59 protein-coding genes and 1 pseudogene (1 of these 60 running past the window's edge) are annotated in these 57,671 nt (G+C 35.4%); 44 read left to right on the plus strand and 16 right to left on the minus strand.

Going from position 1 to position 57,671, the window contains the following annotated elements:
- Positions 1-97 (plus strand): IS3 family transposase (locus SM124_RS19065; RefSeq protein ID WP_322448231.1); only part of this gene is annotated, 97 nt, incomplete at its 5' end.
- A gap of 37 nt (positions 98-134) precedes the next feature.
- Here the strand turns inward: SM124_RS19065 and SM124_RS19070 are convergent.
- Entirely contained in the window at positions 135-278 is a 144-nt protein-coding gene (locus SM124_RS19070; RefSeq protein WP_322448127.1) for a hypothetical protein, read from the minus strand.
- Positions 279-445: 167 nt separating this feature from the next.
- Between SM124_RS19070 and SM124_RS19075 the strand changes: the two genes are divergently transcribed.
- Positions 446-634, plus strand: a complete 189-nt coding sequence (locus tag SM124_RS19075) for a cold-inducible protein YdjO-related protein (protein ID WP_322448232.1) — start codon at positions 446-448, stop codon at positions 632-634.
- A 101-nt stretch (positions 635-735) separates the two neighbouring features.
- On the opposite strand, the gene SM124_RS19080 is transcribed toward SM124_RS19075, so the two are convergent.
- On the minus strand, positions 736-987 hold the full coding sequence (locus SM124_RS19080) for a transcriptional regulator SplA domain-containing protein (RefSeq protein WP_322448128.1): 252 nt from the start codon (positions 985-987) through the stop codon (positions 736-738).
- 18 nt (positions 988-1,005) lie between these two features.
- A complete protein-coding gene (locus SM124_RS19085; protein ID WP_322448129.1) occupies positions 1,006-1,197 on the minus strand; it encodes a hypothetical protein in 192 nt (63 codons plus the stop codon).
- Positions 1,198-1,413: 216 nt separating this feature from the next.
- Between SM124_RS19085 and SM124_RS19090 the strand changes: the two genes are divergently transcribed.
- The 3 genes and pseudogenes from SM124_RS19090 to SM124_RS19100 all read left to right on the plus strand — a co-directional run bounded on the left by SM124_RS19090 (position 1,414) and on the right by SM124_RS19100 (position 5,397).
- Positions 1,414-2,667, plus strand: coding sequence for an erythromycin esterase family protein (locus SM124_RS19090; protein ID WP_322448130.1), 1,254 nt, complete (start codon positions 1,414-1,416; stop codon positions 2,665-2,667).
- Between the two features lie 296 nt (positions 2,668-2,963).
- Positions 2,964-4,313, plus strand: a pseudogene (gene dsdA, locus SM124_RS19095) (D-serine ammonia-lyase).
- 145 nt (positions 4,314-4,458) lie between these two features.
- Complete coding sequence (locus tag SM124_RS19100) at positions 4,459-5,397, plus strand: acetamidase/formamidase family protein (RefSeq protein WP_322448131.1); 939 nt, start codon at positions 4,459-4,461, stop codon at positions 5,395-5,397.
- 46 nt (positions 5,398-5,443) lie between these two features.
- On the opposite strand, the gene pepF is transcribed toward SM124_RS19100, so the two are convergent.
- Together pepF and yhfH are read right to left on the minus strand one after the other, a co-directional pair.
- Positions 5,444-7,258 (minus strand): oligoendopeptidase F, encoded by a 1,815-nt coding sequence (gene pepF / locus SM124_RS19105; RefSeq protein WP_322448132.1) that lies wholly within the window; start codon positions 7,256-7,258, stop codon positions 5,444-5,446.
- Between the two features lie 176 nt (positions 7,259-7,434).
- Positions 7,435-7,569: a protein YhfH gene (gene yhfH, locus SM124_RS19110; RefSeq protein WP_322448133.1), complete on the minus strand. Its 135-nt coding sequence runs from the start codon at positions 7,567-7,569 to the stop codon at positions 7,435-7,437.
- A gap of 255 nt (positions 7,570-7,824) precedes the next feature.
- On the opposite strand from yhfH, the gene SM124_RS19115 reads away from it, so the two are divergent.
- Positions 7,825-9,984 (plus strand): PAS domain S-box protein, encoded by a 2,160-nt coding sequence (locus SM124_RS19115; RefSeq protein WP_322448134.1) that lies wholly within the window; start codon positions 7,825-7,827, stop codon positions 9,982-9,984.
- A gap of 48 nt (positions 9,985-10,032) precedes the next feature.
- Here SM124_RS19115 and SM124_RS19120 read toward each other — a convergent pair whose 3' ends face one another.
- Together SM124_RS19120 and SM124_RS19125 are read right to left on the minus strand one after the other, a co-directional pair.
- The gene (locus SM124_RS19120) at positions 10,033-10,164 is read right to left on the minus strand and encodes a YjcZ family sporulation protein (RefSeq protein WP_322448135.1); all 132 of its coding nucleotides are present in this window, start codon (positions 10,162-10,164) and stop codon (positions 10,033-10,035) included.
- Between the two features lie 50 nt (positions 10,165-10,214).
- The gene (locus SM124_RS19125; RefSeq protein WP_322448233.1) at positions 10,215-10,301 is read right to left on the minus strand and encodes a YjcZ family sporulation protein; all 87 of its coding nucleotides are present in this window, start codon (positions 10,299-10,301) and stop codon (positions 10,215-10,217) included.
- Between the two features lie 223 nt (positions 10,302-10,524).
- Between SM124_RS19125 and SM124_RS19130 the strand changes: the two genes are divergently transcribed.
- Positions 10,525-11,304: a GNAT family N-acetyltransferase gene (locus SM124_RS19130; RefSeq protein WP_322448136.1), complete on the plus strand. Its 780-nt coding sequence runs from the start codon at positions 10,525-10,527 to the stop codon at positions 11,302-11,304.
- 58 nt (positions 11,305-11,362) lie between these two features.
- On the opposite strand, the gene SM124_RS19135 is transcribed toward SM124_RS19130, so the two are convergent.
- Positions 11,363-12,166, minus strand: coding sequence for an alpha/beta fold hydrolase (locus SM124_RS19135; RefSeq protein ID WP_322448137.1), 804 nt, complete (start codon positions 12,164-12,166; stop codon positions 11,363-11,365).
- Between the two features lie 238 nt (positions 12,167-12,404).
- Positions 12,405-13,139 carry a hypothetical protein gene (locus SM124_RS19140; protein WP_322448138.1) on the minus strand — a complete coding sequence of 245 codons (735 nt, stop codon included), beginning with the start codon at positions 13,137-13,139 and terminating at the stop codon, positions 12,405-12,407.
- 225 nt (positions 13,140-13,364) lie between these two features.
- On the opposite strand from SM124_RS19140, the gene SM124_RS19145 reads away from it, so the two are divergent.
- Together SM124_RS19145 and SM124_RS19150 are read left to right on the plus strand one after the other, a co-directional pair.
- Positions 13,365-13,769, plus strand: coding sequence for a hypothetical protein (locus SM124_RS19145; RefSeq protein WP_322448139.1), 405 nt, complete (start codon positions 13,365-13,367; stop codon positions 13,767-13,769).
- A gap of 41 nt (positions 13,770-13,810) precedes the next feature.
- Entirely contained in the window at positions 13,811-13,960 is a 150-nt protein-coding gene (locus SM124_RS19150) for a hypothetical protein (protein ID WP_322448140.1), read from the plus strand.
- Between the two features lie 31 nt (positions 13,961-13,991).
- On the opposite strand, the gene SM124_RS19155 is transcribed toward SM124_RS19150, so the two are convergent.
- Together SM124_RS19155 and SM124_RS19160 are read right to left on the minus strand one after the other, a co-directional pair.
- Positions 13,992-14,369, minus strand: coding sequence for a hypothetical protein (locus SM124_RS19155; protein ID WP_322448141.1), 378 nt, complete (start codon positions 14,367-14,369; stop codon positions 13,992-13,994).
- Positions 14,370-14,385: 16 nt separating this feature from the next.
- On the minus strand, positions 14,386-14,637 hold the full coding sequence (locus SM124_RS19160; RefSeq protein ID WP_322448142.1) for a DUF1292 domain-containing protein: 252 nt from the start codon (positions 14,635-14,637) through the stop codon (positions 14,386-14,388).
- A gap of 251 nt (positions 14,638-14,888) precedes the next feature.
- Here SM124_RS19160 and SM124_RS19165 point away from each other — a divergent pair, with 251 nt between their 5' ends.
- From SM124_RS19165 to SM124_RS19250, 18 genes are all read left to right on the plus strand, one after another.
- A complete protein-coding gene (locus SM124_RS19165; RefSeq protein ID WP_322448143.1) occupies positions 14,889-15,386 on the plus strand; it encodes a hypothetical protein in 498 nt (165 codons plus the stop codon).
- Positions 15,387-15,561: 175 nt separating this feature from the next.
- Positions 15,562-16,593, plus strand: a complete 1,032-nt coding sequence (locus SM124_RS19170) for a threonine aldolase family protein (protein ID WP_322448144.1) — start codon at positions 15,562-15,564, stop codon at positions 16,591-16,593.
- 184 nt (positions 16,594-16,777) lie between these two features.
- Entirely contained in the window at positions 16,778-16,972 is a 195-nt protein-coding gene (locus SM124_RS19175; protein ID WP_322448145.1) for a YbxH family protein, read from the plus strand.
- Positions 16,973-17,074: 102 nt separating this feature from the next.
- On the plus strand, positions 17,075-17,593 hold the full coding sequence (locus SM124_RS19180; RefSeq protein ID WP_322448146.1) for a hypothetical protein: 519 nt from the start codon (positions 17,075-17,077) through the stop codon (positions 17,591-17,593).
- Between the two features lie 243 nt (positions 17,594-17,836).
- The gene (locus SM124_RS19185; RefSeq protein ID WP_322448147.1) at positions 17,837-18,199 is read left to right on the plus strand and encodes a Na-translocating system protein MpsC family protein; all 363 of its coding nucleotides are present in this window, start codon (positions 17,837-17,839) and stop codon (positions 18,197-18,199) included.
- Between the two features lie 129 nt (positions 18,200-18,328).
- On the plus strand, positions 18,329-19,342 hold the full coding sequence (locus SM124_RS19190) for a sodium-dependent bicarbonate transport family permease (protein WP_322448148.1): 1,014 nt from the start codon (positions 18,329-18,331) through the stop codon (positions 19,340-19,342).
- A gap of 13 nt (positions 19,343-19,355) precedes the next feature.
- A complete protein-coding gene (locus tag SM124_RS19195; protein WP_322448149.1) occupies positions 19,356-19,817 on the plus strand; it encodes a carbonic anhydrase in 462 nt (153 codons plus the stop codon).
- Positions 19,818-19,915: 98 nt separating this feature from the next.
- A complete protein-coding gene (locus tag SM124_RS19200) occupies positions 19,916-20,641 on the plus strand; it encodes a hypothetical protein (protein ID WP_322448150.1) in 726 nt (241 codons plus the stop codon).
- A gap of 180 nt (positions 20,642-20,821) precedes the next feature.
- Positions 20,822-21,898 (plus strand): CAP domain-containing protein, encoded by a 1,077-nt coding sequence (locus SM124_RS19205; protein ID WP_322448151.1) that lies wholly within the window; start codon positions 20,822-20,824, stop codon positions 21,896-21,898.
- Positions 21,899-22,040: 142 nt separating this feature from the next.
- Positions 22,041-23,264, plus strand: a complete 1,224-nt coding sequence (locus SM124_RS19210; protein WP_322448152.1) for an MFS transporter — start codon at positions 22,041-22,043, stop codon at positions 23,262-23,264.
- A 139-nt stretch (positions 23,265-23,403) separates the two neighbouring features.
- Complete coding sequence (locus tag SM124_RS19215; RefSeq protein ID WP_322448153.1) at positions 23,404-24,588, plus strand: trans-sulfuration enzyme family protein; 1,185 nt, start codon at positions 23,404-23,406, stop codon at positions 24,586-24,588.
- A 35-nt stretch (positions 24,589-24,623) separates the two neighbouring features.
- A complete protein-coding gene (locus SM124_RS19220; RefSeq protein ID WP_322448154.1) occupies positions 24,624-26,297 on the plus strand; it encodes a DUF6044 family protein in 1,674 nt (557 codons plus the stop codon).
- Positions 26,298-26,332: 35 nt separating this feature from the next.
- Positions 26,333-27,358, plus strand: coding sequence for a glycosyltransferase family 2 protein (locus tag SM124_RS19225; RefSeq protein WP_322448155.1), 1,026 nt, complete (start codon positions 26,333-26,335; stop codon positions 27,356-27,358).
- On the plus strand, positions 27,321-27,761 hold the full coding sequence (locus tag SM124_RS19230) for a GtrA family protein (RefSeq protein ID WP_322448156.1): 441 nt from the start codon (positions 27,321-27,323) through the stop codon (positions 27,759-27,761). The genes SM124_RS19225 and SM124_RS19230 overlap by 38 nt, the downstream gene beginning before the upstream one ends.
- Positions 27,762-27,848: 87 nt before the next feature.
- Positions 27,849-30,077 carry an AAA domain-containing protein gene (locus SM124_RS19235; RefSeq protein WP_322448157.1) on the plus strand — a complete coding sequence of 743 codons (2,229 nt, stop codon included), beginning with the start codon at positions 27,849-27,851 and terminating at the stop codon, positions 30,075-30,077.
- A 65-nt stretch (positions 30,078-30,142) separates the two neighbouring features.
- The gene (locus SM124_RS19240; RefSeq protein WP_322448158.1) at positions 30,143-31,117 is read left to right on the plus strand and encodes a ring-cleaving dioxygenase; all 975 of its coding nucleotides are present in this window, start codon (positions 30,143-30,145) and stop codon (positions 31,115-31,117) included.
- A gap of 293 nt (positions 31,118-31,410) precedes the next feature.
- Positions 31,411-31,737, plus strand: coding sequence for an SCP2 sterol-binding domain-containing protein (locus SM124_RS19245; protein ID WP_322448159.1), 327 nt, complete (start codon positions 31,411-31,413; stop codon positions 31,735-31,737).
- A 332-nt stretch (positions 31,738-32,069) separates the two neighbouring features.
- Positions 32,070-32,261, plus strand: a complete 192-nt coding sequence (locus SM124_RS19250; RefSeq protein ID WP_322448160.1) for a hypothetical protein — start codon at positions 32,070-32,072, stop codon at positions 32,259-32,261.
- Positions 32,262-32,331: 70 nt separating this feature from the next.
- Here the strand turns inward: SM124_RS19250 and SM124_RS19255 are convergent, their stop codons facing one another.
- Positions 32,332-33,276 carry a 3'-5' exonuclease gene (locus tag SM124_RS19255; RefSeq protein WP_322448161.1) on the minus strand — a complete coding sequence of 315 codons (945 nt, stop codon included), beginning with the start codon at positions 33,274-33,276 and terminating at the stop codon, positions 32,332-32,334.
- A gap of 257 nt (positions 33,277-33,533) precedes the next feature.
- On the opposite strand from SM124_RS19255, the gene SM124_RS19260 reads away from it, so the two are divergent.
- Positions 33,534-34,052 carry an HD domain-containing protein gene (locus SM124_RS19260; RefSeq protein ID WP_322448162.1) on the plus strand — a complete coding sequence of 173 codons (519 nt, stop codon included), beginning with the start codon at positions 33,534-33,536 and terminating at the stop codon, positions 34,050-34,052.
- 19 nt (positions 34,053-34,071) lie between these two features.
- Here SM124_RS19260 and SM124_RS19265 read toward each other — a convergent pair whose 3' ends face one another.
- The 4 genes from SM124_RS19265 to SM124_RS19280 all read right to left on the minus strand — a co-directional run bounded on the left by SM124_RS19265 (position 34,072) and on the right by SM124_RS19280 (position 37,010).
- Positions 34,072-35,124 carry an iron-containing alcohol dehydrogenase family protein gene (locus tag SM124_RS19265; protein WP_322448163.1) on the minus strand — a complete coding sequence of 351 codons (1,053 nt, stop codon included), beginning with the start codon at positions 35,122-35,124 and terminating at the stop codon, positions 34,072-34,074.
- Positions 35,121-35,774 carry an MtnX-like HAD-IB family phosphatase gene (locus SM124_RS19270; protein WP_322448164.1) on the minus strand — a complete coding sequence of 218 codons (654 nt, stop codon included), beginning with the start codon at positions 35,772-35,774 and terminating at the stop codon, positions 35,121-35,123. Before SM124_RS19270 ends, SM124_RS19265 begins: the two co-directional genes overlap by 4 nt.
- 175 nt (positions 35,775-35,949) lie before the next feature.
- On the minus strand, positions 35,950-36,447 hold the full coding sequence (locus SM124_RS19275; RefSeq protein WP_322448165.1) for a MerR family transcriptional regulator: 498 nt from the start codon (positions 36,445-36,447) through the stop codon (positions 35,950-35,952).
- 299 nt (positions 36,448-36,746) lie between these two features.
- The gene (locus SM124_RS19280) at positions 36,747-37,010 is read right to left on the minus strand and encodes a YpbS family protein (protein ID WP_322448166.1); all 264 of its coding nucleotides are present in this window, start codon (positions 37,008-37,010) and stop codon (positions 36,747-36,749) included.
- Positions 37,011-37,397: 387 nt separating this feature from the next.
- Here SM124_RS19280 and SM124_RS19285 point away from each other — a divergent pair, with 387 nt between their 5' ends.
- The 16 genes from SM124_RS19285 to SM124_RS19360 all read left to right on the plus strand — a co-directional run.
- Positions 37,398-39,932: a helicase-related protein gene (locus SM124_RS19285; protein ID WP_322448167.1), complete on the plus strand. Its 2,535-nt coding sequence runs from the start codon at positions 37,398-37,400 to the stop codon at positions 39,930-39,932.
- A 229-nt stretch (positions 39,933-40,161) separates the two neighbouring features.
- Positions 40,162-42,537, plus strand: a complete 2,376-nt coding sequence (locus SM124_RS19290; RefSeq protein WP_322448168.1) for a M14 family zinc carboxypeptidase — start codon at positions 40,162-40,164, stop codon at positions 42,535-42,537.
- A 121-nt stretch (positions 42,538-42,658) separates the two neighbouring features.
- On the plus strand, positions 42,659-43,498 hold the full coding sequence (locus tag SM124_RS19295) for an oxidoreductase (RefSeq protein ID WP_322448169.1): 840 nt from the start codon (positions 42,659-42,661) through the stop codon (positions 43,496-43,498).
- Positions 43,499-43,603: 105 nt separating this feature from the next.
- Positions 43,604-45,043 carry a D-alanyl-D-alanine carboxypeptidase/D-alanyl-D-alanine endopeptidase gene (gene dacB, locus SM124_RS19300; protein WP_322448170.1) on the plus strand — a complete coding sequence of 480 codons (1,440 nt, stop codon included), beginning with the start codon at positions 43,604-43,606 and terminating at the stop codon, positions 45,041-45,043.
- Between the two features lie 68 nt (positions 45,044-45,111).
- Positions 45,112-45,579 (plus strand): hypothetical protein, encoded by a 468-nt coding sequence (locus tag SM124_RS19305; RefSeq protein WP_322448171.1) that lies wholly within the window; start codon positions 45,112-45,114, stop codon positions 45,577-45,579.
- Positions 45,580-45,641: 62 nt separating this feature from the next.
- Positions 45,642-46,094 carry a YndM family protein gene (locus SM124_RS19310; RefSeq protein WP_322448172.1) on the plus strand — a complete coding sequence of 151 codons (453 nt, stop codon included), beginning with the start codon at positions 45,642-45,644 and terminating at the stop codon, positions 46,092-46,094.
- A gap of 356 nt (positions 46,095-46,450) precedes the next feature.
- Positions 46,451-48,235 carry a S9 family peptidase gene (locus SM124_RS19315; RefSeq protein WP_322448173.1) on the plus strand — a complete coding sequence of 595 codons (1,785 nt, stop codon included), beginning with the start codon at positions 46,451-46,453 and terminating at the stop codon, positions 48,233-48,235.
- A 117-nt stretch (positions 48,236-48,352) separates the two neighbouring features.
- On the plus strand, positions 48,353-49,192 hold the full coding sequence (locus SM124_RS19320; protein WP_322448174.1) for a deoxyribonuclease IV: 840 nt from the start codon (positions 48,353-48,355) through the stop codon (positions 49,190-49,192).
- A gap of 100 nt (positions 49,193-49,292) precedes the next feature.
- A complete protein-coding gene (locus SM124_RS19325; RefSeq protein WP_322448175.1) occupies positions 49,293-50,198 on the plus strand; it encodes a CBASS cGAMP-activated phospholipase in 906 nt (301 codons plus the stop codon).
- A 146-nt stretch (positions 50,199-50,344) separates the two neighbouring features.
- Positions 50,345-51,670: an MFS transporter gene (locus tag SM124_RS19330; RefSeq protein WP_322448176.1), complete on the plus strand. Its 1,326-nt coding sequence runs from the start codon at positions 50,345-50,347 to the stop codon at positions 51,668-51,670.
- A gap of 115 nt (positions 51,671-51,785) precedes the next feature.
- A complete protein-coding gene (locus SM124_RS19335) occupies positions 51,786-52,130 on the plus strand; it encodes a metal-sensitive transcriptional regulator (protein WP_322448177.1) in 345 nt (114 codons plus the stop codon).
- Positions 52,131-52,151: 21 nt separating this feature from the next.
- Complete coding sequence (copZ, locus tag SM124_RS19340) at positions 52,152-52,358, plus strand: copper chaperone CopZ (protein ID WP_322448178.1); 207 nt, start codon at positions 52,152-52,154, stop codon at positions 52,356-52,358.
- Between the two features lie 87 nt (positions 52,359-52,445).
- Positions 52,446-54,863 (plus strand): heavy metal translocating P-type ATPase, encoded by a 2,418-nt coding sequence (locus SM124_RS19345; protein ID WP_322448179.1) that lies wholly within the window; start codon positions 52,446-52,448, stop codon positions 54,861-54,863.
- 79 nt (positions 54,864-54,942) lie between these two features.
- Entirely contained in the window at positions 54,943-55,809 is an 867-nt protein-coding gene (locus tag SM124_RS19350) for a DUF8832 domain-containing protein (RefSeq protein WP_322448180.1), read from the plus strand.
- A gap of 392 nt (positions 55,810-56,201) precedes the next feature.
- The gene (locus SM124_RS19355) at positions 56,202-57,377 is read left to right on the plus strand and encodes an LL-diaminopimelate aminotransferase (protein WP_322448181.1); all 1,176 of its coding nucleotides are present in this window, start codon (positions 56,202-56,204) and stop codon (positions 57,375-57,377) included.
- Between the two features lie 14 nt (positions 57,378-57,391).
- Positions 57,392-57,671 carry the start of an aldehyde dehydrogenase family protein gene (locus SM124_RS19360; protein WP_322448182.1) on the plus strand. The gene runs 1,202 nt beyond the window's last position, so the window shows 280 of its 1,482 coding nt (coding positions 1-280); it begins with the start codon at positions 57,392-57,394; the stop codon falls past the right edge of the window.

Genomic DNA, 57,671 nt, shown 5'->3' on the forward strand with positions numbered 1-57,671 from the left:
CTACATTTATTATTACAATAACGAAAGAATTAAAGTAAAATTGGCTGGTTTAAGTCCCGTGCAATACCGAACTCAAACTAGCCAAAAAGCTGCATAATTAAAACTCTAACTTTTAGGGGTCACTACCCTTTAGGCTACTTCTCTTTATGTTGTTGTGATAGCATTCTGTTTGCTAATATCTTTTTGACTTCATTATATGATAAACCTGAATTTGCATTTAACCTCTTTACTTCCTCTACATCTGTCCCGGCAACTGTATATCGTTTATTTCCTTCCATTTATTCAATCATCACCACCCATAATCTTTATATGTAGTTTTATCAAGTATCACATAAATATTTAGTCTTAAAAGTTTCATTATCATGGAATAACTGAATTATTTTAAAATAACACTTTTAAATTATCTATATTTGTCCATACTAAGAAAAAAAGGGGGGCGGTTCCAATCTTTTTTAATAAAAAAGCTCAAGAAGAAAAACTAGAAGATATTCTAATGGATATTGAAGTGTACTCTTGTAGTCATGATGATTGTAATGGTTGGATGAGAAAAGACTTTGCTACTGCGGATTTAAAATGTCCTTTATGCGGAAATGATACGGCACTCGAAGTAAGAGAGCTTCCAAAAATTAACTAAGAATATAAGAAAGGCTTACTCGTTCACATGAGCAAGCCTTTTATTTTTTGCCTTTTTTACTATGTATCAGTAAATGAGGCTCACCAATTAAGTAACGAATTTTATTGCATGTTATAGTCTCCATATAAGTCATTAAACGCCTGTTCTGCAGCATTTTCAGATGTAAAAAGGGCGTCATCATCTTCAATTACATGAAAGGTTTCGTTTAAAAATAATGCTAATTGATTGGGATCCTTCGGGTGAGGGACTATTTCGGCTGCTCTTATATTTGAAACGGTTGGAGTATGAGGGTTGTTATATATAACATATACTTCATCTCCTGGCTTAACATTTTTCGGATCAATTGTTTCCATTCTATCAACTCCTATATATTAATTATTCTCCATTTGTTGACCAATTTCACCTGCTGCAATAATAGCATTAGCTGTTTCTTGGTTTTCATGTTCATTAACGGAGTCGCCTGGATAATTTTTTAGATTTGGTCCTCTGCCATCCGTTTCAATGGTCATCATTTCTTTTTTTGGTGCATGTGTTAAGTATTCGTTCTGTGGTTTATTTTTCATAATTGTTATTCACTCCTATACTGATTCGGCTAGTTTATTTTAGTTATTGAAGACCTTCATCAAATTTAAAAAGCAATCTTATATAAAGCTTTTCCTCCTATGACCACCTTATGCACTTATTTGTTTAATCAGAGCTCACACTAGGTTAACTATTTTTCCCATTTTCTAACTAATTAAATTGGGAAATGATATGTATCAAAAAGGAGGATTAATTACATGAGTGAGAGTATAGTAAAGGCCATTAAAGCGGAAGCAAAGACATTTGAAGGTATAAAGGATTTAGATCCAATCATTGATGCGATTGGTGATGCCCAATATGTTTTATTAGGAGAGGCATCACATGGTACTTCTGAATTTTATACGGTGCGATCCGAAATAACGAAGCGTTTAATAAAAGAAAAAGGATTTCAATTTATAGGAGTCGAAGGTGATTGGCCATCATGCTTTAAAGTCAATAGCTACATAAAAGGTTATGAAGAAATAAGTCCTGAAGAGGCTCTTAGTGCATTTAATCGATGGCCAACTTGGATGTGGGCAAATGAAGAAATAATGGATTTAATTATTTGGCTTAAAGAACATAATCAAGGTAAACAAAGCTCTAATGTTGGTTTTTACGGAATAGATGTTTATAGCTTATGGGAGTCAATGGACGAGATCCTTAAAGTACTTGGAGATAATCAATCAAATGATATCGAGGCAGCCAAAAAAGCCTTCTCTTGCTTTGAGCCTTTTGAACGTAAACCAGAATATTACGGTGTATCTGCTGCTTTTTATGGTGAAGAATGTACGGATGAAGTCGTTCAACTGTTATTAAAAGTTAGAGAAAATAAACATAAATTTACTATGGGTCCTGAAGACTCACTAAATTTATCTGTAAATAGTTTAGTAACTCTTAATGCAGAAGCCTATTACCGAACGATGGTGAAAGGTGGTCCAGATGATTGGAATATAAGGGACCATCACATGGTAAGTGCTGTTGAAGAGATTGCAAACTACTATGGACCTGGTGCTAAGGGAATTATTTGGGAACATAATACTCATATCGGAGATGCTAGAGCGACAGATATGGTTGATGAAGGACTCGTTAATGTCGGCCAAATTATGAGAGAAAAACACAACAAAAAAGTATATTCCATCGGTTTTGGAACTTATAAGGGTACAGTTATAGCAGCTAAAAAGTGGGGAGAAGACATTGAAGTAATGCCCGTTCCGGAGGGAGTAGAAGGTAGCTGGGAACAATTATTGAACGAAGCTGGAGCAGAAGATAAGATCTTGGTGTTTACAGAAGAAAATAAACATCTGTTTAACCAAACCATTGGTCATCGAGCAATTGGAGTGGTTTATAATCCGGAATACGAACATCTTGGAAACTATGTTCCATCTAAAATTTCAGAGCGTTACGATTCTTTTATATTTATAAATGAAACTAAAGCCTTAAAGCCATTAACCATGAGACATGTGTATGTTTAAGAAATAGCGAACGCTATTTCTTTTTTTAGATAAGAGTATTAGTTTCTGAAGTTAGACTACTGTCTAGCTCCAGCGCCCAGCGACTAGTGTACTTCGCTCCTCTCCCTACGATAAGTCAACATCGAATCGCTGACGCTCTTCGTGTTTCCTTTATCTCAGTCGAGGCGCTCCAGTCCATACGTCGCTAAACGGGCGCTTGCGCTTTTCTTACCTCAATCAATTTTTTAAAAATTCTTTTAACTCTAAGTCTATTCATGTTACGGTATGTATATCGGTTAAATAGGGGAGGGGATAAGATGGGGAAGGTTTTATCTGGAAGAACAAAATCAGATTGGATACGAACATACCCAATGCTTGAAAAAATCATTTCTACAGAAGAAGTGCTCTGGGAGAATACAGATGTACAGCCATTTAGTGAGGCAAAAATGAAAATCAAACTTTCTGATATAAAAGAGGCAGAGGAAAGGCTAAGAAGATTTGCTCCACTATAAGTAGAAGCTTTTCCTGAAACAGCTACAACAAATGGAATTATTGAATCAAAATTAGTCGAAATACCATCAATGAAAAATCAACTAATAGATAGATATGGGTATTTCGAAGGACGATTATTCTTAAAAACTGACCATGAACTACCGATTGCGGGCTCCATTAAAGCACGGGGAGGAATTTACGAGGTTTTAAAATTTACTGAAAAAATAGCCTTTGAACACGGATTTTCAGAAGAAGAACAATATAGTGCCTTACTAGGATTAAAATATCGCAATATTTTCTCAAAGTACACCATATCAGTTGGTTCTACTGGAAATCTAGGTTTAAGTATAGGAATGATGAGTGCTAAATTAGGTTTTAACACAAAGGTACATATGTCTCAAGACGCTAAGGACTGGAAAAAGAAACTGTTAAGGACCCATGGAGTTGAAGTCATTGAGCATCAATCTGACTACAGTAAAGCAGTTGAGATTGGAAGAGAGATCAGTAAGAGAGATGAATATGGTTATTTTGTAGATGACGAGAACTCCATCGATCTATTCTTAGGCTATTCTGTAGCGGCATTTAGACTTCAAAAGCAATTGGAAGGAATGAATATTAGTATTGACCAAGATCATCCTCTGATCATATATTTACCTTGCGGTGTGGGGGGAGCCCCTGGAGGAATTGCCTATGGTCTAAAAATGCTATTCGGAGATGCAGTAAAAATAATCTTTGCAGAACCAACCCATTCGCCATGTATGTTAATTGGTTTAATGACAAAACAATATGATCAACTTTCGGTACAGGATTTCGATATAGATAACTTGACTGATGCAGATGGTTTGGCTGTTGGTAGGTGTTCAAAATTCGTAGCAGAGACAGTCGGGCCCTTTATTGATGGAATCTATACGGTGCAAGATGCTGAATTATACAAACTGTTATATATTTTACATGATGTCGAAAGTATTAATCTTGAACCATCCGCACTAGCAGGGATGTATGGTCCAACCACTATGGTACGTAATAAATGGTTTGAGCAACATTTATGTCAGGAGCAATCAAGAAATAGTACACAAATTGTATGGTCTACTGGAGGTAACTTAGTACCTGAAGAAATAATGAACTCATATATTAAGCGCGGAGAATACTATCTGAAGGATCATTTAAAGTCATAATTTACTAAAAATTCTCTTGATTCTTTTCGTGTTATTCAGTTACAGTTTTTAAAAGGCTACTTATTGTAACGAAATAGCCTTCTAATATCATTTATGGTTTTTTCGTAATATATTTTTGATTAAGCCAAGGAATTAGGTGAAGCAAATGACGATACATACGATTAAAACGGAAGACCAACATGTTCATGGTTCGTTTAGTAAAGAATATGAACCCATTTTATCAGTGAATTCTGGTGACACGATTAGATTTAATTCGTTGGATATTGGTTGGGGATACAGCTCTAGTAAAGGAGTAGAAAGAAAAAGATACCAATCTAGGGAACAAGAAAGTACATGGGGACATCCTATTATTGGCCCTATTAGAGTAAATGGCGCTAAACCAGGCATGACATTAGAAATAAAAATTAACGATTTAGTTCCTGGCTGGTATGGTTGGAACTGTGCAGGTGGGAAAATGAACTGGCATAATGAGCAGCTTGGTTTGACAGACGTAGAAGAATTAACTCTTAACTGGGAATTAGACCGCGTAAAACAAGTGGCCAAAACAGAGATAAACAACCAACCTTTTTCTGTGCCTCTACAACCCTTTTTAGGACTAATGAGTAATGCACCTAGTGAAGAAGGGGTACACTCGACGATTCCACCTCGATATTTTGGAGGGAACATAGACTGTAAGGAATTAGTGCGAGGAAGTAGTCTATTCCTTCCTATCGCTGTTGATGGTGCTCTCTTTTCAGCAGGGGATGGCCATGCTTTGCAAGGGGATGGTGAGGTATCCGGACAAGCAATCGAGTGTCCAATGGATTTAGTTGATTTGACTTTAATTGTCCATGACAATCTTACATTAAGTTCTCCTAGAGCCAATACTCCTGTAGGTTGGATTACCTTTGGTTTTCATGAAGATTTAAATGTAGCTATGGTAATGGCTTTAGAAGAAATGATTACATTCATTCAAGAACATTATAACGTTAGTAAACCAGAAGCAACTGCTTTAGCGAGCGTGGTTGTAGATTTACGAATAACACAGATTGTCAACCAAGTTAAAGGCGTACATGCTGTTTTACCACATGGAGCCATTAGGTAGATAAGAAAAAAATAAGAGCCCATTTGAGCTCTTATTTTTTATGGAATTATTCGTAACTGCTAACAAGCTGATCAACTAATGAACCAACATAGCTAACTGCTTGGCGAATCGGTTCTGGTTGGGACATATCGATACCAGCATGTTTTAATAATTCTAATGGCTTCATTGTTCCCCCAGCCTTTAAGACTTCTAACCAGCGATCAACTGCAGGTTGACCTTCTTCTGCGATTTTTTGAGCCATTGCCGTTGAAGCGGTAAGCCCAGCTGAGTAAGTATATGGATAAAGTCCCATATAATAATGAGGCTGACGCATCCAAGTCAGACTTGCACCTTCATCGATTTCAACTGAATCTCCCCAGAAATCAGTTAATACATTTTTCTTTTGCTCGCAAAGAGTGTTTGCTGTTAATGGAACTCCTTTTTCAGCTAAAGCATAAACCCTACGCTGGAACTCACCTTCTAATAGGTGTGTTACGAAGTTATGATAGTAAGTTCCTAATAATTGAAGAATAACCCAACGTTTCATCTGTTTATCATTTGTAGTATCTAACAAATGCTGCCCTAGTAACATTTCATTCATTGTAGAAGGTGCTTCAACAAAGTACGTAGAAGGACGAGTATTAATAATACGTTGATATTTATTGGCTAAATAAAAATGTCCTGCATGGCCTAATTCATGTGTTAACACAAATGCGCCTCTCATCGTATCTGTCCATGTAATAAGGATATACGGGTGAGCTCCATAAGGACTTGCACAGAAAGCACCAGTTGATTTACCAATGTTATCTGCCAAATCTACCCATCTTTCACTTAGTCCTTTTTCCATGATTTCCATATATTCAGGACCCATCACCTTTAACGACTCTAAAATGACTTTACTTGCATCTTCATAAGTGGTTTTTGGGTTGAAATCCGGGTCAAGAGGAGCTTTTAAATCACAGAATCTCATTTGGTCTAATCCTAAAACCTTTTTCTTTAACTCTGCAAATCTTCTCATATGAGGAGCAAGCTCTTGACCGATAATATCTAATTGGTTGTTATACATTTCTACTGAAACTTCCTGAGGCTGTAACAACATTTCTGTTACAGAATTAAAGTTTCGTAAACGGGAAATAGTTACTTGTTTTTTAACTTCTGTTGCATACGTTGAAGCATATGTATTTTTATACTGTTTTAAAGTACCTACAAATGATTCATATGCTTTTCTTCTTGTGTAAGTATCTGGAGAAAATTCATATCGATCTTCAAAAAGGGCAAATGAATTGGGTAGTTCATTTCCTTCTTCGTCCTTAAAGGAAGAAAATTGCATATCTGCAGATTTACTTGTTTGGTAAATGTTATAAGGAGCACCGTGAACTTCACCTAATGCCGCTAGGACTTGCTCCGTTTCAGCTGAAAGCCTGTATTTTTTTGCTTCAAGTAAAACTTTTAAATTTCTTTGAAAAGGTACTAATCCAGCTTCTTCTTTTATAAATTGTTCGATGACCGATTCGTCAATTGTAAGAATTTCTGAATTGATAAAGGATAAGGAAGCACTTACTTTGGACAATAAAGCTCCAATTTTAGATGAATTTCCTTGATTAACAGGGTTTGTCCCATCACCTGACTGACGTAAAGATGCATAGGTTGACACTAATACTATCTTCTTTTGTAATTCCTCTTGTTTTTCTAAACACGTGAGTAAAGTGGATGCGCTCTCATGAAGTCTGCCTTTAAACACGGTGAAATCAGGCAGTGTGTTTTCAATTTCTTTTATACCAGCTTCCCAGGCTTCTTCTGAAGTAAAGAGATCATTTAAATTCCAAGTTTGCTCAACAGGTACTTCTTCTCTAGTTAAACGCTTTTCTACTGTCTTTTCCAAAATAATTCCCCCTTAAAATAAAAGAGTATTTCGATACCCTAAATGATTTAGGATAATAACAGTATAAACTATTTTAATAGATTTTTCTAAATATTTTTAAAACATTTACGAAAAAATATATTATAGAACAGAAAAAGCAATGAGGTCCGAACTCATTGCTTTTTTTGTTTAACATGCTATTCAACTTTCTTTGATAAACAGCGATCACACTCTTGAAGGTAAGATTCAGCTTGTTCCATTACCTGTTGACCACACTCAGGACACACCTTTTTTGGTAACGTACGGAAAAACTCTACTGGACTTTGTAACATGTTAACTCCTCCTTTTATAATACAATATATATTTTGTTCTTCTGTTATAGTACAGTATACACAAAAAAATAAAAAATGTGTACCCATTTTTATAATATTTTTTAAAGAATTTTCAAAAAATAAGCATTGACTAAATAAAGCTAACTCCAGCCTAGGAAAATTCAAGTAAAGAATATATTTCTCTTTCATATGAGGAATGATTACATTACAATCATAGTTGAAACACTTGCGACAAAGGGAGGTTCCTTATTATAAATGCAAGAAATCATCATATTATATAATCCTGTTTTAATCATAGCTGCCATCATTTTGACCATCATGGCTTCCTATACTGCGTTAGATTTATTTTCGATGCTGAACTCATCGGTAGAAAATAAAAGATCTCTATTTATCGGTGGAACCTTTTCCATGGGAATTGGAATTTGGATTATGAATTTTATAGGTATGCTCGCATTAGATGTAAACGGCTCAACCACTTACAATATACCGATTACCATTTTATCCATTATCATTGGAATCTGTTTTACTGGGATGGCTTTTTATACGGTAACTAATCGAATATTAAAAAATAGCCATTTGTGGTTTGGAAGCTTATTCATGACATGTGCAGTACTGTCTATACACATAATCGGAATGTATGGTTTACAAATGGCTGTAAATTACGACCCTGTCATATTAATAGTGTCCTCTATTTTAATTTTTGCTTCCTTCTTATTTGTGTTTTGGATGTTATTCTATTCTAAGAATTTTACAATTTCAAACCAAGTCTGGTTAAAGCCTTTAGGTGCACTTATTACAACAGGCGCAATTGTTGAAGGGCATTTTTTACTAATAAAAGCTGCCTCTATATTTAAACAAGAGGGAGGCGCGATTGCTCCAAGAGAGCAGGAAAGTTTTCTAATTTATCTCGTCTTATTTGTTTCCATATTAATACTTTCAGGTTTAATTGGTTCAAGTGCCTTGATTAGTAAAAAGTTAGCTATTTCAGACACGAATTTAAAAGATATTCAATTGGCATTAGATGAGTCCTCTATTGTTGCCATTACTGACCCTAAGGGGATCATCACATACGTCAATGATAAATTTGTTGAAATCTCTGGATATACACGAGAAGAGTTAATTGGTCAAGACCACCGAATATTAAATTCGGAATATCATCCAAAAGAGTTTTTTAAGAACTTATGGAGAACGATTGGATTAGGAAAAGTATGGAGGGGAGAAGTTAGAAATAAAGCAAAGGATGGATCCTATTATTGGGTGCATACCACCATTGTTCCCTTTCTTAACCGAAAAGGAAAGCCATACCAATATGTATCCATTAGAACAGATATCACAAACCGGAAAAAAGCGGAGGAACATTTAAAAGAGACTCTGAAGGAAGTAAGTGATATTAAATTTGCATTAGATCAATCTTCTATTGTTGCTTTTACTAATGCTAGAGGGGTTATAACCAATGTCAACGAGAAGTTCTGCGAAATCTCTGGCTATTCAAGAGAAGAATTAATTGGAAATACCCATCAGCTGCTAAATTCCTCTTTTCACTCAAAGCAATTTTTTATAGATTTATGGAAAACGATTAGTCAAGGGGAAGTTTGGAAAGGTGAAATTCGGAACAAAGCGAAGGACGGTTCCTTCTATTGGGTGGACACAACTATTGTTCCGTTTATAGCTGAAAACGGAAAACCTTATCAATATCTAGCCATCAGAAATGATATAACAGAACGAAAAAGAACAGAGGAATTCCTTCATAGGCAAGATAAGTTAGCTGCAGTTGGCCAGCTAGCTGCCGGAGTTGCTCACGAAATTAGAAATCCATTAACATCCATGAAAGGCTATGCAGAATTTCTTTTAGAGGATGAAACAAATGAACAAAGAAAAGAGTTTGTGGAAATCATACTTGATGAAATTGAACGGATTAATACGATTGTAGAAGACTTTATGGTTTTATCGAAACCAAAGGCAGTAAACCTAGAAGAGAAAAACATTATTCCAATCATTCAAAATGTATTATCACTACTTGAGTTTGAAGCAAGGAAAAAGAATGTTAGGATACACTTCAATGCAAGTGAGGATATTATCCAAATTGAATGTGATGAAGATCGTCTGAAACAAGTCTTTTTGAATTTCGTTAAAAACGGAATTGAAGCTATGCCAAATGGTGGAGATATTTCAGTAAAAGTTGTTGTAAATGAGGGGCAAGTACAAGTCTCTATTCAAGATACTGGAATAGGAATTCCCGAGGAGAAATTAAAGAAAATAGGGGAACCGTTTTACACAACGAAAAAAGAAGGAAATGGCCTCGGCTTAATGGTAAGCTTCAAAATTATTGAGAGTCATAATGGTAAAGTTTACATTGAGAGTGAACTTAACAAAGGAACCACTTTTAATATCGTTTTACCAGCTAGAACAGCGTAATAAGAAAAGGCTGACCTCTGTGGTCAGCCTTTTCCATATATGATAAGTTTATGCCCAAGTTGCGCCAACGATAATTAATAAAATGAATAGCACAACGATTAAAGCAAAACCACCTATTCCTCTACCGCCTACAGGAGCACCATATCCATATCCATAACCTGCACCGTGACCATAATACATTCAAAAATCGCTCCTTTCAAGAATTTAATGATTGGCTTTAAAAGCCGTCTTTAGTATACAAATGCTGTTCCAACAATAATCAACAAGATGAACAGCACAACGATTAATGCGAAACCACTGCCTAAACCGTGACTCATCTAATAACACCTCCGTTTGTGTTATACGATATTATCCTATGGAGAAAGGGGACAATGTGAATAGGCACATGCCTAATTTTTTTAAAAATGAGTCATTCGCCGTGCCGCCTACGTGTTAATACCTAATAACTGAGAAGTATTTTTTATTATCCAATATACATTAACTAAGTTAGAATATCTGAAGAGAAAAGAATTAATAAGACGTAATAGGGGGAGTAAACTTTTGAATAAGAATGAGATCATCGATGTTTTTACTAAGGAACTTAGAAAAAACATTCATCATGCAGGGTGGAGAAGAGAAGAGACAGACAACGTGGTTCGGCATGTTGCTGAGCATAATGATAAAGGCTTTATTTTATATTCTAAGTTAGATGAAACAAGCGTACATAAGGAAATTGAAAAAGAACTACACTATTTTAATAAAATGAATCAAGAATTTGAATGGAAAGTATATGATTATGATACTCCAAGAAATTTGGTTGAAATACTAAAAAGCTACCAGTTTGAAATAGAAGAACCAGAAGCATTAATGATTTTACCAATTAGTGATAACAAGAAATTACTAACGGCTCCTATTCCTGATTATGTTGTACAAATTACGGAACAAAAAGGTATAGAGGATTTAATTAATTTAGAAGATAAAATTTGGAATACTTCACATGCTGAATTAGGAGAAAGATTATTAAGAGATTTAAAGAATCATCCAGAAGATTTATTAATATTTGGATGCTATGATAATGGCATATTAGTTAGTGGTGCATGGATGTACTTTGAAAAAAACACCTCTTTTGCTAGTTTATGGGGAGGTTCAACCTTTGAAGAATATAGAGGTAGGGGTTATTATACATCTCTCATTGCTGTTAGGGCTCAAGCTGCCATTCAGAAAGGGTATAAATATTTAACTGTAGATGCCAGTCCAATGAGTAAAGTTATCCTTGAAAGACATGGGTTTAGCTGTGTTGCCTATTCTACTCCATGTCAATCTCCATCAAACAAACTGTAGAATAAAAATAACCAGAGTCAATGACTTCAATCATTGACTCTGGTTATCTAAGTTTACTCTATCCATTAACAGCTTTTTGAAACTCACTTTTGTTGGATTGCTTAATAAAAGCAATCGTTTCTTCGTTGAAACGCTGCGGTTGATCTATATTACATACATGTCCACAATCTTCAATATTTACTAGTTTTAAAGACTGATTCTTCTCTACTAGCATTTTTACAGGTGGTAAAAATAGATAATCTTCCTGTCCCATAATAAAAAGGGTTGGGATATTTTTGAAGTCAAATTGTAGATTTTTTAAATAGGGATTGATTCTTCTCGTTAATTGGAACCAACGGATAAATTCTTTTTGACACATTTTTTTAGCTGAACTTATAAAAACATTTCTTGATTCCACTTGGCTTTGTTGTGGCATAATAATCCACGCAAAAAGACGATAAAGCCACATATATGGTATAAAATATCTCCCAATCTTACCAACTGTTAACAAGAAATTTGTTCTTAGATTTAATTTTATAACAGCTCCACCAAGAATCATGGAGGAGATCCGATCAGGATGTTTTCTAGCAATCGTTTGGATGACGATGGTTCCTAGAGAAATTCCAACAAAGTGAGTAGTTTTTATATGAAGATGATTTAAGACCTTTACTACTTCTTCGGATACTTGGTCAAATGAATCTCCCTTTTTCCAATCACCTTTACCTGATTTTCCATGTCCTCTTAAATCCACTAATAACACATTAAAATGGTTTTTAAATTCCTTTAGTTGTTTATACCATATGGAAGAACTTCCACCTGCGCCATGTATAAAAGTAACCCAAGGGGTAGATGGGTCGATTACATACGTTCGATAGTATAACACTTATATAGTACCTCACTTAAATTAGACTCATAATGTTAACCGATAAAAATTATTCACAAAAACAGCATTTATAAAAATTTTAATCTATTTTACATAGAAATACTAGTAATATAATAATTTTTATTAGATTTAGACAATTAAAGAAGTTCATAAATTTCCTATATATAATTAGGTAAGGTTAATTGCAATCAGCTTGCAAAAATAAATAAGGGCCCGGTCTGCTGACCGAGCCCTTTTGTTATTTCTTATCAACTTTTTCTTCTTGTTGAATAAAAAAGCGTTGTACAGGCTTGCTAATTTTATTAAAGTTTTCCTCAACCTTATTGACAAAAAACGATGCTCTTTCGTAAATAATAGACCTTAGATGGTCGAGCTGCCTCATCATTTTCTTCGTATTTGCTTCTTGCTCATCTAAACGCTCCATTACCGTTTTATGAAATACTTCTTGTAAATCAACTTTATAGCCTAATTCCTTGTGAAACTCTTCCTGGTTTTTAATGTTTTTAGATAATTCCTCACAAGATCGGTTATATTCTTCTAGATTTGAAGTAAGTTTATTTAACATATCATCTTGAAAAGCTAGTTGATCAAGAATCGCTTCGTTTATCACTCCATCCTTACTTACTTTTTGAATAATGGATTCACTTTTTTCTTCAATTTCTTTAAGGCGTTTTAGAAGTGCACTATAAGTAGTTTCATTGTTTTTAATCATGTCTAAAAAGTGATAGGTAATATGATCCTGTTTATTTAATTTTGACATCAGATTAGTATAATTTCTTTTTTGCTCTTCTGTAGTCTCTTGGATATTTGAATTTACCTCACTGATTGAAGTCTGAATATGATTGTTTATCTTACTTTGTTCTTCAATCATTTTTTGAAAATAATTTAAACGATAATAATCTTGATTTGTTACTTGTTCTTCTGGTAAGGACAAGAAAATTTGAGGATTCTTTTTCTTTCCTCCGTCCGTCATAGGCTCACTCCTCCGACAATATTTTTATATAAGTTATATCATTATGCTATGTTGTAGCCTAATCAATGGTTGCACTTATAAGCGTCTAATTGTAGAAATTGGCTGATGATTTTTTTAGAATTTCGTGTATGATTAAAAAGGCTTTATCATTCTTCAATTTATCGAAGTCTCACTATAAAAAATTAGGAAACATAGACTGAATGAAAAAGAAGAGGTGATTCATTAGTGGAACTAACTTTTAATAGCAATCATACAGAAGGCATTCATATCTATCTAACCGACAACACTCTTCAATATTGGCTTCATTTTACTTCCTTTCAAAAACAATGGCGTGGCATGGTTCTTAGTCATAGCAAAGTCATTACTAAATCAGAAAAGAAACAGCTCCAAAATGAATTTAATCTATTTGATGATTTATACATGCGCTTTTTAACTTATTTAACAAATGATTTACAGGCTTACAATAATATGTTCCTTCCTGCTAAATTTGTACAGGCAATTGAAAATGAATTTGATGATTTTATTGTTTATTGTAAAGAAAATAATGATTTGGATTTATTGGAAATTACAGCCGATTTTAAACTGATTTTTCGTCGGAATTTAATAACTCCACAAAATTTAACACATTAATCCTAAAGCGAAGGGGAAAGTAAGAAAAAGGAGTGATAGGTATGAAAAAGAATTCTAAAGAAGAGCCAACTGTAGCGCCGGGTATGAATGACACAGAAGAATTAGAAAAAGAAGCTTCTTCTGAAGAAGTTCAAAAGGGAGAATATACCGAAGTTACTACCTTTTCTTACGATGAAGTAGACCCTAGTTAAGACTCGAAGCAGACCAATATGGTCTGCTTCTTTATTGTTTATACTCTGCATCATACGAATTTTCTCCAGCATGTACGGACAACAATGTATCAGCATAGCCGACCAGTCTATTCACAATCTCATCTGAAATGGCGTAAACGAGAGGGTGAAGCTCCGGAGAATGTAACCTAGTATCGTCCAATAGGATGGTTGTATTTATAAATATTTCTCGATTGCCGTAGAGGTTATAGTGAATTATAGCTTTTCCAACTGCTCCACCTGAGATGGGATCATGATAAGAAGGTAAAAAGATATACCATTCTTCACTTGTTGCTGAGCGGAAATTTTTCGTAAATGTCAGACCGTTAATCTCTTTTTGTATCTTTTCCTGTAACTCTTCTGTATGGAATTCTAAAATTTTATCGTTCATCTGTTCCACCTATTATTTAATCGGCAGGGGCTTCATCGATTGCAATCTCATACGCATCAAGGATTGAAGATTTTTCTTCAGGGTCCGTAATCCCAACTAAGTATTGTTCGTCACCTTCTTCCTCAATTTTCATGAGAATGGTTTCATCCATCGATTTTAATAAGGCATATGAATTATCCTCCATATCAAATAAAGCCTCAATTGAATATTCTTTCTCATTTCCATTTTCATCCTCAATCGTAATATAATCTCTTATGTTTTCTGCCATCATGACACCTCCAGTAGATATATCCTTAACTTCCCCTACTTAAAACCAACTTATTACTAAGTAAGAGATTGTTATTTCAGAAAAGTTAGACTCTTTAGAAATATTAAATTTATTTCGAATTACGAAAAATATCTTGAAATATTTTAGAAAACTAGGTAAATTAAAAATTGTCAGGAAAATAGTTTTATGATGTTGGTGAAAACCAAAAGAGGGGTCAATTTAGAAATACACAAGGGGAGAGGACTTACATTATGAAAAAATCTTTATCATTTCTTTTAGCTGGTATGTTAGTAACATCTGTAGTTGGATGTTCTAGTAAAGAAGAAGTAAAAGAAGAAGAAACAAAAGTAGAAGAAACTTCAGCTGAGGTTGCTTCTGCAGAAGACGAAACAGCAAAAGCTGCACGTTCAGCTTTATTATCTTATCAAGGTGCAGTTCAAAAGGTTATTCGTACAGTTGAGACTGCTTTAGTAACTGAAGGAACAGATCCTGTTGAAGCAGCTGCAACATTTGCAACTGATGTAAAAGCAGTAGCTATTCCAGCAGAATTAGCAGACCAAAAAGCAGACCTTGAAGCTGCTATTGAAAGCTTAACTGGATATTACACTAAAAAAGCTGAGCTTCTTAAAGATAAAGCTGAAGATACTACTGAAGCAGATTCTTTAAAAGAAGAATATATCGCTAAAACTACTGGTGTATTCGAAAAGCTTGAATTAAATGCTCCATTATTCAACACTATTTTCCAATAATAATTATTAACCCGAGATCTTATTTCTCGGGTTTTAATTTTCTCTTCCTACTGAACTAAGATCTTTAATTTGAATAGTAATATGGGAGATAATTTACAAATTATTTTTCTTGTACTTGCTTTTTTAACTATTATAAAATTAACTTAATATAATTTTCTAGAAAGGGAGTAATAGAATGATAGATTTGAGAAGTGATACGATTACGAAGCCAACAGAAGCGATGAGAAAAGCTGCTTATGAAGCTGAAGTAGGCGATGATGTATACGGTGAAGATCCATCGGTTAAAAAACTAGAAGAAACAGCTGCCGCGTTATTAGGGAAAGATGATGCCTTATTTGTAACCAGTGGTACTCAAGGTAATCAAATAGCAGTTCTTACTCATTGCCGCCCAAGTAACGAGATACTTCTAGAAGAGAATTCACATATATTTTATTATGAATCTGGAGCAGTTGCAGCACTTGCAGGTGTTCAAACCCGTACTATCGCAGGTAACCGTGGTGCCATTAATCCTTTAGATCTTGAAGCTTATATTCGTGCTGATGATCAGCATTTCCCTGAAACTGGTTTAATTTGTTTAGAAAATACTCATAATCGTGCTGGTGGTGCTGTTATACCTGTTGAGAACATGGCAGCTATTTATGAAATTGCCAAACGACATCAAATACCAGTTCATGTCGATGGTGCTAGGTTATTTAATGCTGCAGCAGCAACTAATCGCCCTTTAACTGACTTTACTGAACAGTGTGATACGGTTCAAGTATGTTTATCTAAAGGGTTAGGAGCGCCTGTTGGTTCTATACTAGCAGGGCCGAAAGATTTTATTGCTAATGCTAGAAAATGGAGAAAACGATTAGGTGGAGGTTTACGCCAAGTCGGGATTATCGCTGCTCCTGCCTACATTGCTTTAACTGAAATGAGAAATCGTTTAACAGAAGACCATAACCATGCAAAAATATTTGCTGAAGGTATGGGGAACATCACTGGTCTTAAAGTTGTTAATGAAGTCGAAACAAATATTGTTGTAGTGGATGTTAGTGGTCTAAATACAACTTCCGATGAGTTTGTTGACCAATTGAGACAAGTTGGAGTACAGGCTGTTACTTTTGGTAGAACTCTTGTTAGATTTACAACCCATTTTGATGTTAGTAAAGATGATATTCTTAAAGCTTTAAGCGGTATTAACCTCGTTGTATCAAGCTTCAAATAAACGTATACCCCTGAAAAAATGGTAAATAAACTAAAAAAGGTGGGACAAATCGTTCCGCCTTTTTTACATAGAACAATATACATATTTCTACATTTTTAAATCATATTAATTTATAGATATGTTATCTGGAGAAACACTTTAGCTAAAGCCTAAAGTTAAAACATTAAGAGGGGCAATGTTATAGATGGGTGCTATTGAACGAAGTGGGTTTCGATTCGAACCTGAATTTAGTGTTATTAATCAAGATGGTGCGATTCATGTATATCATAATGGGAATTTTGTTGAGGAGATTCTTTTTGAGTTCTCAGGGAGTTTTCCAGAACATGATCAGATTGAAGCATTGGTGGACGAGTATTGCCATAAAAATCAAATAGACTAGAACTATGTACATTAATCATGCTAGGGTATCATTTTTCCAATAACCTCCTTAACCTGAATACTTTCCATTATTAGCTACATAATAGGGGTAGAGGTGAATATATTGAGAAAAATAATTCATAGTATGATTATTTGCTGCTTATTTATGACTACAGGTACAACTACATATGCGGCAAATAATGACTTGTCTGAAGACTGTAAAAAACAAATGCAAGAGACTAGAGAAGAATATGGAAAACTGGTAATGAGTGATTTACTCCATTCATTCCATTTATTTGATGAAAATAATGAAGAAGATTATATATATTTTACAGCAAAAGATTTGTGGAAAAACCAGTTATTAATAGGGGATAATAAACTATTCGAATCCTTAAAGAACCAAATGTCGGGTAGTTATCGTGGTGAAAAGCGCATGTACATCCGAAAATCCGATCCTAATACTAGTTATATCCTATTTAGAAATGTGAATAGTGAGAATGTAATGGTTACATTAGTGCGAAATGGTGAAGAGTGGGTTCAGGTAGAAAAGAAAATTAAACAGGGAAAAAAATTTGGTGTTAAAGAAATAAAATGTGGGGACGAGCATTTTATGCAGAAAATGTTTGATAATCTCTATCCTTAAATTCGAAAGATTTCTCTTGAATAAACAGTTATTTGCTAGTAAAATACAAATAAATCATTACCGAGAGATGATCTTTATTATTCCTATCTAAGTGTGATACTTTAGCATCATATTAATTAATCAATTGATATGATGAAAAAGAAATGCAGCAGAGGGATAAGAAAATAGTAAATCGGTATATTTCTTTGGTGTTCGTTCAAAGAAATATACCGATTTTTTGTTTTATTTAAGGAGGGGATCAAAATGAAAAAAACGAAAGGCTCATTGGAAGCTGAAATTAGCAGAGCATTAACGCAGTGGGAAAGAGATTATCTAGGGCGTGGCTCTGTATCTGTAAAAACAGACATTCTTCGGGATATGATTATTGTTAGTTTGAAAGGTGTTTTAACTCCTGCAGAATACTCCTTATGTGGTACAAGGGAAGGTCTACTTTCAATCAAAAAAATTCGCTGTGATCTAGTTGAATCGGGAATGGATTATCTGAAATCCCTCATATCAACATTAACAGAAGTAGAGGTTGCAAGCTTCCATACCGATCTTAGTACGAATACGGGAGAAAGAATTATGATTTTTAAGTTAACAAGTGATCTTGAAAAGTTATTCTAATTGATTATAGATATTAAAGGAAGTTCTTCAAATAACGAATGTGAGTTGAAGAAAAGCCGGCATTGAAAGAATCACTATTAAACTAAGTGATTCCATTCATGCCGGCTTTTTCATTAAAGGAGACTTGTCATGTTAGATATCATCGTACAAAATTTATTTTCGCCTGTTGTATTATTTTTTGTTCTTGGACTTCTTGCTTCCTTATTCAAATCCGATTTAAAAATTCCAAATGGTTTAAGCGAGGGTTTAAGTATATATTTATTGATTGCTATTGGGATAAAAGGTGGGATTGAGCTGTCTCATTATTCCATTCACTCAATTTTAGAGCCAATTTTAGGAACATTATTACTAGGATTCTCTATTCCAATTTTCACAGTTGTTATATTACGATTTATGAAGCTTGATTTATATAATGCCATTGGCCTTGCTGCTACATATGGTTCGGTAAGTATTGTTACTTATGGGGCAGCCATTTCTTTTTTAAATTACCAACAAATCTCATATGAAGGATTTATGAATGCATTAGTGGTTATTTTAGAAAGCCCAGCAATATTTATTTCTCTATTATTATTGAATGTCTTGAAAAAAAATCAAAACCATATTCGTTATTCTTCTCAACAAATAGGGATCATTGCTAACACAACTACTCATAAATGGATTGATAAAGAAATTTTAAGGGAAAGCCTCTTTGGAAAAAGTGTACTTCTCTTAATGGGAAGCTTAACTATTGGGGTCCTATTAGGAGAAGGAGCACTTCCAACAATCAAACCGTTATTTATCGATTTATATAGCAGTGTACTAATTTTATTTCTATTAAATATGGGATTAATTGCTGGGCAGCGTTTACCAGAAATTAAAAGTAATGGAATGAAGTTACTTTTATTCGCGATCCTTGCTCCTTTAATTTTTGGAACGTTTGGTGTTTATGTGGGGAGCATGGTTGGATTATCTTTAGGTGGAACAACCTTAATGGGTGTATTAGCTGGAAGTGCCTCTTATATAGCCGCGCCAGCCGCATTAAAAACATCGGTTCCTGAAGCAAGTCCCTCTATATATATTGGTTTGGCACTAGGTATAACATTTCCTTTTAACTTATTATTTGGTATTCCGCTTTATTTTGAAATGGCAAAGTGGATTAATTAAGGAGGATATTCAAGTGGAAAAGAAAACTTTAATATTAACTACCGTACATGAAAATGTTGAATCACTTATAAATAGAATGAAATTAGAACGGAAAATTATAATAACGCTTGAAAATTTTCAAGGTTTGATGATAGAACCTTACGGGAGGACTATGCGAAATATTATTTTAACTGTTCATTTAGAAAGTATTGATGAAATTTTAATCGTACTTAATGATCAATCCAGTGAAATAACAAATAATCAAACTTGCATCTTGGAATTAATGAAGAGAAACGGAATATCCGATCATACACTTCAAACTTTAGAGTACATCGGTCATCATCCGAAATCATGGCTACAAGATAGTATGGATCTTAATAAGGCTTTAATACAAAATCTAAAAATAGTGAGGGATCATCCCTTATTACCAAAGCACGTAAAAGTCGATGGTTTTATATGGGATGATCAAATTCTAGAGAATTTAGCACTCCGATAAGTTTATGATTTCCATTTTAGAATTGGTTTTATATGGTATGAACAACTATTCAATTGTCGGAAATAATATAACCGATTACCTTGAAAGGAAGGGATACTATGTCTCTAGAATGGTTTGATCGGGTAACAGGAGAATTGCAAGATCATTTGGAGTCTATTTGTGATAAGTACGATCAAGTCGGACAAATGTCCATTGACAGGGGAGCAAAACACCCTCGTATGGAATTCTTTGTAGAGACAGAGGATGATGACAGAGAATACTTTTGTACTTTGTTCTTTGATCCACATAACGAAGAATTCTATATTGAATCCTTTGATACTGAACTTGGCCAAACAGCTAAAACCATCCTTTCAGATATTGAGGATATCATTGATGCAGTGCATGAAAGCTTGCATGATTACATGAATGATGAAGATTATGATATGGAATTAGATGATGATGACGATGAGGAAGTTGTAGAGGTTGTGTATTCTTTAGAGGATGATATGGATGAATATGACTACGATGGTGAAGACGAATATCATTTAGCAGGTGACTTTGCGGTTGAAGAAACTAGTGATGTCATGGAAGAAATAGATGTTCAATGGGAGACTCCTGAAGTGACAGCTTTTATGCATGAGGATGAAGTTGAAGTCACTTACCAATTCGGAATTGTGGAAGAAACGGGAGACGGTGTGCTAAGAAGAGTAAATCGTATTTGGACAGAAGATGATGAACTAATAAAAGATGAATCTAATTTCATTTTTAGTAAAGAAGAAGCTAGCACGATTATTGCTATGATTGCTAGCCATATGGATAAGTTAAGCGAATATGACGAGTATTAATATGATCTAAAAGGGCTGCTCAATTTGGGTAGCCTTTTTGTACGTCGGCAACGAAGGCGTCTCCGCTTTTCTTAAAATGTGATAATCATCCAAGTATTTCACGATTTTTACCACAAATGATTTAAGAGCAAAATCGACATCATAATAACGTATCAAAATTTTTAAAAGGGGGTTTTTAAATTGAACAAGTTCAATAAGCTGATGATACCAGTAGCATCTCTTTTAATGCTGGCTGCATGTAATACGAATGATAATGCATATGAGGCATCTGATGTTGGTTACCAACCAAGAAATGTATATACACAAGATAATGGAGACTACTTTACAGATCGTAACAGAACGAGTATGAATCGTACTAACCGAAATGAAATCCGTGGACAATATGGTGGCTATGGTGTTCAATCAAGAATAGGACAAAATTCCAACCGTAATGGAATAGGAAATAATCAAGGTTCAGCAAGAAAATTTGGAGCTCAAAGCTTTGGAAATCAGCAAGGTACAGCTGGCCAAGGACAAGGGAATCAAATGCAGGGACAAACATTTGATTTACCAAGAGATGGTGTTGTAAAAATTCGTGGGGGGATTATCACCATTGATCCTAACTCTTATAGTACATCAACTCCTAGCGGTAAATTTCCACATAGCGAATATATAAGTCAAGGTCAATTCAAGTTCTATAAACCTGGAACTCAACCTGGTGGGCAGCAAGGTCAACAAGGAGATAAAGCAGCGGCACCTAATCAACAAACGCAAACTCCTACGGGACAAACTCAACAACCAAATCAGCAAACGCAAACACCAACAGGTCAAAACCAGCAGCCTACAGGACAGCAACCAGGACAAGAACAAGCAACACCTAAAGCAGCACCAACGCAAGGCATCAGTTCTGTAGAGTCAAGGGTAATTGAATTGACGAATGCGGAAAGACGTAAAAATGGTTTGCAGGATTTAAAAGCTGACCCGGCATTAAGTAATGTTGCGAGGGAAAAATCTAGAGACATGCAACAAAATAAGTATTTTTCACACACAAGCCCAACGCACGGTTCTCCGTTTGATATGATGAGGGACTTTGGTATCTCTTATAAATCAGCAGGTGAGAACATTGCTCAAGGTCAACGTACACCAGAAGAAGTAGTAAAAGCATGGATGAATAGTGAAGGACACCGTAAAAATATTTTAACTCCTAACTATACTCATATTGGTGTAGGATATGTAGAAAGCGGAAATTACTGGACACAAATGTTTGTTGGCAGATAATTTTAAAGAAGTGGGTCCCATAATCAATCATGGGATCCTTTCTATTTTAGGAAATTTCGTATTGCGAAATATGAAGAAGCAATATAAAATAAGAAAGTATTTAACTTTTAAACAATTCTATCATTATAAAGTGGAGATAACGATGAACCGTAAAATATTTTTATACGTAAAAGCCTTGTCTGATTTTGGCATGTTTATGGATTTAATTGTGTTAAATGTTTTAATCTATGCATCAACTGGCAGTACGGCTTGGTTAGCAGCAACAATGGCTGCTAGGACGATTGGTGGAGTGGTATCGAGCCTATTTTCAGGTATAATTGCAGATCGATTTAATCGAAGAAAAATCATGATTATAAGCGATATTGTACGCGCATTAATCATTATTGTTCTTATACCTTTTCCAAATCCAACGATGATTATTATTGTTTCTTTCCTAATTGGGTTTGTAAATAGCAGTTTTGCTGTAAGCTTTAGTGCGGAGATTCCTCAGATTTTCGGTCAAAAGAAAATACTTGAGACCAATTCCATTATTTCTAGATTAACATCCATCAGCTTAGTAACTGGTTTTATCGCTTCGGGTATCATTACGGAATTTTTAGGTTATAAAATGACTCTACTAATTGATGCTTTTACATATATACTTTCAGCTGTTGTGTTAATCAAACTAAAGTGGGAAACACAATCTAATGGTACTCAATTATTAACAGAAGGAATGAAAGCTAAGTTAGTATCTGTTTGGACAGATATTAAGGAAGTGAACAAGTATTTATTACTAGCACCTATGCTAATGGCTGTAAACATTGTATTTTTAATTGGAGCCTTTGCTGGAAGCTCACATAATTTAGGAATTCCTCTGTTAGCAGAAGCATTAAACCCGGATAGACAAAGTTACTTCTATGGAATGATATGGGGTGTGTGGGGCGTCGGCTCTGTTATAGCCACTTACTTCCTTCCTAAACTGAAATGGTTAAGGGATGAAAAAGTCTATTATGCTTGCTTTATATCAGCTATGCTAATGTCAACTGGTTTTATCGTCTTTTTATCAAGTATGAACCTATGGATTATTTTTGCTTTCGCTATTTTTACTGGAATTTTTGATGCTAGCTTTACTACACTACACGCAACTCTACTTCAAAAATCCGATAACTATATTCGAGGAAGAATCTTCGGTGTGGGAATGCTATTAAAATCGTTAGGCTTTGCAGGGGGATTTGTTATAGCTCCCATGTTACTTGAAGTCATGACGATGCCTCAGTTAGTTTGGTTATTACATGGATCACTAATTACTTCTACTATCGCTATCACAGTCATTGTCTATAGTAGAAGAGCTAGAACCAAAAACATTGTTCAATCGAAAAACGCATAATCAAACCTTGCCTCCTATCATAGGGGGCTTTTTATTTTGAAAAAAGTGTAAAATATTAATAAATTAATAAAATATAATAATTTTTACCTAAGTTTGTAAAAACTATCGTTAAATCGTTTATTGTAGAAGGTGTGTGAGCATGAATTATGCGGACGTACTATTTAAAGAAGACCTGAAAATATGTCTTCATTTTGGAGACGCAGCTGAGGAATTTTCTGGAGCGGCTGTACCCCCGATTTATCAAAACTCATTATTTGTTTATTCAAAACATGAAGAACTTGCAGAAGCTGTAAAAAATGAGTTGAATTATTATGTCTATTGGAGAGGGACGAACCCGACAGTTGAGGTATTAGAGAAGAAACTGGCTGCACTTGAAAGAGGGGAAGATTGTAAATGTTTCGCATCCGGAATGGCCGCTATTACTGCCGCTATTCTTGCTAGTATAAAAAGTGGGGAGCATGTCCTTTGTGTAAGTCATATATACACATCGACCTTGGATTTGTTAAAGTATCTACAAAAATTTAATATCCAGCATTCAGTTGTCTACTCTACAAATATCGAAAAAATTGAACAATCTATTCAAAAAAATACAAAGCTCATCATTTTAGAAAGTCCTACGAGTTTGACTTTTGAGCTCATCAATCTAAAGAGTTTAGCGGAATTAGCTCAATCTTATGGTATACGTACTATGATTGATAACACTTGGGGGACTCCAATTTTTCAAAAGCCTTTAACACTAGGATTCGATATAGTCGTTCATTCTGCGTCTAAGTACTTAGGGGGACATAGTGATGTCGTCGGAGGGGCACTCATTACTAGTCACAAAATAATGATGGAGTTATTTCCGAAAGAGTTCTTGTTAATGGGTGGAATTATGGGCCCGCATGAAGCTTCACTCCTACTAAGAAGCATAAGAACCCTACCTTTTCGGATGAAGGAACATGAGAAGAATGCATATGAAGTAGCGACTTTTCTAGAAAACCACCCCAATGTTACGGTCGTTAATTATCCAGGTTTAGCCACACATCCTCATTATGAACTTGGAAAAACTCAGCAAACAGGAAACTCAGGTTTGTTAAGTTTTGTTCTTAAAGATGAGACATATGAGGCGGCAAAAGCTGTCATTAATGCTTTTAAGTTCATACAAATTGGTGTTTCCTGGGGATCTTTCGAAAGTCTAGTAACTTCACCGAATTATGGCCACAATGAAGGCAGTTTACTAAAAGAGAAAATTAGTCCAGGCTTAATACGTTTATCCGTTGGTCTTGAGTTAATTTCAGAAATTATTGAGGACTTAGATCAAGCCCTTTCGGTAATCTCATAGCTTAAATATAAAGTTTTTCTTACGAGGTGTTTCAATTGTCAATACTATCGAAGAATGAGCAAAAACTAATTTTCCTTTCGCTATTCACCATTCTTCTATACCTTTCCCCATTATTTATATTGGGTGAGAACGCTCATATTCGGGTACATGATAATCTAGATTCCAACCTTGCATGGTATAAGGTGTTGTCAAGAAGTGGAGAGCTGTTGGGTTCTATTAACTCAACCATCCCGCAAATTATTAATGGGGTTTCGCGAAATACATATGGAACAGAATTTAGTGGAATTGTTTGGCTTTATCATTGGTTTCCCACTATGGTTGCCTATTTTTTAAGCCAAGCTATTACACGATTCGTTGCTTTTTTAGGCATGTATGTATTGCTGAAAAGGCACTTCATTCGGAAAGAAGAACATGGTTTAATCCGTGTGGGAGTGGCATTAGCTTTTGCACTAACACCTTTTTGGCCGTCTGGAATGTTAAGTACATTAGGTATGCCCCTTGCTCTATGGGCTTTTTTAAATATCCGTAACGGAGAAAAGAGCTGGTGGAACTACTTAGCTTTAACTTTACTACCTCTTTACTCTAGCCTCGTTCTTGGCTTCTTTTTCTTTTTAGTAGCTATGGGGATATTTTGGTTAACTGATTTAATTAGAAAGAAACGATGGAATCTTCCTTTCTTATTTTCGATTGCTTATATGACATCACTCTATTTTATAGTCGAATATCGATTGGTGAGTTCTTTCTTATTTGATACGGAACCAAATAGTAGAGACGAATATTTTCATGCTCGTTTATCCTTTTGGCACTCCATTAAACTTTCAATAAAGAATTTTATTCTGGGTCACACCCATGTTATGACCATTCATGGAATCGTTGTCTTACCTATAACGTTAATGGCCTTCTATATAATAGTAAAAAAGCGTTTATGGTCAAAGGAGAAAGTTTTTGTCTATTTGCTAGCTTTAAATGTGGCTCTGTCGTTTTGGTATGCCTTTTGGTTTTATAAAGGGTGGCTTCCATTAACGGAAAGATTCCATTTCTTAGATACATTTAACTTTGCTCGGTTTCATTTTTTAAGACCCTTAATCATTTATATAAGCTTTGCATTAGCTCTAAAAATCTTATTAGAAAATATACAAAACTGGAGAAAGTCCGCCACTCTAGTAATCATTGCACAAATAATGGTGTTAATGGTCTTTAACGACGAAATTATTCACCGTAAAAAACCGTCGGTAAAAGAGTTTTATGCTGTAGAAATGTTTGATGAGATTAAAAACTATATTAACCTCCCACAGGAAAATTACAGGGTAGCAAGTATTGGGATGCATCCAGCCATTGCACAATATAATGGCTTTTATACTCTGGATACGTATAACAACTTTTACCCACTAAAGTATAAATATCAATTTAGGAAAATAATTGAAAGAGAACTGGCAAAAAATAAAACCATCCGAACCTATTTTGATGAATGGGGTGGACGATGCTACATATTTACGGCTGAACTAGGTAAGCACTATATGTTTAAGAAAAAATCAAAGAAAAAGTTAAGAAACTTAGAACTGAATTTAGAGCCTTTCAAAGCTATGGGGGGAAAATATATCTTTTCTGCCATTCCAATTGAAAATGCTCATGATAATGGATTGAAATTAGAGCGGATTTTCACGGGAGAAGATTCTGCCTGGAAAGTATACCTATATGAGGCTCTTTAATTAGAACAAAGTATGCAGTGCAAGGAGGGAACAAATTGAGTGAGCCGATTTTGACTGTAGTGGTACCTTGTTATAACGAGGAAGATATTCTTCCTTACACCTTTACCAAGCTCAAAGAATTATTAATCAGTTTGATTAATGAAAGTCTAGTTTCCGATCGCAGTAGGCTATTATTTGTAGATGACGGAAGTAAGGACCAAACATGGAATATGATATATAAAGAGGTCCTAAAGAATGATTTAATTAAAGGTCTAAAGTTATCCCGAAATGTGGGTCATCAAAATGCTTTGTTAGCGGGGTTAAATACGGCAAAGGAAGTATCTGATTGTATTGTTTCTATTGATGCCGATCTGCAGGATGATATTGAGGTCATTAGAGAGTTTATTCAAAAATATCAAGAGGGCTATGATGTGGTATATGGGGTAAGAAAGAAAAGGGATACAGACACATTTTTCAAGAAAACAACAGCCCAAGGATTTTATACCTTTATGAAAAAAATGGGTGTAGATATTATCTACAATCATGCCGATTTTCGCTTAATGAGTAATAGAGCGGTTAAGGAACTGGAACGGTTTGAAGAGGTAAATATGTTTCTAAGAGGAATTGTTCCATTAATAGGATTTAAGTCCACTTCCGTCTATTATGACCGAAAAGAAAGACTAGCAGGTGAAACAAAATATCCTTTAAAAAAGATGATTGCCTTTGCTTTTGATGGAATCACATCATTTTCTATTACACCCATTCGTTTTGTTTTATCTTTAGGACTCATTTCATTTTTTACAAGTATGCTGTTTGCCTTTTATTTTCTATCTTTGAAGTTCTTTGGAAATACTGAATTAGGGTGGACTTCACTAATTACCTCTATTTGGTTAATAGGAGGTCTCCAGCTAACGGCCATTGGTTTAGTAGGCGAGTACATCGGTAAAATATATAAAGAGACGAAACAAAGGCCAAAGTACATTGTTGATATTGACTCTTTTACAGTACCTATGAAGATGCTCATCAACAGTGAAGGGGAAGAAAATGAACCATATCGCCTGGAACTATCTGAAACCCACTAATTCGTTTATCCGGTTTCTACTAGTTGGAATCTTAAATACATTCATTGGATTATTAACGATGTTTTTTTTATTAAATTTATTGAACCAAGGCTATTGGATTTCTACCTTTTTAGGGAATGCAGTAGGAGCAATGGTAAGTTTTCTCCTTAATCGGACATTTACTTTTAACAGTAAAGTTTCGTTTATTAAAGGCGGAAGCAGCTTTATCATAGTTATTTTAATCACTTACTTTTTTGCATATGGCTTAAGCTCAATGATTTCTAAGGCATTTTATAACATGGTGGATATAACAAACTTTATTTCTGAGAAAGAGCTAGCCGTAATAATAGGTGTTGGATTATATACCATTATTAATTATTTTGGGCAGAAATACTTTGTTTTCAGAACAGGTAAGGCAAATTAGATTTTCTTATTGTAAAGTGATATAGTTGTACAATATTAGCTCAGGTCGCTTTAGACTGGGCTTTTCCGTTGTAAAGGATGTAGTAAAATGATAAGCATTAGTCTACTTTTAAAAAAATGGCAAAAAGCTTTACAAGTTGAAATTATGCATTTGAAAAAATTCGGTAGTAATAAATATCGTGTCAGCAATGGACGCTTAATGATAAGAGATGGACTATTTTTATACTTCTTTGATGTACATAATCCTGTTCGAATTCCAAATGGATCGAATGTTCGTATGCAGTGGGGTTCTTTAAAGGTGAATGGTCGGCTTCTTTCTTCGGAGGGAAGTAACATTATTATTGAATTGGAGCAAAATCTAGGGGATATGCTCTCGGAAGCCATCATTCTTCATGACCCGTGGGAACTCCTTGATGAACTTTTTGAAAGACTTGAAGAGATAAAAGAAAACAAACAAAAGCGCAGACGAATAAAGAGACTTATGGATCCTTCTATGCCCATTAAGCATCCTACCGATAAGATTACATCTAACGTTCATGAACTCATTCTTCGCTCAAAGTATAATCCAGTCACATATGTATGGGGGCCACCTGGGACAGGGAAAACTTATACACTGGCTCGTGTTGTAGCCAATCATTATTTTAAAGGAAAAAGAGTTTTAGTATTAGCACAAAGTAATCAAGCAGTAGATGTGTTGATGAAAGAGATATCCTCTTTTGTAGAAACGAAGGGCCGGTTTCGGGAGGGAGATTTGATTAGATACGGGGCAAAAGTGAGTGACTCATCTTTCCAATCCTTAAGTACGTCAGGGTTGATAGAGAAAAAGCACCCAGACCTTGCTAGTCAAAAGAATGAATTACTTGAAGAGAGAAAACTAATTAAGCTTGATCTAACTAAGTCATTTAGTAAAAGGGATTCGGAGCAATTACTAGAAATTGAAAAGAAGCTATCTAGTGTATTAGATAAAATCCGACTAAAAGAGATTGAACTGGTAAAAGATGCAGAAATTGTTGGAGCTACATTAGCAAAAGCAGCTACAGATCCTTTACTGTATGAAGATGAGTTTGACTATATCGTACTTGATGAAGCAAGTATGGCATTTGTTCCACAAGTGGCGTTTGCTACGTCTCTAGGAAAAAGAGCGATTGTTTGTGGTGACTTTAAACAATTACCGCCAATAGCAAGTTCTCGTCATCAATTGGTTGATGAGTGGTTAAGAGAAGATATCTATCATCGCTCTGGTGTTATCGATCATCTAGGTGAAAAGCAGTTACATCCACATTTATTTTTACTTAAAGAACAAAGAAGAATGCATCCTGATATATCAGCTTTTACCAATAAGCATATTTATCACTCACTCGTTGGGGACCATAGTAGTGTAAAACAATCTAGAGAATCTATTGTTGCTCGTTCACCATTTATGGACCAAGCAGCGATTTTACTCGATACAAGCTATACTGGTGAGCATTGTATGAGTGATAAATCAACAAATTCTAGGGTCAATTTATGGCAGTTGTTGCTATCCTTTCAATTAATACACGAAGCATTTAAAGGTGGAAATCGTTCTATTGGTTACGTGACACCGTATAGGGCACAGGCTGAGTTAATGGAGTTAATCTTAGGAGATCTTTATAAAAATGAATTGTTAGAAGCAGATATTATTGCAGCCACGGTACACCGCTTTCAAGGTAGTGAAAGGGATGTCATGGTGTTTGATTCGGTCGATAGTTATCCTCAAGAAAGACCAGGTATGCTTCTAATCGGTAAAGATAGTGATCGACTATTGAATGTAGCGATAACTAGAACTAGAGGGAAATTTATCCATGTGAGTGATACCCATTTTACTAAGGATAAAATCTTCTATAGCAAAACATATCGGAAACTTGTAGAGCATCAATTGCAAGAGAAGCAAGTCATTTGGCCACGTGAGATCGGTAGCTGGATTAAAAATCCTCATCCTAGGTTAAGGTGGATGCACGCAAAAAAACTTGAGGAAGTTACTAAGGATATCCAATCAGCTAAAAAATCCATTATAGCGTCCTTACCAAAAGGGAATCTAGTTAGTCCAGATTGGATTCAATTATTAAATGATAGGGCACCTGGAGTAGAATTAGTAATAATAAGCCAAGAAGTAGTACATAGCATTAAAGCGAATGAGTATATGGAAAAATCATTCCCATTTCCATTTATTTTAGTAGATAAGCGTTTTTTATGGCTAGGAATGCCGCTTGAGTCAGCTAAAGGTGTACTTCCACCATTCGTTTCGGCTAGAATCGATTCTCATTTGTTAGCAGATTATTTGTTGTCACAGATTTAAATCATTTTTAATTATTTATGTTTTTGATATAGGCATAAAAATTTCAATATGGAGCGTGATAAAAAATGCAACTAAAGCCCTTAAAAGGACAACATCATGTTTCGGCTATCACAGCTGATGCGAAAAGGAATTATGAATTTTATACAAAAGTTTTAGGACTAAGGCTGGTTAAAAAGACGGTAAACCAAGATGATACCTCTGTTTACCACTTATTTTATGCAGATGAAAGAGGAAATCCTGGTACTGATTTAACATTTTTTGAAATCCCTCGTGCCGGACAAACTCGTTATGGAACGAATAGCATTTCTACCACTTCCTTACGTGTACCTAAAGATGCGTCCCTTTTATACTGGAAACAACGCTTTGAAGAGCACGGGGTAGAGCATGATGAAATCTCACAAGTTACAGGCCGCGCAACCTTGTCTTTCCGTGATTTTGAAGGACAAAGACTCATGTTAGTTTCCGATGAACATAATGTTGGAGTGGCTGGCGGTCAACCGTGGGAGAAAAGCCCAGTTGAACTTGAACATGCCATTGTCGGCCTAGGTCCAGTTACACTGACGGTTGCGAATCTTGAATCAACGGCAAAAATATTAACCTTTGTGTTAGGTTTCAAAGAGAACAGAAGATATAAAAACGAAGAACAAGAAGAAATTGTAGTGTTTGATACAGGTGAAGGTGGAACAGGTGCCGAGGTCCACATTGAAGTTCGTCCGGACTTACCTGTTGAAAGACCCGATAGAGGAAGTGTACATCATGTTGCTTTTCGAGTGGAAAATGAAGAGGAGCTAAAGAGGTGGGTAGAGTATTTAAAAGAATTCCGCATTCCTAACTCTGGATTTGTAGAAAGATATTATTTCCGTTCCATATACTTTAGAGAACCAAACGGGATCCTGTTTGAGTTAGCTACAGACGGACCTGGATTTGAAGGAGATGAATCATTCGAACATCTAGGTGAAAATTTAGCATTGCCACCTTATTTCGAAAACCAGAGAGCGGAAATAGAAGCAAAATTAAAGCCTCTCCATACAAAAGAATAAAGGCATAAACCAATAAGGTTTATGCCTAAAAAACGAAAAGACTCCAAAAAGGAGTCTTTTCTACGTATTGAGGCGACCAGACTACACGCCACATCGTGTATTTCCATAAAGGAGTGTCTATCGACTTACTCAATTAGCTCATCGCTTTAATAATATAACATGGTTAGCAGATAAAGACAAGCAAATAATTTATAAAAAATGAACGGTCATTCATTGTTCTTTTGAAAGAAAAATGTCATAATAAAATTAATATTTTGTTATTTTACAATTATAATATAATCGGGGGTAGTAACATGTCTGTAAGAGCTGAATTAGATCGTTTAGTAGAAAAAATGAACAACAATCCTGAGCATATTCAAAACGAAAAAGATCGTGTTTTCCAAGTTGACCTTGTAGAGAGCGGAACACTTCAGTTAGTGTTAAAAGAAGGAAAGGTAGTAGTAGTTGAAGGGAACCCACATGACCCAGCTGTAACATTAAAACTAAATGACCAAAACTTCTCTAAATTATTAAAAGACGATTTAAATACAACAATGGCCTTTATGACAGGTGGATTAAAAGTAGAAGGAAGCCTAGGCTTGGCATTAAAGCTGCAGGAAATTGTGAAGAAATATCAATAATATTTTTTAGAGATCCTATTGGTATCAATAGGGTCTTTAGTTTATAGTTTTTAGTGTATTTTATAGTACAACCTGAGTTGATTGGAGCGGAGGGCACTTGACTCCTGCAGGATTAGAGGGAAGTGGAGACCCCACAGGCGGTAACGCCGAGGAGGCTCCACTCCCTCCCTGCGGAAAGCAAGTGCCCGGAGCGGAAATCAACGGTCGAAATTTTATATCCGAACCTAGTAATCCAATGAAAAAATAGTAAATATTCGCTGATATTAACCGATAGTATATACATAGCAACGTGCTAGCACATAGATATAATATAGATGGAAAGAGGAATAACCTTGAATAACGAAGGCAGAATTCAATTAAACGTGAGAATTTCAAAAGAAACATCAAATATGCTTGATGAAATTGTCGAGTACTATCAGGAGAACACAAAACTAGGGAGAATATATAAAGGAGACGTATTAACCGATATTATTGAAAAATCATATGAAGTCATGCTGAAACAAAAGAATGCAAAAAAATACTAATGTTAACCTGTCATCTATGTATGAAGAAGAATGCACCAGAGCACTCTAGCTTCAGGGTAAAAAAATTCGTTTATTTATTTCCAAGTCTAAGTTTTGGAAAAGAACCTATTCTGTAAATCAAATGTTCATCCAACACTAATATTTTTGAAGAATACAAGACGTGCTCTTCATAAGATAATATGAGCTCATGATAGAATTCTACAAGTTGACGAACATACAATTCAAGTTGTCTAGAAAATATTCCAGAACGATTAATCAGAATGTTTTCATACTTTTCTACAAGCCTTTGAGTTCGCTTTAAAAGTTTTGAACCATCCTTCAACTTATACATTTCTTTGATTTCTAAAATGTACTCATTTATATCATAAAGAAAGTGTTCCCTAATTTTTGCATTCATTAAAGTAAAATCAGTAGGCACCTCATCTAGAATATATTGCTTTGTCATAATTAAATCAGAAGCTACATCTTCCTTAGAGAAACATAAATAGATTATTAGGGTGTTATAAGCATCGTACATTGGATTATGTTTCTCTCCAATAAACTCTTTACCATAGAGCTTTAAAGCATTCTCCACAGAAAAGTTATTTTTCGTTACTCTTTTAGTAAAAAGCCCTTGAAAGTCAACATAACGTTTTTCTATTTTCTTAATCGTGGTCAAAGGGACATCATGTAATTTTGAGTCTAATTGAAGTCTAGTAAGATCACTTTTTGACCAAGAGAAAAAACGAGATCTTTTTACTCCGCCAACCCAAGTTAAAAAATCAGCAAATACTTCTTTGTAATTTTGTGCATCGGCTAAATCTTCGTCTATTATTCCCGTTAGTTTTTTGCAAAAAGAGCTGAGCGGCTTTTTATTAAGAGGTTGAATATACTGATCAAAGAAGCTAACTTCTTCTGTTTCAAGATTGTACTTTACTGCACCTAAGCGAATACCTTCCATTTCTTCAAAAGGCATTCCACGGTTAGAACAGAGCATCTCAAAATCAAAGAATACAAATTGCATAACATCAGCCATCTATTATTCCTCCTTCCTCAACAGGCAATTATATAGGAAACTTCCATGAAATTAAACGTACAATTTATTCCATACTTTAAGTCAATTTGAAATGGATAAACAAAAATTATATCAAAGTTCAATAGCAAATGATTAAAGTCGAAATGTAAATGTACGTGTCATTTCTTGCGCTTACCCAGGAAATTGAAATGAGAATAATCGTTTCATGTTTTTAACAAGGATAAATGGGAAAACATTTTAAAATGGGGGTGATTTGAATGAGAGAGGTTAGTTTGACAGAGATATTCCAGCATCGAATTGCACAAAAATACATTACTCGTTCAGGCTTGGCGCATGCTATTGCGGTTGCTTACCATGCTTTCCAATTAGCAGCTCAAAACGAAGTGGATGTTGATACAGCCACAAAAGCTGGATTTCTTCATGATATCGGACATTATACGTGGTATAAAAATGGGAAATGGGATTATGAATTATATCGACAAAATGATATCCATGCGATTAAAGGGGCAGAAAGAGCTCATAAGCTTTTAATTCGTTTAGGTGAAAACCCCGTTAAAGCAAAAGAAATTGCATTGGCTATTTTATTTCATACAGATTCATTTTTGCCGGGTGGGGAAGTAGTGAGAACACCTTTACAATCCATTATTAAGTTAGCAGATGAAAAGGATGAAGAGCCTGGTGGAGCACACCACTACAGAACTGTAGAATATGACCGTGCACTAAGGAGTCTAAAGCAACTCGATGAAAAGATAAATCTGTACTATAGTAAATCTTAACTAAAGGGGGAGGGTCCCCCTATTTTAAAATTTCTTTTAACCATTTATCTGATTCAATAACCTGGAGTGCTTCTTTTCTGAACGTTTCATCATGAATATAGGTGTACCGACCTGGCTTTATTGAAGGAGCTAGTTGAATGGCCTTTTTGTATTCATGTTTTTGGATGTTTAGAGTCTTAACATAATCAAAAAATCCAGTGCGAGAAAAGACCTTTTCCATTCTATCCACTCTATGATTTTGCACAATTGCCATAATGTATGTACAAATCCCAACTTGAATTCCATGCATTTGAGGGTTTTCACTAATTTTATCTAGTGCATGGGATATTAAATGTTCCGAACCACTAATAGGGGAGCTGTTTCCACTAATAACAGTAGAGATACCACCCATGGTTAAAGAACTCACTAACTCTTTTAAGAAAATAGGATTTTTAATGTCGTCCATAGGGGTTCGAATAAAGCTATTAACAGCCTTCTTGCTAATCATATGCGCAAAAGCATTCACGGAACTAACACCCATTTTTTCTTCATACTCCCAGTCAAATAAAGCTGTTATGTTAGACATTAAATCGCCAATTCCAGCTAGAATAAAGCGTTCAGGCACGTTTTGAATAATGTCTAAATCAGCGATTATTCCATAAGGCACTCTTGCAGGTACCGTTGTTTTCTTCTGATCAACGATTAGAGAACAATTGCTGCTAGCAAATCCATCGTTTGAGGCTGAAGTTGGAATACTGATAAACGGGCTTCGTCTTGAGAAAGCGATGTATTTTCCATAGTCAATTACTCCGCCACCGCCAATGGCAACAACCACCTCAAATCTTTCCATTGAGAATGCCTGAGAGATAAGGTCTTGTATATTTAAGTTAGCTGTAAGAAGCAGCGGGGTAATTTTTATTGATGAAATGGTTTTCATGACCTTATCTTTGTAATTTTCATAAGTAAAATCATCAAATAAAAACACAGCATTTGTGAAATCATGTTTAGTCAAAATCTGCTCTAAATTAAAAATAGCACCCTTTTTTATTTCGAGTATTGCCGGTATAGGTATACTAGTTACTCCATTTGTCATAATGACATCATTCCATGTTGGATCAAGTATTGTTCAACTTCCTTAAAGTTATTAACTGCAACAAATGGAATATCCTTTTCTAGTAATAAGCTTTGCAGCGCTGATTTCGCAAAAGTTAAGTCAGCATATTGTGCAGGATGTGAGTCAGGCTCACTATCTCCAATAAAATGAACAATCTCATATTCCTTTTTAAGGTCCTGAATGACTTTAGATTTATCAATCCCATACCTTTGTGAATAATGTTTGTGATTTGGATCAATTTTTAAATGAATATTTTTCTCGTGATAAAAGCCTTCATTAGAAATGACTTTTACATTAGAGATATTAAATTTGTTAATGATGTGATTGATGTAATAATCGGTTCCAGCACTTAAAATATAAAAGTCTCCGTTACTTTTCTGTACATGATTAATAAATGTGGGTACATATTGATCAATGGGGATAGAAAGAATATCCTCGATTATTTGATTCTCCTCCTGGTGAATGGAAGTAAATACTTGGCTAAGAAAATCAATATCGAGAATTTCAGCTTCCTTCCATTTTCTAAAAAGCTCCTTACCATCAGAAAAATACTTATTTATCACAATCCAGTAAAAATCTTCGTCAGAAATTGTACCATCAAAATCAGAAACAAACGCCCATTTCTTCATTACGTAACCTCCCGTGTATGATTGTTAATATTGGTAGTATACACATCTCATTCAGGATGTATTGAGTTCCTAATAAAAGCAAAAAAAATCATTACACCAGCTTGATGTAATGGATTACTTATCTAGGATTATTAAAGCAGTATTTGATTAGCAACAATGTTTTAGACACAGTTGTCTAAAAAAACATAGATATAATATTTTTCTTCTTTGTATTTTTTTGTTTTGGAATGTTTACAACTAATTTTTCTTCAGAAACCGCTTGTGTAGCTTGTTTTGCCTCTAACTTTTTTAGTTTTTCCGTTAATAATTTTATTTGACTTTCTAATTCTTCAATTTCTCGACGTTGTTGTAACAGTTGGTAAGTGACGACATCATCAGCCTTGCCTCTTAAGCTTGTCTCAAGGAGTTCCACTTTTAACATTAATTTTTCTAATAAATAGTTACTAGAAGTGGAGGCGTTTATAACTCCTTTACGTGGTTCATCGGAAACATCTTGAAGAACCGAACCAGCTTGGACTTTTTCTTTAAATCCTTTTAATACCTTTATGTCATTTTTTGTATACATGAAATGACCAAATTCGTTTTTTTCTAGCTGTAATCCAAGTTGTTTTACCCATCTCTTAACTGTGCTTGTAGATACCCCTAATATCTTAGCTACCACATTAGTATTCAACTAGATCACTCTCCCTTGTGGAAGAGTTCGATTTGCTTTTGAAAAATTCCTACATTGACGACAAAACAAGTTTTTATTCGTCAAAGAAAGTGTTGTTTTTTTTAATTCGTGTCGAATAATCATTATATAGTCTGAACATGGACTATTGAATACCGTTGATTTCCGCTACGGGCGAACGCTTTCCGCGGGGTATGGCTTGAGCCTCCTCAGTCGCCTTGCTCCTTGCGGGGTCTCAAGTCCATACTAACCCCGCTGGAGTCGTCGCCCTTCGCTCCAATCAACTAGTTAGTGGAATCATTTTACTTTTTTAATTTTTCAGCATACTCCTGAACCATCTGAGGAGTCACTAACTTACGACTTGGGATATTTTCTAATAGCTTTGATATTTCATTCATTTCTTTTGTGACTTCATTGATTTTATCAGTTGTAAAAGGGAGGCCTTGTTGGCATAGTTGTAAAGCCTCGTCGATCAATTGTTCTCGTTTTTGGTCTAGGGCAAAGAATTCTTTAATAATTTTGTTTTGTTTGTTTACGTGACTAGATATTTCTTTATGTACGCTCATGTATTTCACTCCTGCTATGATTTTTCTATTATTAAAAGGTCTATTCACTAATATAACAATTAAAAAAGCTTACGTTAAGTTTAAAATATAATATGTTATATTTTCTTCCAACTTATTTGGTTTTAGTATGGAGTTATGTTATGATTAATTTGCTCCTTCCGAACATTCGCTCGTTGCGGGACACTTAACCATGTACGGACGGAAGGAGCTGGTGCCTGATTTTCAGGCACCATTTTTTATACATATCTGGCTGACTTACTTCTTGCAAAGTCAGCCTTTTCTATGTTCATGAAAGCAGCTTTTATCGTTTTACCACATTTAAAATAGTTTAGATTAGTGTTACATACATAAAATATTTATAAGTTAGAGAAAAAAGGGGATATCTACATGACACCATTTGGTGAGATATATGAAAATGCGGTAGAGCATACGAAAAGGAAACTGTATGAGGACGTCTTTTTCTATTTAGGAAACAAAGAAGTTATGCCGACCTTTGAACAATACCTTTCCGATCGACAGGAATATATAGAACAATTATGGATTAACATTTGGCTAAATAAAGCTACCAATAATGTTTCGAGAAATGAAAAGAAGAACTATTTAAGAGAGCGTGGTTTTGAAGTAGATGGTGTAGACAGAAAGGTGATTAATCATTTATTTAGAACCGAGATTAGACATTTTCAGCCATTTGATATGGTTTCATGGTTAAAAAATTCTCCTCTTAACGACCGAGAAGAGTGGGAAGATCGCTATCATAATGCTAGAGAGGTCACACTACAAAAAGAAGAAGAGAACCGTTTAGAAGAACAGAGAAGAAAACTGCAAATGAGTATAGAATCAGCTGCTAATGATATTGTCGTTAGAAATCAAGAGTACTTTTATTTAAACATTCGTTATGCAGTTGCTACTCAGTTAGCTAAAGGTTTCGCAAACAATGTCAAATATAAATCTGTTGATACGTTTGCACTTGAAGAAAAATTGGTTCAACTGGGTCAGTTTGATCCCGATTCTTATACGACTTTATCCAATTTCCTAACTGAATTAACTGGAGAAATTCATCGAACGGTTTATCTAGGTAGGAGATATTTTGAATACGAGACATATACCTTCGTTTATGAAAGATTAATCGCAAATAGTCTATTCGATATCGTTCCAACTAAACTGGTGGAAGAGCTCGAAAAAGAAGGTCATAAAAACTTATCAAAAGATATGATCAAAAACGTTGTAGCCTACCACATCACCACATTACAGCATGATTTTATGAAAAAAATCCAAGAAGAGTATGTTTCTGACTTGATAAAGCTAGCGGATACAACGTTTGATTATCATAAACATAGAGAAATTTATCTGGATGACCTGGAAGACCGAAAACGGAAAATAGCCGAAGAATTAGCAGAGTTACAACGAAAAAAAGAAGAGGAAGAACGCATCCTAGAAGATATCTTTGGAAGGGAATATAGTTATTATCTTGGTCGAACGAAAAAATATATTCTCCACATTGGTGAGACAAACACTGGAAAAACACATCATGCGTTAGAGCGGATGAAGCAAGCAAACAGTGGTTTATATTTGGCCCCCCTTCGACTATTAGCTTTAGAGGTATATGATAAGTTAAACCAAGAAGGTACTCCTTGTTCGTTAAAAACAGGTGAAGAAGAGAAAATCAATTCAGAAGCTACCCATATCTCTTGTACGGTTGAAATGTTTCACGAAAAGGAATTTTATGATGTAGTAGTTATTGATGAGGCGCAAATGATAACGGACAAGGACCGGGGATTTTCGTGGTATAAAGCTATTACAAAAGCAAATGCCAATGAGGTTCATATCATCGGTAGCCGTAATGCTAAAGGAATGATGCTTGAATTATTAGGAGATTCGGATGTTACTGTCCATCATTATAAAAGGGACATCCCTCTCGAAGTGGAGTCCAAGCCATTTCAAATCAGTCAAACGAAAAAAGGCGATGCCCTCATTTGTTTTTCTAGAAGAAGAGTACTTGAGACAGCCTCAAGATTACAAAATGAAGGTTATTCTGTCAGTATGATTTATGGAAGCATGCCACCTGAAACTCGGAAAAAACAAATAGAACGTTTTATAAACGGAGAAACAACCGTTATTGTCTCGACTGATGCCATTGGGATGGGATTAAACCTTCCAATTAGAAGAATCGTCTTCTTAGAAAACGACAAATTTGATGGTTCTAGAAGACGTTTACTAACGTCCCAGGAAGTTAAACAAATTGCTGGCCGTGCAGGGAGAAAAGGGATTTATAATGTTGGTAAAGTTGCTTTTACAAGTCAAATTAAGGTCATGAAAAAGTTATTACAGCAAGAAGATGAACCTGTATACAATTTTGCCATTGCTCCAACCAATGCGGTTTTTGAAAGATTTCAAAAATACTATCGCGACTTAGGGACATTTTTTGAACTATGGGATCAATTCGAAAGTCCACCTGGAACGAAAAAAGCTTCTCTTTCTGAAGAGAAGGAATTGTATGAACTTGTCCAAGGTACAGAGATAGAGGCACATTTATCCATAATGGATTTATATGGATTCCTACATCTTCCGTTTTCAAAAAAAGAATCGGAATTAACCCAACAATGGTTTGAAACGATGCAAGCTATTATTAATGGCAGAGAGCTTCCAGAACCAGTAATTAAAAAGGGAACATTAGAAGCTTTAGAACTTACTTATAAGTCACTTGGTCTACATTTATTATTCTTATATCGTCTAGATCGACGTACGGAAGTCATTTATTGGGAAAGATTAAGAGACGAAATAAGTGATCTAGTTCATGAAAGACTCGGAACAGACGTCAAAAAAATGACGAAAAAATGTAGAAAGTGCAGAAGAAGTCTGCCATGGGATTCAGATTATCAAATATGCGATGCTTGTTATGCTAGCCGATATAGAAGATTTTAGAAGGTTGACCTTTAAAGGGTCAGCCTTTTTATGTATATATTATATATGAATATTAATACATATATCCTAATAGATATTAAACATTTTGATGAATTTTGTCGGTTTTTAATGCCTATTTATCTATAATTTATTTATAAATTTAGATATTTTTCATCATTTAATAGATGTAATTATGTATTAAAATAGAAAATGCGACATTTTTATTCGTATATTAATAGGAGGTTTACATATGAAAAATAAAAAAGTAGTTTCTGGAATCCTTGCAGCGAGTCTGTTGGCGACCATTCCTATGCCAACCGTATTCGCTGAACAATCAAAATGGATTAATGTTAATGTTTATGAAGAACAAGATGGAAGTAAATTTAATAGTGAAAACTATGACTTTATGAAGTTCTCACAAATAGGTACTAAATTAAATGAGATTGAGAAACAATCCAATCGTGTAAAAGTAGAGGTTACGGGTCAATCCTCTAAAGGGCAACCTTTATATGTGGTAACAATTGCTGATCCAACGACTCAAGGTAAGTTTGGGAAAATACAATCATTAAGAAAGCAAATGTTTAAGAACCCACAGAAAGCACAAGATTGGGTTGCTAATAACCCTGATTTTAAAGTTCCTGTTATGATTAATGGTTCCATTCATGGAACTGAATTTGTAGGCAGTGATGCACTTATGCAATTAATTGAGAGATTTGCTACTGAAAACGATGACGTTACAAGGAATATATTAGAAAATAATATCCTTATTTTCAACGTGGTACAAAACCCTGATGGAAGAATCGACGCAACTCGTTTTAATGGGGAAGGAATTGATTTGAATCGTGACTTTATTACACAGTCACAACCAGAAACTCAACAAATGGTAGAATTACTAACAGAATGGAACCCTATGGTGTTTTTAGACACCCATGGATATGTGAAAAATTATGCTCCTAATCTACAAGGGTTAATCGAGCCATGCACACCACCACATAATCCAAACTATGAATATGATTTGTATTCGAAGTGGGCTCTTGGGTCGGCACTTGCTATGGAAAGTCAAATCATGGCCAATCAAGGAGAGTATAGCGGCAATCTATATAAAAGTATGAAAGGCAGCTATATCCCATTAAGAGATGATGAAGCTGGTTGGGATGACTATCCGCCTATCTTCACCCCAATGTATGCGATGTATCATGGTGCATATGGTCATACACTAGAAGCGCCAACCAATGATTGGGATGGAGTTCGCTTTACATACGATGCCATCATGGGAGCTCTACAGTTTACAACACAAAACAAACAGGAAATGATTAAAGATCAGATTGAAATATTCAAACGCGGTATTAACTTTGACCATCCGTTCCATAAAGATGGCCATTTCCCGAAAGCGTATATTTTACCTGTTAACGAAAACGATCCGACTGTTACAAACAAAGCTGTTAACCATCTATTAAAAAATGATATAGAAGTAGTTCAGTCATCTAAATCTTTTACCGTTGATGGAAAGGTCTACTCTAAAGGGACTTATATCGTAAAAATGGACCAAGCAAAAGCAGGTTTAGCAAATACGATGCTTTGGGATGGGGAAGATATTTCTGAGGACACTCCAGCAATGTATGATATTTCTGCATGGAGTTTACCTGAGCTTTGGGGCTTTGAAGCCATTCAAATCAATCAAGATGTAACAGTGACATCAACAAAGGTAAATCAAATCAATGAGCAAGGATCTGTTTCTGGTAAAGGGCCTTTTGTTGTTCCGAATAGTTCTGTTAAGGCAGTTCATTTAGTAAATACTTTGTTGCAACAAGGTGTAAGTGTAAAGCGTGATTCAAAAGGAAACTTCTATGTAGATGCACAAGCTAATCAAATTTCTGCTGCTGTTAAAAACTCTGGCCTTCAAATTGGATCAGGTTCCATACCTTCTAATGCTGTCAAAGTAGAAGATATGAAAGTGGCTATTCTAAAAGACGGCGGAATGGGGAAAGCTCAATCACATGCAGGAACGAAACTCGCTCTTAAAAGACTAGGCTTCCAAGTTACGGAAGTTACTCCAGTTGAAGTAGCTGAAAATGGTTTAGCATCCTTTGATGTATTTGTTTATAGCGGAACGGAAAGTTTAATTTCTACTAACTTAAGTACAGCCAATAAGGAGTTTGGCTTTCAACAAGCAGACCAATTAGCAACCTTTAAAAATAACGTTAATCAATTCCTTGATCAAGGTGGCAAATATATTGCCATTGGTGCAGGTGCATCGAGAGCTTCCTTGACTCTTGGATTAACAGATAATAAGATTAATACAGCTGGCTCCAATAGTAATGGGATTGTAAATGTAAATTATGAAGAATCTAGTTTGACAGCTGGATACAATCAAGAAGATATCGGTTTTGTCTATCGTCCTGTTTGGTATACGAACTTAGAAAATGACACCGTATACGCAAACTTAAAAAATGATGAAGATTTCTTTGTAGCAGGACACTGGAGAAACCGTACAAATGCACAAGGTCAAGCCATTATTGTAAAAGAAAATAACAAAGACGTGACATTAATTGGTTTAGAAGTAGGATTCCGTGACCATACAGATTACCTATTCAGACTGTTATCCAACACAATTTTTGATAAGTAAAATGCCAAAGAGGTTGAACGATAATGTTCAGCCTCTTTTGTTCTATAATTACACCCATTTAAAGGTATTCACAAACCTTTATAGAATACTGATTTAAAACCAATTAGAAAGGACTTTCTAAATGAATAAAGGGATAGCAGTAGTTACAGGGGCATCAAGTGGCTTTGGGTTATTAACCACGATTGAACTGGCTAAACGAAATTTTCATGTAATCGCAACGATGAGAAATCTCGAAAAAGGAGAAACTTTGTTACAGCTTGGAAAACAAAACGGAGTAGAGAAGCAAATCTCGCTTTTGGAACTAGATGTAACCTCTGAATCTTCCATCAATCATTTTAAAAATTACATAAATGAGTTGGGGAGTGTTGATGTACTCATTAATAATGCTGGATTCGCAGGAGCGGGTTTTGTAGAGGAGATTCCATTAGATGAATACAGAAAGCAATTTGAGACGAACTTTTTTGGTTTAATTGCAGTAACTCAAGCTTGCTTACCATTCATGAGGGAAAAACAAAAGGGGAAAATTATCAATATTAGTAGTATAAGCGGTAGAGTGGGTTTTCCTGGAATATCACCATATGTAGCATCTAAGCATGCAGTAGAGGGATTCAGTGAATGCTTGCGTCTAGAGATGAAACCGTTCGGTGTGGAAGTCATCCTTATCGAGCCTGGGTCCTATAAAACGAACATCTGGTCTACAGGTAAACAAGTAACAGAAAAGTCTCTAAATCCTAATTCACCATACTTTACATATATGAGAAAAATAGAGGAACAACTTGAGAAGGGTGAACACAACTTTGGCAATCCGCTGGACGTAGCAAATAGAATAGTACAACTTGCGGAAGAAGAGAAAACCTCTCTGCGTCATCCTATTGGTAAAGGGATAAAAACGGCAATCTTCATGAAAAATCTAATTCCTTGGAGAATGTGGGAAAAGTTATTCTTCAAGAAACTTGGGTAATGAACACTAGCACATATTTTCCTTTTTTTTGAAACAAAATAGTAGAATCTTTTAACGGAAGGTGAAACGATTTTGTATCTCAAAACGAGGAGAATTTGTGTTTTTTTGTTAATAAGTACCTTTATTTTTAATTGTTTTAATGCGAATCCCGTTCAAGCTATTAATAAAAGTAATTTAAATAAACAGATAACTGACCTAGTTAGTAGTCATCCTGATTTAAATGGAGCCTTAATTGGCATAAGTGTTAGAAATGCTACAACAGGTGAATTAGTTTACAACCATTTTGGAAATGTACGCTTAAGACCAGCTTCTAATTTGAAGCTTTTTACAGCGGCGGCGGCACTATCTGCTCTAGGGGAAGATTATACGTTTAAAACGGAAATACTAACGGACGGCGTTATAAAAAGAAAAAAATTAAAAGGAAATCTTTATTTAAAGGGTAAGGGAGATCCCACCCTTATGATTTCCGACTTAAACCGGCTAGCAAAGGAACTTTCTGAATTAGGAATTAAAACGATTCGGGGAAATCTTATTGCTGACGATTCGTGGTATGACTCGGTAAGATATTCTATTGATCTTCCATGGAGTGACGAAACGACCTATTATGGTGCACAAATATCGGCCTTAAATGTTTCTCCTGATGATGATTATGATACGGGAACTGTGCAACTAGAAATAGTACCAGGAAAAACGGTTGGTGAAAAAGCAACCATATCCCTACATCCAAAAACTCATTATGTGACCTTAATCAATCAAACGAATACCGTAGATTCTAGTGGAAAAAAGGATTTGTCTATAAAGAGAGAGCATGGCTCAAACAAGGTTATAATTCAAGGTTCCATTCCTATTGAATCAAAGTCAACTAAAGAGTGGATTGCGGTGTGGGAGCCTACTAAATATGTCCTGACGCTTTTTGAGCAGTCGTTAAAAAAATACGGTATTAAAGTTCAGGGAAAGACCATACAAGGGGTCGCACCTGAGGACACTAAAGTAATTTTAAGACATGAATCCATGCCTTTATCTGAACTATTAATCCCATTTATGAAATTGAGCAACAATAGTCATGGTGAGGTTCTTGTAAAAGAGATGGGGAAAGTGAAGAAAGGGGAAGGTAGTTGGGAGAAAGGGTTGGAGGTTTTAGACGAAGAATTAAAGAAATTAGGAATGAACCCAGATACGATGGTGCTTAGAGATGGGTCGGGGATTTCACATGTGAATCTGGTTCCAGCAAATGAAGTTTCATTTCTCCTTCATCAGGTACAAAAAAAATTTTGGTTTCCCCTTTATTTAAATTCTCTACCGGTTACTGGATCAAAGGAGAAAATGAGCGGTGGGACCTTGCGTTATAGAATGGAAAGCGCATCTTTTAAGGGGAGAGTTCATGCTAAAACTGGCAGCCTTTCTACTGTAAGTTCTTTGTCTGGTTATTTACGTACCAACTCAGGTGAAGATCTTATTTTTTCGATTATTATCAATAACTTAGCCACTGATGCAAACGGAAAATTGATAGAAGACCAAATTTGTACGATAATCTTAAATCAATAAATGAAAGTCATTTGATGAGTAAATATCTTGAAAATTGAACAACATAAGAAAAAAGGAATGGTCTTTCCGTGAAAAAAGATAAATTGATTTTAGCGAGTATGATTATAGTGTCATGGTTGACATTACCTTTATTGGGTAGGAAAACAATCAAACGTTTTTTACCTGGAGCTATTTTTATTTCGCTATTTGTCTATTTTGAAAATAAAATTGCACTACGAAACGATTGGTGGAAATTCCATAAAAAACTTCATCCTAAGTTAGGTGGAATGACCCCATTATTAGCTGGCCCTTTTTTTGTAGGTTCACTCTGGATCTTAAAGTTTATCTATGGGAGATTCTTTCTCTATTTTCTCACTAATCTAATCGTAGACTCACTTTTTACATATGTAATTATTGACTGGTTTAAAAAGGCAGGGTATGCCACTCTTTTGAATTTAAAGAAATATCAATTATCCCTCCTATTTTTAACTAAGACGGTTCTAATGTATTTATTTCAATATGTTAGTGAAAGTTTCAGTAAGTCTAATGAAAACTAATCATCTCTATACATATTTAGTGATGATAATCTGAAAGATAGTAGCTAAAAGGAGTTAAGTTGATGCCTCATCTAAGAGCAATAACCATTAAATTAATCTCTACGCTCATTGCGTTATATATTGTGTTAGGTCTGTTTTATGGAATGACTTTCGGAAATGTGTTAATGATTAGTTTGTTATTAGGTGTTATTGCTTATATTGTAGGGGACTCTCTCATTTTACCTAGAACGAATAATGTGATTGCTACGGTAGCTGATTTTGGGTTAGCCTTTGCCGTCATCTGGTTTATCGGTTCGGGAGTGATTTATAGAGGAAATTTATTTACCATGGCTTTAACTGCTGCCATTGGAGTAGCCATACTAGAGTACTTCTTTCATCAATACCTCATGAAAACTATACTCTCAAATCAAAACCGAACCAATCTCCAAAGTAATCTACAATTACAAACCGAGTTATCAGAAGAATTAACACCAGTAAGACCAGATGTTAGAAGTAATCGAGAGGATGAACTTTAAATTTCCAAAGGGTTGTTTAATAAGTAGCTAAAATGAAGGAAGTAGAGAAAAACGATTTTTTCTCCACTTCCTTTTTTATTTAGTATAAAGCACTGAGTTGATTGGAGGGGAAGGCACTTGACTCCAGCGGGATGTAGAGGAAAGGTCGAGACCCCACAGACGGCACGGCGAGGAGGCTCGACTTCCTCCCCGCGGAAAGCAAGTGCCTGGACCGGAAATCAACGGACGAAATTACGAGAGTAATTCAAATATCAATAGCATAATTTAATAGTGAGTTATTGGACAGACCCTTTTTTACTTGAAGAATTATTAGAATAATAATATTATTTAAAAAAGTACAAATAAGGGAGTTATATATGATTACTTTTAAACAAGCAAGTATGGAAAGCTACTTTAGAACATTAAATATTACTGATTTTGATGTGAGTCCGCAACAAGATGAAATCATCTATTCTACTAATTTAAATGGACATTACAACTTATGGGCGATGAAACTCGATAAAGGCTATCCTTATCAAATGACGAACACGAATCAAATGAATTCCTTTGTTAAATATGACCCAAGTGGACGATACATACTAACTGGATATGATTTTGACGGTGATGAGGATTATCACGTTTACGCTTTTCCACCAACTGGAGGAGAAACTACCCCCATTCTACAGAAGAAAGGGGAAAAGTATTATTATGGTGAGTTGTCTAAGGATGGCAATACTTTTTATTATGTGACTAGTGAAGGAAACCCAAGTTTCTTAAACATTTGCCGAATTAATTTAGAGACTAATGAAAAAGAAGTTTTATTGAGCGGTGATGTTGGACCGAGCTATCTTTACTCTGTTAGCCCTGATGAAAGTTCCTTTGCCTATTCAAAAAGTATCGGAAATACTAGTGCGTTTGGTTATATTGCTCGAAATCAAGAACATATTCTCATATCTCCTGCCGGGGAAGAGGCACACCGTGTAAGTCAAGTTGAATATCTGACTAATGACGAAGTACTAGTATTATCAAACTTTGGCAGTGAATTCACCTATTTAGCTTCTTTCCACCTTCAGACTAAAACGTTTGAAAAACTAGTAGAACTGGATGGTTTTGAATTGTCTCAGTTAACCTTGGATTCTACGAATAATCGAGTGTTTTTCGTTGCTGGAAGAGGGGCTGAAGACCATCTATATGTATATGAACTTGAAACAAAGAAGTTAGATAGAGTTGATAAGCCATTTGACATTGTAGATAAAATTGTCATAAAAAATGGGCATTTATACACACTTGGACGTTCAAGTGTAACCCCTGCAAATCTGTATCGTAGTGAGCAATTAAATGATTGGGAGCAACTAACAGAACATCAACTTTTAGGGGTGAAGGAATCAGAACTTATCCAACCGGAAGTGTTAAGTTATTCTAGTTTTGATGGGTTGGAAATCGAGGCACTCTATTTTTCTCCCAAGAAAGAACTAGATAATGGTTATACAATTTTATGGCCACATGGTGGACCTCAATGGGCGGAAAGAAAGAATTTCCGTGCGATCTTTCAATATTTATGTTCACAAGGATACCGTATATTTACCCCGAATTTTAGAGGAAGTACCGGTTACGGAGAAAGCTTTCTCAAATTAGTAAATAAAGATTGGGGCGGCGGGCCTCGCCTAGATATTATAGCTGGAATGGACTGGTTAATTGAACAAGGAAAAGCGAGTACCGATAAATGGTTCTGTATTGGTGGAAGTTACGGCGGCTATATGACTCTTCTCCTCCATGGACGCCATAGTGACCGATTTAAAGCTTTTGTAGATATATTCGGTCCAAGTAATTTATTTACAACACTCGAAACAGCCCCAGAACATTGGAAAGCTGCTGATGCGGAATCAATTGGAGATGCTGTGATAGATCGTGAAAAACTCATCGAGGATTCCCCTATGACCTATATTGATGCAATGAACAAGCCAATGCTTGTGATCCAAGGGGCTAATGACCCTCGTGTCGTAAAAGTGGAATCTGATGTTATTGTCGAAGCGATGCAAAGTCGTGGGCAAGATGTAGAGTATTTAGTTCTTGAAGATGAGGGGCACGGATTCTCGAAAACAGAAAATGCAATAAAAGTTTACAAAACAATGGTTAGCTTCTTGCAAAAATATGTAGACTAGCTGCGAAAAACAAGACTTCAAGATTGAGGTCTTGTTTTTTGTTTCTAAAAACTTACTACATACATTTGTCAAAATCGCTGAAACTATAGAAAAGGAAAATACAGGAGAGAACATCATATGAAGTTTGGTTGTCATGTAAGTATCAGACATGGTTACTTAGGAGCTGCAAAATATGCTCATTCAATAGGGGCTAATTGCTATCAATATTTTCCGAAAAACCCAAGAAGTTTGTCTGTTAAAGAGTTTAACAAGGAAGATGCAAAACTTTGTAAGGAATTTTGTCTAGAACACCATTTGTCCTCTATTGCCCATACACCCTATCCTACCAGTCTCACACCTTCAGACGAAAAAAAAGAAGCGACCATCGAATCCCTAATTAATGATCTAGAAATTGCAGATGCATGCGGATCAATTGGGGTCGTTGTCCACTATGGAAGCCATTTTGATGCAACTAATCCACTAGCCGGTTATCAAATGATGATTGAAATGCTAAACACGGTGCTAGAAAATTGGGAGGGAAAATGTTTAATTTTATTAGAGAATACTGCTGGAAAGCCAGGAACAATGGGCACCACTTTAGAGGAGTTAGTACAAGTACGTACTCTATGTGAGCAACCAAATAAAATCGGCTTTTGTTTAGATACTTGTCATGCGTTTTCTAGTAGTATTTGGACTGGTGAGAATCATGAAGAATTGTTTTCTAAAGGAAAAGAACTGGATTATTGGAGTCATTTAAAAGCGATTCATTTAAATAATTCAAAATATCCAAGTGGTTCCGGCAAGGATCGTCACGAGAACATTTTTAAGGGCAAATACATAGCTCAGGAACAATTTAATGCATTCATTACATCACCAATTTTGAAGAATATCCCTTTTATATTAGAGACACCATCTGATGAGGGGGTAACCCATGGAAATGAAATTCAGCAGTTAAAAGAGACGTGGGGCGGGGCTTAAAAAAGTGGTTTCATTTAGTATATACCTAAAGGGGTTACCTGAGTTTATACATGGGAAGACTGTTTAGAAAACAATAGAAAATATAGGTGAATGTATGAGGATGCTATGCATTGATGGTGGAGGAATTAGAGGTGTCTTTGCCATCGCTATTTTAGAAGCTTTAGAAAATGAATGTCAGCAACCAATTAGTGAACTGTTTGACGTGATTGCAGGTACAAGTACAGGCTCTATCATTGCTGCCTCCATTTGTGTAAAAAAAGAAATGGGGGAGGTACTAGCTGGTTATAAGCAGTATGGAGAGAAAATTTTCACCCGTCAAGCAAAGGTTGGTTTATTTAAAAGTGTATATAGCGATCGTTATTTACGTCGCTTCTTTCAAAAAGCCTTTGGTGAACTAACATTATCTGATATTAAGCAACCATTACTCATTCCAGCGGTCGATGTAACTCATGGTAAACCATTTGTACTTAGGTCAAACTTTGGGCACCCCGATAGCGAGGACCTATCCATAAAACTCTGGGATGCTGTACTTTCATCGTGTTCAGCTCCCATTTATTTTCCTCCTAATAATATAAATAATAAATATCTTTCAATTGATGGAGGTTTATGGGCAAATAACCCATCGTTAGTATGCATTACAGAAGCGATACACTTCTTTAAAAAAGAAATGAAAGACATACAAATCCTTTCTTTAGGTACCGGACAACAAAATATTGATTTTTCCATTGAAACAGAAGCACACTGGGGAATAAGACAATGGATGCCGTTCCACTTTCCATCCATGAAGGTAACGCCTAAACTATTAGACTTAGCCCTACACCTATCTTCAGAATCCGTATCCTATCACTGCCAACTTTTATTAGGTAATCAATATTTAAGAATAAATGAAGAACTAGGAAAAGAAGTGCCATTTGATGATGTAAGATTTATTGAAGAGTTAATTGAATTAGGAAGACAAGTGGTTAAAGATAATAAGGAAGAAGTGTTAAATTTTATCAGTAATTAGTCCGTATCTTTCATATAGATTGCGGGCTTTTTTGTTATTAATTTTATTTTGTAAGTTTTTTTTAAAAAACACTTTACATAGGGTACCGGGGTATAGTATAAATATATTAACAAGTTTTTCCTTTGAAAATATTGGAGGTAACTAAAATGGAAACTGTATTAATGAAAAATCAAACATTAGAAAGTAAGCTTAGAGGTTTTACTTTAACAATTCTATTAACAGGTATTTTTATGGGAGCACTCGACCATGGAATCGTTGGTCCAGCTTTAAGCTCGATACTAAATGCTTATCAAATTGACGCTTCATGGGGAGTTTGGAGTTTCACCATTTACACTTTATTATTTGCCGTTAGTATTCCGTTAATGGGAAAATTCTCTGACCGATTCGGAAGAAAAGTAATTTTCATGATTGGTATTAGCTTGTTTGGACTAGGTTCACTCCTAGCAGCTTTAGCGCCAAACTTTATCATGTTCCTCATCGGGAGAAGTATTCAAGCCATAGGGACAGGGGGTATATTCCCCATTACATCTGCATTTATTGCCGTTAGCTATCCACAAGAAACAAGAGCAAAAGCTATGGGTTGGATTGGAGTTATCTTTGGACTTGGAAGCATTTTAGGGCCAATTGTTGGTGGACTAATCATTCAAAGCTATTCATGGCAATGGATATTCCTAATCAATGTACCAATCGCCATTATTGTAGTAGCATTAATTAGCACAGTGAAACTACCTCAAGTCATCAATAAGAAAAAAATTGATTACCTAGGAATGCTCTCGATAACAGCAATTATTCTTAGTATTATGTTAGGGATCACTACAAAGAACTTACTTGTATTTGTTATTGGTCTAGCTTTAATACCGATTTTTATCATGATTGAACGTAAATCTGAAGATCCTATAGTAAAACTAGAATATTTTAAATCAAATCAACTAAGATTAAACTTGCTATTCTCTTTAGTGTCAGGGTTTATCATGGCGTCAACGATTAATCTTTTGCCATGGTTCATTGAAACAAATTATAATGTAGCTAAAGCTTCAGCAGCACTAGGCGTAACACCATTGGCTGTATTTTCAATGATAGCTTCTTTAGTAGGTGGACATTTAGTAACGAAGTATGGGGCAAAGAAAGTATTATTTCTAGGTTTTACAATTACAACAATAGGTGGAGTCCTATTAACGATTCCGGCAAGTTATGAAATTCTACTAGGTATCGTTGGCTTAGTTGGTTTTGGAATCGGAATTATTATCGGGGCACCGCTAAATATTTTAATGATTCAAGGAACATCAATGGCAGAAGCAGGTTCAGCTATTGGGTTACTAAGTTTATTTAGATCATTAGGTTCAACAATAGGTCCAACTGTTGCTGGTATCATATTAGTAGTAACAGATAACGATTTCATGTATGTAAGCCTACTATTAGCAGCATTATCTGCTTTATCGTTGTTATTATTCACTGTATTTAAAAGAGCATAAATAGAGAAATTGTACCCTCTTGCCATACACTTTTCACAACTTGGAAAAATTTTTTATTTAACTCTTTACATAGGGTAGGAGGGTATAGTAAATTATAATTAAGGAGGTTGAGCGAATGGAAAATGAAAACTTAAATGTAGATCCGTTAGATGTTGAAAGTTGTTGCTCCAGCCATTCAGAGCGAGCAAGTCACCATACAGATAAAGTGAAAAAGAGCTTAATTCACCGCTTAAACAGAATAGAAGGACAAATTCGCGGTGTAAAGGGGCTTATTGAAAAAGATACTTACTGTGATGATGTTATCACTCAAATATCAGCAATTCAATCAGCATTAAATGGTTTTTCAAAAGTTTTACTAGAAGCTCACCTTAAAAGCTGTGTAACAGAGCGAATTCAAGAAGGCGACAAAGAAGTCGTTGATGAACTTCTTATAACCATTCAAAAATTAATGAAAAAGTAACTTAAAAGGAGCGATTTTATTATGGAAAAAGTAACATTAAATGTTGGTGGAATGTCTTGTGGACATTGCGTAAATGCAATTGAAGGTACAGTTGGTAAATTAGCAGGTGTATCAAGCGTAAAAGTAAATCTAAGCGATGCTCAAGTTGATGTAGAATTTGATTCAACTCAAGTTTCATTAGACGCAATCAAAGAAGCAATTGACGATCAAGGATATGACGTTGCATAAAAAATTCAGGAAAACGTGCAATAACTAAACTGCACGTTTTCTTTTGAACACTTACATACCCATACGGGGTATAAAGGAGGTTATAACATGAGTGAAGCATTAAAAGAAGCCAATTTGCAAATCGTTGGGATGACTTGCGCCGCTTGTGCAACAAGGATTGAAAAAGGGCTAAAAAAAATAAATGGTGTAGAAGATGCAAGCGTAAACTTCGCTTTAGAAAGAACTTCAATCAAATACGATTCAACTGTCACTAATATTAACGATTTTAAAGAAAAAATCAAAAACCTTGGATACGAAGTGGTTTCCGAGAAGGTTGAATTAGGTATTATCGGAATGACATGTGCAGCTTGTTCAACTCGTATTGAGAAGGGTTTAAATAAGCTAGAAGGTGTTACAAAAGCAAATGTTAATTTAGCTTTAGAAACAGCAACTATTGAGTATGATCCAAGTTCAGTAAATGTATCAGATATGATTAGTAGAGTAGAGAAATTAGGATACAAAGCATCACTAAAAGATGAGAAAAAAGAGGACATTGAGGATATTAAGGCTCGTGAGTTAGAAACTCAAAAAGGGAAGTTTATTTTCTCACTTATCTTATCCGTTCCGTTATTATGGGCAATGGTTAGTCACTTTAGTTTTACATCGTTTATATACTTACCAGAAATGCTTATGAACCCATGGGTCCAACTGGCATTAGCCACTCCGGTGCAATTTATTGTAGGTAAACAGTTTTATGTTGGTGCATATAAAGCCCTTCGCAATAAAAGTGCAAACATGGACGTACTAGTGGCTCTTGGTACATCCGCTGCTTATTTTTACAGTATCTATTTATCGATTCTTTCTATCGGATCAAACGAACATATGGTTTCACTATACTTCGAAACAAGTGCTGTACTTATCACTTTAATTATCTTAGGAAAACTTTTCGAAGTTCGTGCAAAAGGGCGTTCATCAGAAGCGATTAAGAAGTTAATGGGACTTCAAGCAAAAACGGCTACTATTGTAAGAGATGGTGTGGAGCTAGAAGTTCCTTTAGAAGAAGTGCTAGTCGGCGATATTCTTCACATTAAACCAGGTGAAAAGGTTCCTGTTGATGGGGAAATTATTGAAGGAAGATCGGCTCTTGATGAGTCTATGTTAACGGGAGAAAGTATTCCAGTTGATAAAACAGTTGGGGATTCTGTAATCGGAGCGACCATCAATAAAAATGGATTTATTAAAGTGAAAGCAACAAAAGTGGGTCGTGATACAGCTTTAGCCCAAATTATTAAAGTAGTAGAAGAAGCACAAGGTTCTAAAGCTCCTATTCAGCGTTTGGCTGACCAAATCTCTGGTATTTTCGTACCGATTGTTGTAGGAATTGCGATTATTACCTTCCTAGTTTGGTATTTCATGGTAGACCCAGGTAACTTTGCAGAAGCTTTAGAAAAATTAATCGCTGTTTTAGTTATCGCTTGTCCATGTGCTTTAGGTTTAGCAACTCCAACCTCAATCATGGCTGGTTCTGGTCGTGCTGCAGAGTTTGGAATTCTGTTTAAAGGCGGAGAACATTTAGAAATGACTCACCGTTTAACAACCATTTTACTTGATAAAACAGGTACAGTAACAAATGGTAAACCAACTTTAACAGATGTAATCGTAGAAAATGGAATGGAAGAAAACCAATTCTTATCTTTAGTTGGAACATCTGAAAAGCAATCAGAACATCCATTAGCAGAAGCAATTGTAGCTGGAATTAAAGAAAAGAACATCGAACTAACGAATGTCGAAGAGTTTGAAGCAATCCCAGGTTTCGGTATTCAAGCGAAAGTGGATGGAAATGTTGTTCTAGCTGGAACTAGAAAATTAATGAGAAAAAATAATATCAACATCGATCATGCTCTTCCTAAAATGGAAAGCTTAGAAGCTAGCGGAAAAACCGCGATGCTGATTGCAATCAATAATCAATATGCGGGTATGGTTGCTGTAGCAGATACGATTAAAGATACATCTAAACAAGCGATTAAACGTTTAAAGGAAATGGGTCTTGAGGTTGTTATGATTACTGGTGACAACCAACGTACAGCTGAAGCAATCGCGAAAGAAGCAGGTATTGATCATGTTGTTGCAGAGGTTTTACCTGAAGGAAAAGCGGAAGAAGTGAAAAGACTTCAACAGCAGGGTAAGAAAGTTGCCATGGTTGGTGATGGAATTAATGATGCTCCAGCTTTAGCAACAGCTGACATTGGAATGGCCATTGGTACGGGAACAGATGTAGCGATGGAAGCAGCTGATATTACTTTAATTCGTGGAGATTTAAATAGCATTGCAGATGCAATCTTTATGAGTAAAAAAACGATCAGAAATATTAAGCAAAACTTATTCTGGGCATTTGGATATAACACTCTTGGTATTCCAATTGCAGCTCTTGGATTCCTAGCACCATGGTTAGCTGGGGCAGCAATGGCCTTTAGTTCAGTATCCGTTGTACTGAATGCATTAAGACTACAAAGAGTAAAATTATAAGGCTCTAACAAACCGAATTAGCGGATCATTACTACGATTGATGGTCCGCTACCATTTTGCAGTAAAGGAGGAAAATAGAATGAAGAAATGGATGTTTTCAGCCATTTTATATTTAGCCCTTGTTATTGGTGGATATTTCACATACGATGCATTTTTTGCTAAGGCAGGAGAAACTGACTCCCATGATATGAGCGCAGAACATGAAACGAACAAGGAAGTATCACATGCTGACGAAGAATCACATGAAGAGGATGGTCACGAAGAAGGTGGCACAACTGAACATAGTGAACATGCTGAGGCTGCACCAACAGAGAGCGATGTCGTTGTTTCTTTAACAGCGGAAAATAATACATTATCTATTAATCTAGAGGATAAAGAAGGTAAGCCAGTAACGGAATTAGAAGTAAATCATGAAAAACTTCTACATTTAATTGTCGTGGATGAAACTCTAGAAGATTATTATCACTTACATCCAGAACAAATTGGTGAGGGACAATTCAAGGTTGATGTTGATTTAAAAGACGGAAATTATAAAGCTTTCGTTGATATAAAACCAACCAACTTAAACTATATCGTTCAGCCAACAGAATTTGTAATCGGTAACCCAGATGGTCATAGCCACGGAGAACTAAAGGCCGATGACCAATTAGTTAAAACGATTGACGGGAATAAAGTTGAATTAAACGTTAGCTCATTTAGCTTAAATGAACATGTAACTTTAACATTCAACACGGGGGATATTGAGCTAGAACCTTACCTAGGTGCTATGGGGCACGTCGTAATCTTAGATGAACACGCAAACGAATACATCCACGTACACCCAGCAGACCACGAAAAACCAATCTTCGAAACAGAATTTACAAAACCAGGACTATATAAAATCTGGGGAGAATTCAAACAAAACGGGAAAGTAACCGCTTATCCTTTTGTTATAGAAATTAAATAAGTATGGGTATAAGAAGCTGATTCTAAAGGTTTACACTTTGGTTTCAGCTTTTTTTGTTATACAAAGTAATATAGTCCATCTGTTGATTGGAGCGGATGGTGCTTGACTCCTGGGGGAGCAGCGTTACAGGCGAGACCCCACAGGAGCTTGCGACGAGGAGGCTCGGCGAACGCCCCCCGGAAAGCAAGCACCAGGAGCGGAAATCAACATTTGTTAAACCAAATCACATATAAAGAACCTCTAAAAAGATTTTATTAAAAAAGCCCCTTTGTAAAAATCATACGGAATTCCTTCATATTTCTCCCCTATTTTTGTACACATCAACCATAGTTATATCCCGATAAAAATTATAAATTTAATATATAGTTGATAACCTCAAGGAGGGTGTGTATGTGAAATATCAATCGGATCGAGTAGGTCAAATCCCACCCTATTTATTTGCTGAAATTAATAAAAAGAAAGCAAAAATGATGGAATCTGGAGTAGATATTATTGACTTAGGAATCGGAGACCCTGACCTTCCAACACCACCACACATCGTTGAAAAATTGGTGGAAGAAATGAACAACCCGAGTAACTTTAAATACCCAAGTTTTATCGGATGCACAGAATTCAGGCAAGCTGTAGCGAACTTTTATCAAAGACAATACGGTGTCAACCTTGATCCTGAAACAGAAGTGTTAGCTCTTATTGGCTCAAAAGAAGGAATTGCACACATCATTCCCACTCTTGTTGATCCTGGAGAATATGTTTTAATACCAGATCCAAGCTATCCTGTTTACCGAATGGCCACTCTTCTAGCCAATGGGAAGTACCACAATATGCCTTTATTAAAAGAAAATAATTTTGAGCCTGACTTTGATTTAATTCCAGAAGAGATATTACGTCAGTCTAAATTAATGTTTTTAAACTATCCTGGTAACCCGACCTCTGCAACAGTAGACCTTTCATTTTTTGAGAAGGCTATACAGTTTGCTAAGACACGTAACATTCCGATAGCACATGACTCTGCTTATAATATGGTTACTTTTGATGACTATAAAGCCCCGAGCATCCTTCAAATAAATGGAGCAAAAAAGTATGCTGTTGAATTTGGATCTCTTTCAAAAACCTATAATATGACCGGTTGGAGAATTGGTTATATCGTTGGAAATCGAGAAATAATTAAAGCGCTTTCAACTTATAAAAGCAATACAGATACAGGACAATTCACACCCATTCAAAAAGCGGCGGCTTTTGCCTTAAATAGTGATCAAAGCTGCATCCAAACACATAACGCCATTTATAAAGAACGCATGAATGCGATGCTTGCTGGTTTGAAATCAATTGGTATTCAAGTGACACCGCCAAAGGGGAGTTTTTTCATTTGGGCTCCTGTGCCAGCTGGATTTACATCGGCTGAATTCGTTACAAATGTGTTAGAGCAAACAGGGGTCATTTTAACTCCTGGAAGTGCTTTTGGACCTTCAGGGGAAGGGTATTTCCGAGTCTCTCTGTCTGTTCCTAGTGAAAGGCTATATGAGGCTGTTGAAAGAATCAAGAAAAATATAAAATTAGAAATCGTTTAGAGGAGGAATCGTCTATGAAAAGATACTTAAATTTTATTAACGGAGAATGGTGTTCGTCTGCTTCTGAAAAGTTTGCACCTATATATAACCCTGCAAACGGTGAAGTTTTAGGAGAAGTCATTCAATCGACAAAGGAAGATGTTGATTTAGCGGTTCAAGCAGCAAAGAATGCTCAAAAATCATGGAGATTGGTTCCTGCACCAGAACGGGCAGATTATTTATATAAAGTAGCCTATTTATTAAAGGAAAGAAAAGAACATATCGCACAAATCTTAACGAGTGAGATGGGGAAAG

The sequence above is a fragment of the Robertmurraya mangrovi genome (assembly GCF_034427655.1).
Lineage (GTDB): Bacteria > Bacillota > Bacilli > Bacillales > Cytobacillaceae > Robertmurraya_A > Robertmurraya_A mangrovi.

Excerpts from the sequence above, each read along its gene's own strand:
- SM124_RS19070 (WP_322448127.1), bottom strand. The coding sequence starts at position 278 with ATGGAAGGAAATAAACGATATACAGTTGCCGGGACAGATGTAGAGGAA.
- SM124_RS19080 (WP_322448128.1), bottom strand. The coding sequence starts at position 987 with ATGGAAACAATTGATCCGAAAAATGTTAAGCCAGGAGATGAAGTATAT.
- SM124_RS19085 (WP_322448129.1), bottom strand. The coding sequence starts at position 1,197 with ATGAAAAATAAACCACAGAACGAATACTTAACACATGCACCAAAAAAA.
- SM124_RS19090 (WP_322448130.1), top strand. The coding sequence starts at position 1,414 with ATGAGTGAGAGTATAGTAAAGGCCATTAAAGCGGAAGCAAAGACATTT.
- SM124_RS19100 (WP_322448131.1), top strand. The coding sequence starts at position 4,459 with ATGACGATACATACGATTAAAACGGAAGACCAACATGTTCATGGTTCG.
- yhfH (WP_322448133.1), bottom strand. The coding sequence starts at position 7,569 with ATGTTACAAAGTCCAGTAGAGTTTTTCCGTACGTTACCAAAAAAGGTG.
- SM124_RS19115 (WP_322448134.1), top strand. The coding sequence starts at position 7,825 with ATGCAAGAAATCATCATATTATATAATCCTGTTTTAATCATAGCTGCC.
- SM124_RS19120 (WP_322448135.1), bottom strand. The coding sequence starts at position 10,164 with ATGTATTATGGTCACGGTGCAGGTTATGGATATGGATATGGTGCTCCT.
- SM124_RS19125 (WP_322448233.1), bottom strand. The coding sequence starts at position 10,301 with ATGAGTCACGGTTTAGGCAGTGGTTTCGCATTAATCGTTGTGCTGTTC.
- SM124_RS19140 (WP_322448138.1), bottom strand. The coding sequence starts at position 13,139 with ATGACGGACGGAGGAAAGAAAAAGAATCCTCAAATTTTCTTGTCCTTA.
- SM124_RS19150 (WP_322448140.1), top strand. The coding sequence starts at position 13,811 with ATGAAAAAGAATTCTAAAGAAGAGCCAACTGTAGCGCCGGGTATGAAT.
- SM124_RS19155 (WP_322448141.1), bottom strand. The coding sequence starts at position 14,369 with ATGAACGATAAAATTTTAGAATTCCATACAGAAGAGTTACAGGAAAAG.
- SM124_RS19160 (WP_322448142.1), bottom strand. The coding sequence starts at position 14,637 with ATGGCAGAAAACATAAGAGATTATATTACGATTGAGGATGAAAATGGA.
- SM124_RS19165 (WP_322448143.1), top strand. The coding sequence starts at position 14,889 with ATGAAAAAATCTTTATCATTTCTTTTAGCTGGTATGTTAGTAACATCT.
- SM124_RS19170 (WP_322448144.1), top strand. The coding sequence starts at position 15,562 with ATGATAGATTTGAGAAGTGATACGATTACGAAGCCAACAGAAGCGATG.
- SM124_RS19175 (WP_322448145.1), top strand. The coding sequence starts at position 16,778 with ATGGGTGCTATTGAACGAAGTGGGTTTCGATTCGAACCTGAATTTAGT.
- SM124_RS19185 (WP_322448147.1), top strand. The coding sequence starts at position 17,837 with ATGAAAAAAACGAAAGGCTCATTGGAAGCTGAAATTAGCAGAGCATTA.
- SM124_RS19190 (WP_322448148.1), top strand. The coding sequence starts at position 18,329 with ATGTTAGATATCATCGTACAAAATTTATTTTCGCCTGTTGTATTATTT.
- SM124_RS19200 (WP_322448150.1), top strand. The coding sequence starts at position 19,916 with ATGTCTCTAGAATGGTTTGATCGGGTAACAGGAGAATTGCAAGATCAT.
- SM124_RS19210 (WP_322448152.1), top strand. The coding sequence starts at position 22,041 with ATGAACCGTAAAATATTTTTATACGTAAAAGCCTTGTCTGATTTTGGC.
- SM124_RS19215 (WP_322448153.1), top strand. The coding sequence starts at position 23,404 with ATGAATTATGCGGACGTACTATTTAAAGAAGACCTGAAAATATGTCTT.
- SM124_RS19230 (WP_322448156.1), top strand. The coding sequence starts at position 27,321 with ATGAACCATATCGCCTGGAACTATCTGAAACCCACTAATTCGTTTATC.
- SM124_RS19235 (WP_322448157.1), top strand. The coding sequence starts at position 27,849 with ATGATAAGCATTAGTCTACTTTTAAAAAAATGGCAAAAAGCTTTACAA.
- SM124_RS19240 (WP_322448158.1), top strand. The coding sequence starts at position 30,143 with ATGCAACTAAAGCCCTTAAAAGGACAACATCATGTTTCGGCTATCACA.
- SM124_RS19245 (WP_322448159.1), top strand. The coding sequence starts at position 31,411 with ATGTCTGTAAGAGCTGAATTAGATCGTTTAGTAGAAAAAATGAACAAC.
- SM124_RS19255 (WP_322448161.1), bottom strand. The coding sequence starts at position 33,276 with ATGGCTGATGTTATGCAATTTGTATTCTTTGATTTTGAGATGCTCTGT.
- SM124_RS19260 (WP_322448162.1), top strand. The coding sequence starts at position 33,534 with ATGAGAGAGGTTAGTTTGACAGAGATATTCCAGCATCGAATTGCACAA.
- SM124_RS19265 (WP_322448163.1), bottom strand. The coding sequence starts at position 35,124 with ATGACAAATGGAGTAACTAGTATACCTATACCGGCAATACTCGAAATA.
- SM124_RS19270 (WP_322448164.1), bottom strand. The coding sequence starts at position 35,774 with ATGAAGAAATGGGCGTTTGTTTCTGATTTTGATGGTACAATTTCTGAC.
- SM124_RS19280 (WP_322448166.1), bottom strand. The coding sequence starts at position 37,010 with ATGAGCGTACATAAAGAAATATCTAGTCACGTAAACAAACAAAACAAA.
- SM124_RS19285 (WP_322448167.1), top strand. The coding sequence starts at position 37,398 with ATGACACCATTTGGTGAGATATATGAAAATGCGGTAGAGCATACGAAA.
- SM124_RS19290 (WP_322448168.1), top strand. The coding sequence starts at position 40,162 with ATGAAAAATAAAAAAGTAGTTTCTGGAATCCTTGCAGCGAGTCTGTTG.
- SM124_RS19295 (WP_322448169.1), top strand. The coding sequence starts at position 42,659 with ATGAATAAAGGGATAGCAGTAGTTACAGGGGCATCAAGTGGCTTTGGG.
- SM124_RS19310 (WP_322448172.1), top strand. The coding sequence starts at position 45,642 with ATGCCTCATCTAAGAGCAATAACCATTAAATTAATCTCTACGCTCATT.
- SM124_RS19315 (WP_322448173.1), top strand. The coding sequence starts at position 46,451 with ATGATTACTTTTAAACAAGCAAGTATGGAAAGCTACTTTAGAACATTA.
- SM124_RS19320 (WP_322448174.1), top strand. The coding sequence starts at position 48,353 with ATGAAGTTTGGTTGTCATGTAAGTATCAGACATGGTTACTTAGGAGCT.
- SM124_RS19325 (WP_322448175.1), top strand. The coding sequence starts at position 49,293 with ATGCTATGCATTGATGGTGGAGGAATTAGAGGTGTCTTTGCCATCGCT.
- SM124_RS19330 (WP_322448176.1), top strand. The coding sequence starts at position 50,345 with ATGGAAACTGTATTAATGAAAAATCAAACATTAGAAAGTAAGCTTAGA.
- SM124_RS19335 (WP_322448177.1), top strand. The coding sequence starts at position 51,786 with ATGGAAAATGAAAACTTAAATGTAGATCCGTTAGATGTTGAAAGTTGT.
- copZ (WP_322448178.1), top strand. The coding sequence starts at position 52,152 with ATGGAAAAAGTAACATTAAATGTTGGTGGAATGTCTTGTGGACATTGC.
- SM124_RS19345 (WP_322448179.1), top strand. The coding sequence starts at position 52,446 with ATGAGTGAAGCATTAAAAGAAGCCAATTTGCAAATCGTTGGGATGACT.
- SM124_RS19350 (WP_322448180.1), top strand. The coding sequence starts at position 54,943 with ATGAAGAAATGGATGTTTTCAGCCATTTTATATTTAGCCCTTGTTATT.